57 protein-coding genes, 2 tRNA genes and 2 pseudogenes are annotated in these 57,671 nt (G+C 30.5%); 28 read left to right on the top strand and 33 right to left on the bottom strand.

Annotation, left to right across the window (positions count from 1 at the left end):
• Positions 1-7 precede the first annotated feature (7 nt).
• From FBF10_RS01125 to FBF10_RS01115, 3 genes are all read right to left on the bottom strand, one after another.
• Positions 8-96: transfer RNA gene (locus FBF10_RS01125), tRNA-Leu, on the bottom strand.
• A 9-nt stretch (positions 97-105) separates the two neighbouring features.
• Positions 106-180: transfer RNA gene (locus FBF10_RS01120), tRNA-Gly, on the bottom strand.
• A gap of 71 nt (positions 181-251) precedes the next feature.
• The gene (locus tag FBF10_RS01115; RefSeq protein ID WP_002876246.1) at positions 252-1,004 is read right to left on the bottom strand and encodes a hypothetical protein; all 753 of its coding nucleotides are present in this window, start codon (positions 1,002-1,004) and stop codon (positions 252-254) included.
• A gap of 72 nt (positions 1,005-1,076) precedes the next feature.
• Between FBF10_RS01115 and mutY the strand changes: the two genes are divergently transcribed.
• Positions 1,077-2,096: an A/G-specific adenine glycosylase gene (gene mutY, locus FBF10_RS01110; protein ID WP_002858960.1), complete on the top strand. Its 1,020-nt coding sequence runs from the start codon at positions 1,077-1,079 to the stop codon at positions 2,094-2,096.
• Here mutY and FBF10_RS01105 read toward each other — a convergent pair.
• Positions 2,082-3,341 (bottom strand): annotated as a pseudogene (locus FBF10_RS01105) (MFS transporter). The gene mutY and the pseudogene FBF10_RS01105 sit on opposite strands and share 15 nt — an antisense overlap.
• 165 nt (positions 3,342-3,506) lie before the next feature.
• Here FBF10_RS01105 and FBF10_RS01100 point away from each other — a divergent pair.
• Positions 3,507-4,364 (top strand): radical SAM/SPASM domain-containing protein, encoded by an 858-nt coding sequence (locus tag FBF10_RS01100; protein ID WP_002851158.1) that lies wholly within the window; start codon positions 3,507-3,509, stop codon positions 4,362-4,364.
• On the opposite strand, the gene FBF10_RS01095 is transcribed toward FBF10_RS01100, so the two are convergent.
• Genes FBF10_RS01095 through FBF10_RS01080 form a run of 4 tightly spaced genes read right to left on the bottom strand, consistent with a single transcriptional unit; the run spans position 4,361 to position 9,030 of the window.
• Complete coding sequence (locus FBF10_RS01095) at positions 4,361-5,167, bottom strand: ABC transporter substrate-binding protein (RefSeq protein WP_002870079.1); 807 nt, start codon at positions 5,165-5,167, stop codon at positions 4,361-4,363. The two genes, FBF10_RS01100 and FBF10_RS01095, sit on opposite strands and share 4 nt — an antisense overlap.
• On the bottom strand, positions 5,164-5,940 hold the full coding sequence (locus FBF10_RS01090; RefSeq protein ID WP_002868297.1) for an ABC transporter ATP-binding protein: 777 nt from the start codon (positions 5,938-5,940) through the stop codon (positions 5,164-5,166). The genes FBF10_RS01095 and FBF10_RS01090 overlap by 4 nt, the downstream gene beginning before the upstream one ends.
• Positions 5,940-6,926 (bottom strand): iron ABC transporter permease, encoded by a 987-nt coding sequence (locus FBF10_RS01085; protein WP_002851460.1) that lies wholly within the window; start codon positions 6,924-6,926, stop codon positions 5,940-5,942. Before FBF10_RS01085 ends, FBF10_RS01090 begins: the two co-directional genes overlap by 1 nt.
• Positions 6,901-9,030, bottom strand: coding sequence for a TonB-dependent receptor (locus tag FBF10_RS01080; protein ID WP_002888520.1), 2,130 nt, complete (start codon positions 9,028-9,030; stop codon positions 6,901-6,903). The genes FBF10_RS01085 and FBF10_RS01080 overlap by 26 nt, the downstream gene beginning before the upstream one ends.
• Before the next feature lie 193 nt (positions 9,031-9,223).
• Here FBF10_RS01080 and FBF10_RS01075 point away from each other — a divergent pair, with 193 nt between their 5' ends.
• Entirely contained in the window at positions 9,224-9,979 is a 756-nt protein-coding gene (locus FBF10_RS01075) for a HugZ family heme oxygenase (RefSeq protein WP_002856189.1), read from the top strand.
• 13 nt (positions 9,980-9,992) lie between these two features.
• On the opposite strand, the gene prfA is transcribed toward FBF10_RS01075, so the two are convergent.
• From prfA to FBF10_RS01045, 6 genes are all read right to left on the bottom strand, one after another.
• Positions 9,993-11,060, bottom strand: coding sequence for a peptide chain release factor 1 (gene prfA / locus FBF10_RS01070; protein ID WP_002888519.1), 1,068 nt, complete (start codon positions 11,058-11,060; stop codon positions 9,993-9,995).
• Between the two features lie 18 nt (positions 11,061-11,078).
• The gene (gene rpsT / locus FBF10_RS01065) at positions 11,079-11,342 is read right to left on the bottom strand and encodes a 30S ribosomal protein S20 (protein ID WP_002856547.1); all 264 of its coding nucleotides are present in this window, start codon (positions 11,340-11,342) and stop codon (positions 11,079-11,081) included.
• Between the two features lie 78 nt (positions 11,343-11,420).
• On the bottom strand, positions 11,421-11,921 hold the full coding sequence (locus tag FBF10_RS01060; RefSeq protein ID WP_002851418.1) for a phosphatidylglycerophosphatase A: 501 nt from the start codon (positions 11,919-11,921) through the stop codon (positions 11,421-11,423).
• Positions 11,922-11,925: 4 nt separating this feature from the next.
• Entirely contained in the window at positions 11,926-13,086 is a 1,161-nt protein-coding gene (locus FBF10_RS01055; RefSeq protein WP_002888517.1) for a sulfate adenylyltransferase, read from the bottom strand.
• Entirely contained in the window at positions 13,064-13,951 is an 888-nt protein-coding gene (locus FBF10_RS01050) for a response regulator (protein WP_002851295.1), read from the bottom strand. Before FBF10_RS01050 ends, FBF10_RS01055 begins: the two co-directional genes overlap by 23 nt.
• Complete coding sequence (locus FBF10_RS01045) at positions 13,948-15,063, bottom strand: bifunctional 2-C-methyl-D-erythritol 4-phosphate cytidylyltransferase/2-C-methyl-D-erythritol 2,4-cyclodiphosphate synthase (protein WP_002888515.1); 1,116 nt, start codon at positions 15,061-15,063, stop codon at positions 13,948-13,950. The genes FBF10_RS01050 and FBF10_RS01045 overlap by 4 nt, the downstream gene beginning before the upstream one ends.
• Before the next feature lie 122 nt (positions 15,064-15,185).
• On the opposite strand from FBF10_RS01045, the gene FBF10_RS01040 reads away from it, so the two are divergent.
• Both FBF10_RS01040 and FBF10_RS01035 read left to right on the top strand, forming a co-directional pair.
• Positions 15,186-16,292 carry an Mrp/NBP35 family ATP-binding protein gene (locus FBF10_RS01040; RefSeq protein ID WP_002868831.1) on the top strand — a complete coding sequence of 369 codons (1,107 nt, stop codon included), beginning with the start codon at positions 15,186-15,188 and terminating at the stop codon, positions 16,290-16,292.
• 25 nt (positions 16,293-16,317) lie between these two features.
• Entirely contained in the window at positions 16,318-17,478 is a 1,161-nt protein-coding gene (locus FBF10_RS01035; RefSeq protein ID WP_002868830.1) for a 2,3,4,5-tetrahydropyridine-2,6-carboxylate N-succinyltransferase, read from the top strand.
• 24 nt (positions 17,479-17,502) lie between these two features.
• On the opposite strand, the gene hisIE is transcribed toward FBF10_RS01035, so the two are convergent.
• The 18 genes and pseudogenes from hisIE to FBF10_RS08520 all read right to left on the bottom strand — a co-directional run bounded on the left by hisIE (position 17,503) and on the right by FBF10_RS08520 (position 30,570).
• Positions 17,503-18,126, bottom strand: a complete 624-nt coding sequence (gene hisIE / locus FBF10_RS01030; protein WP_002851143.1) for a bifunctional phosphoribosyl-AMP cyclohydrolase/phosphoribosyl-ATP diphosphatase HisIE — start codon at positions 18,124-18,126, stop codon at positions 17,503-17,505.
• Position 18,127: 1 nt separating this feature from the next.
• Entirely contained in the window at positions 18,128-18,895 is a 768-nt protein-coding gene (gene hisF / locus FBF10_RS01025; protein WP_002860062.1) for an imidazole glycerol phosphate synthase subunit HisF, read from the bottom strand.
• On the bottom strand, positions 18,896-19,852 hold the full coding sequence (locus tag FBF10_RS01020; protein ID WP_002888514.1) for an HTH domain-containing protein: 957 nt from the start codon (positions 19,850-19,852) through the stop codon (positions 18,896-18,898).
• Entirely contained in the window at positions 19,837-20,568 is a 732-nt protein-coding gene (hisA, locus tag FBF10_RS01015; protein WP_002888513.1) for a 1-(5-phosphoribosyl)-5-[(5-phosphoribosylamino)methylideneamino]imidazole-4-carboxamide isomerase, read from the bottom strand. The genes FBF10_RS01020 and hisA overlap by 16 nt, the downstream gene beginning before the upstream one ends.
• A complete protein-coding gene (hisH, locus tag FBF10_RS01010; RefSeq protein WP_002888512.1) occupies positions 20,565-21,152 on the bottom strand; it encodes an imidazole glycerol phosphate synthase subunit HisH in 588 nt (195 codons plus the stop codon). Before hisH ends, hisA begins: the two co-directional genes overlap by 4 nt.
• A complete protein-coding gene (locus tag FBF10_RS01005; protein WP_002888511.1) occupies positions 21,149-21,898 on the bottom strand; it encodes a hypothetical protein in 750 nt (249 codons plus the stop codon). The genes hisH and FBF10_RS01005 overlap by 4 nt, the downstream gene beginning before the upstream one ends.
• Positions 21,888-22,958 carry a DNA cytosine methyltransferase gene (locus FBF10_RS01000; protein WP_002888510.1) on the bottom strand — a complete coding sequence of 357 codons (1,071 nt, stop codon included), beginning with the start codon at positions 22,956-22,958 and terminating at the stop codon, positions 21,888-21,890. The genes FBF10_RS01005 and FBF10_RS01000 overlap by 11 nt, the downstream gene beginning before the upstream one ends.
• Complete coding sequence (gene hisB, locus FBF10_RS00995) at positions 22,955-24,013, bottom strand: bifunctional histidinol-phosphatase/imidazoleglycerol-phosphate dehydratase HisB (protein ID WP_002884745.1); 1,059 nt, start codon at positions 24,011-24,013, stop codon at positions 22,955-22,957. The genes FBF10_RS01000 and hisB overlap by 4 nt, the downstream gene beginning before the upstream one ends.
• Positions 24,010-25,296 carry a histidinol dehydrogenase gene (gene hisD / locus FBF10_RS00990; RefSeq protein WP_002888509.1) on the bottom strand — a complete coding sequence of 429 codons (1,287 nt, stop codon included), beginning with the start codon at positions 25,294-25,296 and terminating at the stop codon, positions 24,010-24,012. The genes hisB and hisD overlap by 4 nt, the downstream gene beginning before the upstream one ends.
• A 7-nt stretch (positions 25,297-25,303) precedes the next feature.
• Positions 25,304-26,203 carry an ATP phosphoribosyltransferase gene (gene hisG, locus FBF10_RS00985; protein WP_002858407.1) on the bottom strand — a complete coding sequence of 300 codons (900 nt, stop codon included), beginning with the start codon at positions 26,201-26,203 and terminating at the stop codon, positions 25,304-25,306.
• Positions 26,204-26,375: 172 nt separating this feature from the next.
• Complete coding sequence (gene rplQ, locus FBF10_RS00980; protein WP_002851332.1) at positions 26,376-26,729, bottom strand: 50S ribosomal protein L17; 354 nt, start codon at positions 26,727-26,729, stop codon at positions 26,376-26,378.
• A 3-nt stretch (positions 26,730-26,732) separates the two neighbouring features.
• Entirely contained in the window at positions 26,733-27,746 is a 1,014-nt protein-coding gene (locus tag FBF10_RS00975) for a DNA-directed RNA polymerase subunit alpha (protein WP_002851403.1), read from the bottom strand.
• Positions 27,747-27,758: 12 nt separating this feature from the next.
• Positions 27,759-28,385, bottom strand: a complete 627-nt coding sequence (gene rpsD, locus FBF10_RS00970; RefSeq protein ID WP_002856574.1) for a 30S ribosomal protein S4 — start codon at positions 28,383-28,385, stop codon at positions 27,759-27,761.
• Between the two features lie 27 nt (positions 28,386-28,412).
• A complete protein-coding gene (gene rpsK, locus FBF10_RS00965) occupies positions 28,413-28,805 on the bottom strand; it encodes a 30S ribosomal protein S11 (protein ID WP_002779544.1) in 393 nt (130 codons plus the stop codon).
• A 9-nt stretch (positions 28,806-28,814) separates the two neighbouring features.
• A complete protein-coding gene (gene rpsM, locus FBF10_RS00960) occupies positions 28,815-29,180 on the bottom strand; it encodes a 30S ribosomal protein S13 (protein WP_002800121.1) in 366 nt (121 codons plus the stop codon).
• A gap of 2 nt (positions 29,181-29,182) precedes the next feature.
• Positions 29,183-29,296, bottom strand: coding sequence for a 50S ribosomal protein L36 (gene rpmJ, locus FBF10_RS00955; RefSeq protein ID WP_002781429.1), 114 nt, complete (start codon positions 29,294-29,296; stop codon positions 29,183-29,185).
• A gap of 171 nt (positions 29,297-29,467) precedes the next feature.
• Positions 29,468-29,686 carry a translation initiation factor IF-1 gene (gene infA / locus FBF10_RS00950; RefSeq protein ID WP_002781436.1) on the bottom strand — a complete coding sequence of 73 codons (219 nt, stop codon included), beginning with the start codon at positions 29,684-29,686 and terminating at the stop codon, positions 29,468-29,470.
• A gap of 87 nt (positions 29,687-29,773) precedes the next feature.
• Positions 29,774-30,570: pseudogene (locus tag FBF10_RS08520) on the bottom strand (MBL fold metallo-hydrolase).
• Positions 30,571-30,657: 87 nt separating this feature from the next.
• Here FBF10_RS08520 and FBF10_RS00935 point away from each other — a divergent pair.
• Both FBF10_RS00935 and FBF10_RS00930 read left to right on the top strand, forming a co-directional pair.
• On the top strand, positions 30,658-31,953 hold the full coding sequence (locus tag FBF10_RS00935) for an MFS transporter (protein ID WP_016818312.1): 1,296 nt from the start codon (positions 30,658-30,660) through the stop codon (positions 31,951-31,953).
• A 49-nt stretch (positions 31,954-32,002) separates the two neighbouring features.
• Positions 32,003-33,634 carry a multidrug ABC transporter permease/ATP-binding protein gene (locus FBF10_RS00930; RefSeq protein ID WP_002888194.1) on the top strand — a complete coding sequence of 544 codons (1,632 nt, stop codon included), beginning with the start codon at positions 32,003-32,005 and terminating at the stop codon, positions 33,632-33,634.
• Between the two features lie 19 nt (positions 33,635-33,653).
• Here the strand turns inward: FBF10_RS00930 and cgb are convergent, their stop codons facing one another.
• A complete protein-coding gene (gene cgb, locus FBF10_RS00925; RefSeq protein ID WP_002862237.1) occupies positions 33,654-34,076 on the bottom strand; it encodes a single-domain globin Cgb in 423 nt (140 codons plus the stop codon).
• A gap of 152 nt (positions 34,077-34,228) precedes the next feature.
• Here cgb and FBF10_RS00920 point away from each other — a divergent pair, with 152 nt between their 5' ends.
• The 21 genes from FBF10_RS00920 (at position 34,229) to FBF10_RS00820 (ending at position 57,609) form a co-directional block, all read left to right on the top strand.
• Positions 34,229-37,000 (top strand): FAD-binding and (Fe-S)-binding domain-containing protein, encoded by a 2,772-nt coding sequence (locus FBF10_RS00920; protein WP_002882837.1) that lies wholly within the window; start codon positions 34,229-34,231, stop codon positions 36,998-37,000.
• Between the two features lie 109 nt (positions 37,001-37,109).
• A complete protein-coding gene (locus tag FBF10_RS00915; protein WP_002888195.1) occupies positions 37,110-38,645 on the top strand; it encodes an ABC transporter substrate-binding protein in 1,536 nt (511 codons plus the stop codon).
• Positions 38,645-39,589, top strand: a complete 945-nt coding sequence (locus FBF10_RS00910; protein WP_002910158.1) for an ABC transporter permease — start codon at positions 38,645-38,647, stop codon at positions 39,587-39,589. Before FBF10_RS00915 ends, FBF10_RS00910 begins: the two co-directional genes overlap by 1 nt.
• A complete protein-coding gene (locus tag FBF10_RS00905; protein ID WP_079263716.1) occupies positions 39,576-40,370 on the top strand; it encodes an ABC transporter permease in 795 nt (264 codons plus the stop codon). The genes FBF10_RS00910 and FBF10_RS00905 overlap by 14 nt, the downstream gene beginning before the upstream one ends.
• Entirely contained in the window at positions 40,367-41,077 is a 711-nt protein-coding gene (locus FBF10_RS00900; RefSeq protein WP_011050003.1) for an ATP-binding cassette domain-containing protein, read from the top strand. Before FBF10_RS00905 ends, FBF10_RS00900 begins: the two co-directional genes overlap by 4 nt.
• Positions 41,070-41,735, top strand: a complete 666-nt coding sequence (locus FBF10_RS00895) for an ATP-binding cassette domain-containing protein (RefSeq protein WP_002867588.1) — start codon at positions 41,070-41,072, stop codon at positions 41,733-41,735. The genes FBF10_RS00900 and FBF10_RS00895 overlap by 8 nt, the downstream gene beginning before the upstream one ends.
• A 111-nt stretch (positions 41,736-41,846) precedes the next feature.
• Positions 41,847-42,236 (top strand): NAD(P)H-quinone oxidoreductase subunit 3, encoded by a 390-nt coding sequence (locus tag FBF10_RS00890; protein ID WP_002824972.1) that lies wholly within the window; start codon positions 41,847-41,849, stop codon positions 42,234-42,236.
• Positions 42,218-42,721, top strand: a complete 504-nt coding sequence (locus FBF10_RS00885; RefSeq protein ID WP_002824974.1) for an NADH-quinone oxidoreductase subunit B — start codon at positions 42,218-42,220, stop codon at positions 42,719-42,721. The genes FBF10_RS00890 and FBF10_RS00885 overlap by 19 nt, the downstream gene beginning before the upstream one ends.
• Positions 42,718-43,512, top strand: a complete 795-nt coding sequence (locus FBF10_RS00880; RefSeq protein ID WP_072224518.1) for an NADH-quinone oxidoreductase subunit C — start codon at positions 42,718-42,720, stop codon at positions 43,510-43,512. The genes FBF10_RS00885 and FBF10_RS00880 overlap by 4 nt, the downstream gene beginning before the upstream one ends.
• Before the next feature lies 1 nt (position 43,513).
• Positions 43,514-44,740, top strand: coding sequence for an NADH dehydrogenase (quinone) subunit D (gene nuoD / locus FBF10_RS00875; protein WP_002876090.1), 1,227 nt, complete (start codon positions 43,514-43,516; stop codon positions 44,738-44,740).
• Positions 44,737-44,964 (top strand): NADH-ubiquinone oxidoreductase subunit E family protein, encoded by a 228-nt coding sequence (locus FBF10_RS00870; protein WP_002824979.1) that lies wholly within the window; start codon positions 44,737-44,739, stop codon positions 44,962-44,964. The genes nuoD and FBF10_RS00870 overlap by 4 nt, the downstream gene beginning before the upstream one ends.
• Positions 44,961-45,653, top strand: coding sequence for a hypothetical protein (locus tag FBF10_RS00865; protein WP_020247140.1), 693 nt, complete (start codon positions 44,961-44,963; stop codon positions 45,651-45,653). Before FBF10_RS00870 ends, FBF10_RS00865 begins: the two co-directional genes overlap by 4 nt.
• Positions 45,650-48,112: an NADH-quinone oxidoreductase subunit G gene (locus FBF10_RS00860; RefSeq protein WP_002888210.1), complete on the top strand. Its 2,463-nt coding sequence runs from the start codon at positions 45,650-45,652 to the stop codon at positions 48,110-48,112. Before FBF10_RS00865 ends, FBF10_RS00860 begins: the two co-directional genes overlap by 4 nt.
• On the top strand, positions 48,105-49,103 hold the full coding sequence (gene nuoH, locus FBF10_RS00855; RefSeq protein WP_002888212.1) for an NADH-quinone oxidoreductase subunit NuoH: 999 nt from the start codon (positions 48,105-48,107) through the stop codon (positions 49,101-49,103). Before FBF10_RS00860 ends, nuoH begins: the two co-directional genes overlap by 8 nt.
• Positions 49,104-49,112: 9 nt before the next feature.
• Entirely contained in the window at positions 49,113-49,754 is a 642-nt protein-coding gene (gene nuoI, locus FBF10_RS00850; RefSeq protein ID WP_002888214.1) for an NADH-quinone oxidoreductase subunit NuoI, read from the top strand.
• A complete protein-coding gene (locus FBF10_RS00845) occupies positions 49,751-50,269 on the top strand; it encodes an NADH-quinone oxidoreductase subunit J (RefSeq protein ID WP_002858922.1) in 519 nt (172 codons plus the stop codon). The genes nuoI and FBF10_RS00845 overlap by 4 nt, the downstream gene beginning before the upstream one ends.
• Positions 50,266-50,562, top strand: coding sequence for an NADH-quinone oxidoreductase subunit NuoK (nuoK, locus tag FBF10_RS00840; RefSeq protein WP_020247139.1), 297 nt, complete (start codon positions 50,266-50,268; stop codon positions 50,560-50,562). Before FBF10_RS00845 ends, nuoK begins: the two co-directional genes overlap by 4 nt.
• Before the next feature lies 1 nt (position 50,563).
• Positions 50,564-52,354, top strand: coding sequence for an NADH-quinone oxidoreductase subunit L (gene nuoL, locus FBF10_RS00835; RefSeq protein WP_002918391.1), 1,791 nt, complete (start codon positions 50,564-50,566; stop codon positions 52,352-52,354).
• A 1-nt stretch (position 52,355) separates the two neighbouring features.
• A complete protein-coding gene (locus FBF10_RS00830) occupies positions 52,356-53,843 on the top strand; it encodes an NADH-quinone oxidoreductase subunit M (RefSeq protein WP_052789857.1) in 1,488 nt (495 codons plus the stop codon).
• Positions 53,833-55,221, top strand: coding sequence for an NADH-quinone oxidoreductase subunit N (locus FBF10_RS00825; protein WP_020247137.1), 1,389 nt, complete (start codon positions 53,833-53,835; stop codon positions 55,219-55,221). The genes FBF10_RS00830 and FBF10_RS00825 overlap by 11 nt, the downstream gene beginning before the upstream one ends.
• 21 nt (positions 55,222-55,242) lie before the next feature.
• On the top strand, positions 55,243-57,609 hold the full coding sequence (locus FBF10_RS00820; RefSeq protein WP_020247136.1) for a hypothetical protein: 2,367 nt from the start codon (positions 55,243-55,245) through the stop codon (positions 57,607-57,609).
• Positions 57,610-57,671 lie beyond the last annotated feature (62 nt).

The following is a 57,671-nucleotide window of genomic DNA, read 5'->3' as shown; positions in this document are numbered from 1 at the left end:
GAAAAAGTGGTGCCCGAGGCCGGACTTGAACCGGCACGGAAGAAAAATTCCGAGGGATTTTAAGTCCCTTGTGTCTACCAATTCCACCACCCGGGCGGGTGATTATGGAGCGGGAAACGAGATTCGAACTCGCGACCCCAACCTTGGCAAGGTTGTGCTCTACCCCTGAGCTATTCCCGCATAAATTTCTGAAAGAATTGAAGATAAAAGTATAGCAAAATAAACTTAAAAGGAGTTTATTTTGCCTTAAGTTATTTGCAAATAAATAAAGCTTTCGCGTTTAAAATTTGTTCTTTTTCGCTGATAATTGGAGATGAAAGTTCTATATTATCAGATTTTGCATTTAGCATTCTAGGTGCGATATTGGTATTGGCATTTACTTGTAAATTTTTCAATACACAAGTTTTATTAAGATCTAAAGAGTAAGTTTTTTCATATTCGTATGATGTTTTTAAAAGCTCTTTGTAGAGATTTTCTTTGTTGTTGTTTAGTGTATCTTTTGAAAATTTTGTTTGTATGGCTGGTGTTGAAACGCTGATGAAATTATTTTTAGCTATGATAGAATTGATGTCATTTAAAAGATTGTTAAAATCTGCAAGTTGGTTTTCTTTAAATTCACATTCTAAATTCGCATCAAATCTTTGACCTTTTGGAGTTTGTATACCATCTTTATAGGAAAAATTAGGTTCTAAAGAAAAACTTCCTCCGCTACAAAAATTTTCTTTTTTTGAGCGTTCTAAAATTTGATTGAAAGTATTTGTGATTTCAGCTTTTTCACTATTGTCTAATGTAATTTTTGAACTTAAATTTTCATTTGCCCAAAAATTAATATTTGCATATAAAATATCGGGTTTTAGTGTATTGCTTACTTCTATATTTCTTGAAAAATATAAATCATGATTAGAGTCTTTTTTGCCTAAAAATTCTACATTAAAAACTACTCCTGCAACAAAAAGTAATAAACATAAAAAACCTACACCTAAACCTTTAAAAAAAGCTAACATGGATATCCTTAATAATTTAATTTGAGCTAATTTTAGCAAAAAATTTTAAAATTTTTTGTTATACTCTCATTTATGCAAAAAAAAGAGCTTGAAAAACTACAAGAAAATTTACTTCTTTGGTATGAAAAAAATGGACGCAAAACTTTGCCTTGGCGTAATTTACAAAGTCAAAATTGTGATGAAAGTTTAAAGCATATTGATAGAGCTTATGGAGTTTATATCAGCGAAATTATGCTTCAGCAAACTCAAGTTAAATCAGTTTTAGAGAGGTTTTATTTCCCCTTTTTGCAAAAATTTCCTACTTTAGAAAGTTTGGCTAATGCTAATGAAGACGAGCTTTTAAAGGCTTGGCAAGGACTTGGTTATTACACTCGTGCTAGAAATTTAAAAAAGGCAGCTTTAGAATGCGTGGATAAGTTTGGGGCTAAATTACCTAAAGAAGTTGAGGATCTAAAAAAATTAAGTGGTATAGGAGCTTATACAGCAGGCGCTATAGCTTGTTTTGGCTACGATCAAAAGGTTTCTTTTGTTGATGGCAATATACGCCGTGTGCTTTCTCGTCTTTTTGCTTTGGAAAATCCTAGCATGAAAGAACTTGAAAAAAGAGCTAAAGAGCTTTTAAATTTAAATCATGCCTTTGATCACAACCAAGCTTTGCTTGATATAGGGGCTTTGGTTTGTGTGGGTAAAAATGCAAAGTGTGGGATTTGTCCTTTGTATGATTTTTGTCAAGGCAAATTTAATACAGAGTTTTATCCAAGAGCTAAAAAAATACTTTATGAGAGTTTAAATTTAAATCTTTTTTTGTTTGAATTTAATAAAAAATTTGCGATACAGAAAAGCCAAGATAAGCTTTATAAGGGTATGTATAATTTTCCTTTTTTTAAAGAAGGAGAATATAAACTTTCTAAAGATATGAGTTTTGTAGGGGAGTTTAAGCACGGCTATACTAAGTATAAACTTAATATCAAGGTTTATCATCAAATTTTAAACAATGAAAATAAAAATTATGAATTTCAAACCTTAAAAGAGTTAGAAAGTACCGCACTTTCGGCACTTTCTTTAAAAGCGTTAAAATTAATTAAGCTCTGATTTTTTAGGCAAACACAAAGTAGCTATAAGCATGATGATTGTAAAAATAGCTATATAGATAAAAAAGCCATTTTCTATACCTGCATTTTTAAATTGTAAAGCAACCCAAGGAGCAGATCCTCCAAAAACAGCATTTGAAATAGCATAACCCAAACCTGTCCCTAAAGCTCTTACATGTTCAGGAAAAAGTTTTGCTTTAAAAATCCCAGCAACTGAAGTATAAAAACTTAAAATAACAAACAATAATACCACCAACATAAATGTCAAAGAAGGATTATTTTGTGCGTTATTGACTATAAGTGAAAAAATAGGATAAATTCCTACCAATGCCAAAATACAAAATACAATTAAAGATCGTTTGTGACCTATTTTATCTCCTATATACCCAAAAAGAGGTTGAATGATCATTAGTATAAATAAAGCACCTAAGAAAAGATTATTAACAAGCATTTTATCCATACCCGTATTTTCCATAAAAGTTTTAGTATAAGTTGTAATGGTGTAAAAAGCTAAAGAACCTCCAGAGGTAACCCCAAGTACCATTAAAAAAGGTTTCCAAGATTTGCATAATGCTTTTAAAGTACCACGATCTTCATGCTGGTGAAGTTTTGTAGCACTTTCATTCATCATTTTTCTTACAAAAAGCGAGCCTAGTGCTAAAATTCCGCCTATTACAAAAAGTATTCTCTAAGCATAATCTTTCATATCATCAATGCTAAAAAATAAAAACATTATACTAATGCTTGCAACGGCCAAAAGTTGACCACCTATTAGGGTTACATACTGAAAAGATGAGTAAAAACCGCGTTTTCCTTCCGTAGCAAGTTCTGAAAGATAAGTAGCTGCTATGCCATACTCCCCGCCTACACTAAGACCTTGAATAAGTCTTGCTATTAAAAGCAAGATAATAGCAAGATCGCCCACTGTATCTTTGCTTGGTAAGGCTGCTATCATAAAAGAGCCTAAAGCCATTAAAACCACTGATATAACCATAGATTTTTTACGACCTACTTTATCAGCTAAAGAGCCAAAAAGCCAAGAGCCTATAGGACGCATAAAAAATCCTGCTGCAAAAACCCCAAAGGCATTGATTTGCTGGATAACAGGATTATCTGAAGTTGAAAAAGTATGAGCAAAATAAGTTGCTGTAAAAGCATAGATATAAAAATCAAACCACTCTACTAAATTTCCGCTACTTGCAGCAATAATAGAGCGAATTTTTTTCGTGCGAGTAAGCTCTTGCATAAACCCTTCCTTAATTTTAAATTTTTATTTAAGTATAGTGTGATTTTTGTTTAATATATTTAAAAATAAAGAAGAGAAATAAAAAAGATAAAAATATCGATAAAAATGTTACATATTTTAATAAATTTCATAAATTTTGGTAAAATGTTTACTCTAGGAAATATAATGAAATTTAAAAAAATATATATAGAATTAAGCGATATTTGTGGTTTAAAATGTGATTTTTGTCCTTCTCAAAAAGGAATTCGCGGGGTAATGAGTGAAGAAAAATTTCAAAACTTAGCTTATGAAATTTCTAATAAAGCTGAGCTTTTTACCTTTCATCTTTTGGGTGATCCTTTGCTTTTACCTAATTTGGAAAATTATCTAAAAATCGCAAAAGATGAAGCTATGAAACTTGAAATCACTACAAGTGGCTTTTATCTAAATTCTAAAAATCAAGCTTTATTGTTAGGGTATGAGAATATCCATCAAATCAATATTTCTTTAATGTCTTTTTTAAGTCAAAGCAAAATTTCTTTAGAACAGTATTTTAAGCCTATTTTAGAACTTTGCAAAAAGCATTTAGAGCAAAAAAGCCTTTCTTTTATCAATCTAAGACTTTGGAATTTAGATGCTAATTTTAAAGCACCTAAGTCAAATTTAAAAATTTATGAGTTTTTAGCCAAAGAATTTGAAGCTAAGATTGATGCAAACTTAAGTAAAAATCGCTTGCAAAGACATATTTTGCTTCATCAAAATAAACTTTTTAAATGGCCAAATTTAAAAGATGAACCCCTTTATAAAAAAGGAAAATGTCATGCTTTAAAAGAGCAAATTGGGATTTTAAGTGATGGAAGTTTGGTGCCTTGCTGTTTGGATACTAAAGCAGATATTAACTTGGGAAATGTTTTTGAAAATAACTTTGATAAGCTTTTTAGATCACCGCGTATAAAGATGATGAAAAAAGCTTTTGAAGAAGATAAACGCATAGAAAAACTTTGTCAAACTTGCGAATTTTTTAAAGCAAGATTGGGTGATTAAAAATTGTTATTTTCTAGCTTTGTTTTAAATTCTTGAATTCTATCTATTATCTTAGGACTAAGACGTAATAATATAGGTGTATCTTTGTTAAAATAAATACTTCCTGTTTTAACTGCTTTGGTATTTTTCAATAAAGCATTTGTATCTAAAAGATTGTTTTTAGCATTAATTCCAAGAATGAGTATGTCTGGATTTTGTTTCAGTATGTATTCTGCTGATATAACAGGTCTTGAAATTTGACTTTGCGGGCTTAAATTTTTAATCCCTATAAGTCTTAAAATATCAGCTATTAAAGAATTATCATTAAAGGCCATTAAAGGGTTGCTAGAATAAAGATAAATCGCACTTTTATTTAGGGGTTTATCGCTTAATTTTTTAAATTTTTGGTTAAATTCTTGTTTTAAAAGCTCTGCTTCTTTTTCTTTTTTGGTGATTTGGCCTAAGGTTGTGATATTTTTTGTTATATCTTCTAAACGCTCGGCTTTTAAATTGATACTTTTGATACCAAAATTTTTAAGTCCTTCTTCTAAATTTAAAGAATAAGAACTTAAAATCACCAAACTTGGTTTTAGTGCTACTATTTTTTCAAGTGAAGGATTTGAAAAAGTGCCTACGCTTGTAAGTTTTGAGGTTTGATCTTTAGGATAGATATTTGAGTGTTGTAAAGTGGCAATGCCTACGATTTGATCTTCAGCCTTAAGCATAAAAAGGGTTTCTATGCTTGCAGGATCAAGCACTACAAGGCGTTCTTTTGCATTTAGTGTGATTAAAAACAAACTCATAATAATTAAAATTTTTTTCATTTTTTCTCCTTTAAAGCTAAAATATAAGGTTTAGAATTTTTATAAATAATCTCGCAGTTTAAATCATAAATTTCTTTTAAAATTTCTTGAGTAAAAAGCTCTTTACTCGTTCCAAAATACTTTATCTCCCCTTCTTTTAAAAAAAGGATTTTATCGCAGAACATAGAAGCTAAATTTAAATCATGCAAGATAGCAACAACGGCTATATTTTTTTCTTTAACTAGTTTTTCGCAAAGGCTTAAAAGCTCTATAGCATAGTTTAAATCAAGGGCTGAAGTGGGTTCATCTAAAAAAAGAATTTTTGGCTTTTTAAGTAAAGCTCTTGCTAAAAGCATTCTTTGAAATTCACCTCCGCTTAAAGAAAGTATGCTTCTTTCTAGAAAATTTTCAAGTCTTAAATCCTTAGCAAATTCTTTAATTTCTAAAATATCTTCTTTAGAATAAGAACTAAAAGCATGTTTTAAATTCGCATATTTGCTCATTAAAAGCACATCGATGACTTTTAAAGGGGTGTTTAATTCTGATTTTTGAGGCACAAAGCCACAAATTTTGGCAAATTCTTTAAGAGAAAAATCCTTGATATTTGTGTTAAAAAGACTTATCTCTCCTTTATTTGGACTTAAATTTTTAAGTATAAGTTTTAAAAGAGTGCTTTTACCTGAGCCATTTGGCCCTAAAATTCCTATAAAAGCCTGATTTTTAAGTTTTAAATGAATGTTTTTTAGTAAATCTTTTTGGTGATAAGCAAAGCTTAAATCATGTATTTTTAGCATTATAAAAATCTCCTAGCACTTAAAGCCAAGTATAAAAAAATAGGAGCTCCAAAAAATGCAGTTAAAATTCCAATCGGAATTTGCACAGGAGCTAAAAGAGTTCTTGCTAAAGTATCACAAATAAGTAAAAATAATCCTCCAAATGCTGTACATAAAGGGATAACTAAGGCATTATTATAATTTTTAAGCAAAAGTCTTATAGTATGAGGAATGATGAGTCCAACAAAGCCTATAAGTCCGCTAAAAGCAACCGCAAAAGATACAGCCAAGGATGAGACAATGAGTAAATTTATCTTTAATTTTTGAGCATTTACCCCTAGATTTCTAGCTTCATCATCTCCGCTTAAAAGTATGTTTAATTCGTTTTTATGAGCGTAAAAATAAAACAAACAAAAAATTAAAGGCAAGATTAAAATTCCCACACGAAACCAAGAAGCATTGCCTATATTTCCCATAAGCCAAGCGACTATTTTAAAAGAATCCTCGCCTATAAGATAAGTGAAAAAAGAAGTGAAAGCCCCTAAAAAAGATGAAGCTGCTATGCCGATAATGAGTAAAGTTGCTATAGAAGCTTTAGAAGAAATTTTAAAAACTCCTAGGGCAAAAAAGGCAGAGCAAACAAAACCTAAAATTCCATAATAATAATCATTCAATTTTAACAAATACGCCAAAACCGCTCCAAAGGTTGCCGCAGAAGCTATACCTATGATATAAGGATCAGCTATAGGATTTGAAAATACATTTTGAGTGATAGCCCCACTACTAGCTAAAAGCATACCGATTAAAATCGCCATTATAATCCGTGGTAAGCGTCCATCTATGATTATTTGTCTTAAAATTTCATCTTGGCTAAAGATATATGAAAAAAGCTCTTTTGGATTTAAATTCTCATCTCCTAAGCAAAGTGCTGTAAAAGAAGCGATTATATAAGCTACCAAAAGCCCTATAATCACTAAAATTTTAGAATGCGTATTTAAATTCAACATAGTAGTTTCTGCCATTTCCAACTAGGTATTGATCATTTATACTGTCTTGATAGGTGTAGTATCTTTTATCGAAAAGATTGCGAATTCCTGCTAAAATTTGTAATTTTTTATAATTATATTTCATGCCAATATCTGTTAAAAAATAATCCCTTATCCAAGAATTTTTAGACATTTTTCCTGTATTTTCATCTATAGTTCCACCATCTTTTGCTCTAGAAAAATAGGTTAAATCAATAAAATTTGAGAAATTTTTATTCCAAGCGTATTCAAGCCCAGCTGTGGCTTTGATTTTTGAAACATAAGGAATTCTCATGCCGTCATTAACACCTTTAGAAATTTTAGCATCAAGATAAGTTAGACTTTCTCTAAAGATTAAATCATCATCTAAAAAATTTTGACTCAGGCTTAATTCTACTCCTAAACGGCGAGTTTGATCTATATTATAATATTTCCACCAAGATCCACTAGTAGAATGAGGGTTTCCAAGATAAGAAATTTCATCTTTGCTTAGGGTGTAAAATAAAGTTAGATTAAAGCCGTAAAAATCCCACCAAAAATCATCAATACCTAGTTCAAAGGTATCAAAGATCTCAGGATTTAAATTTGCAGAATAATACTTTTGTGAATTTTTATCCTTGTTGACAAATTGTGCTGGACTTGGAGAGACAAAACCTCTTTCGTATTTGATATAAAGCTTTCCTGTGTCTGAGTATTTAAAATTTGGAGTGATTTCAAAAGCAAAATTATTGGCGTTTTTATTGGTATCAAAAAGTGTTGTTGAGTCTATGATAGTAGGTGATGGGAGTCTTCCGTTCATACTTATTTCATTTCTATAAGATCTATCGGTATTATAAGAGCTAAATTCATATCTAGCTCCACCGGATAAAGTAAAAAATTCATTAAAATTATGAGAATCAAGAGCAAAAATAGAATGGCTTTGTTTAGTCATATCTATTAAAGTTGTCATCCTGTGATAATTTATGACACTTGGAACGCTATAATACACCAAACTCTTTCTTTTTGCATCATGGTTTGCAAATTCATAACCAAAAATAAAATAAGAATTATTTGCATAATTTAGCTTGTTTTTTAAACTTATCCCTGTAAGCGTGTCTTCAAAACCACTTCCATTTTGATATACAGGAAGACTCATATTCATGTAGCTCATTGTAGAAACATCTTTTAGATAATTGATCTTTTGATTTTGCCAAAAAGCTTCTAGGTTAAATTCCCATATATCATCAAAATAGTAATGATAATCCAAAGAAATTTCAGGGCGATTGATTTGTGTGATATTATCACTCTTACCTTTTTGAGTTGGATTGCTTTGAGCTTGTGCTTTTGTTAGATAGCCACTGCTGGTATTTTTGCTTTTAAAATAATTATAACCCAAAGTTAAATCGCTATTATCATTAATATCAATATAGGTTTTTGTGTTGATAAAATAACCTTTTTCATTATAACCTTCTTGATATCCATCAAGGTTAAAACTTTGTATATCAAAGCTAAAAGCTAAATTTTCATTTATTTGTTTGGCACCATTGATACCTAAATTTCCACCTAGTCCACCATGATCATAAGCACTGCTTTTTAAATTTATAGCAAAAGCATCTGATTTTTGTTTTTTTGTAATGATATTAATCACGCCACCTCTAGTACCACTTCCATAAAGCACAGATCCACCCCCAGGTATGATTTCTATGCGTTCTACATTATCTAAATTGATACTATCTAGTGGGGTTACACCATGGGAATTATCAAGAACATTAATAGCATGCCCATCAATCATAACTTTTACAGCTATATTGGATTTATTTCCTTGTCCACGCATATCTATATTGCGTCCAAGTCCAAAATTTACAAAACTAATGCCCGAAATTCTTTCTAAGGCTTGTTCTAAAGAAACATAACCTTTATTTTGTAGATCTTTGCCTTCTATGCTGATTACATTGCGTAAATTTGAATCCGCATCTTGTTCAAAACCTGTTGTACTAACAACAACTTTTTGTAGATTGATAGCTTTATTTGATTCTTGTGCATTTAAATTAGTTATTAGCAATAATGCAAATAAAGATAATTTAAAAGCTTTTTTATTTGGGTGCAAATTTTACTCCTTAAATAAAATAAATAATGATAATTTATATCATAATAATTTAGAAATAAATTTATCCTTTATTAACTTAATCTAGTATAAATTTTTGTTAAAATAGATAATTTATATATTTTAAGTGCTTTTTAATTTGATAATTGATACCATTTTTTTTAATATTTTATTTTAAAATCAAGAAAGGATAAAAATGAATTTTGAAAGCATTATTTCTCATATGAATGATCATCATAAATCAAATTTAGTCGATCTTTGTAAAAAATTTGGTGGTATTGAGCAAGTACAAGATGTTTTTCTAAAAAGTGTTGATTTTAATGGCTTAGATCTTGTTTACAATGATAAAGAAAATTTACGAGTGGAATTTCCTAAAAAAGCCGATGAAAACACGATTAAAGATGCTATAATATCCCTTTGCATGAGTGCAAAGAGCGAGCAAAATTTTAGTGGCGTAGAAAAAGAATTAAATGAATTTATGCTAAGTTTTAATTCTGTAGCTTTGGCAACTTTAAATGCAAATGGAGAAGTTGTTTGCTCGTATGCACCTTTTGTAAGCACACAATGGGGAAATTATATTTATATAAGTGAAGTAAGCGAACATTTTAACAACATCAAAGTAAATCCAAACAATATAGAAATAATGTTTTTAGAGGATGAGAGTAAAGCCGCTTCTGTGATACTTCGCAAAAGATTGCGCTATAGAGTAAATGCAAGCTTTTTAGAGAGAGGTGAAAGATTTGATCAAATTTATGATGAGTTTGAAAAACAAACCGGAGGAGAAGGAGGCATTAAAACTATACGCAAGATGCTTGATTTTCATCTAGTAAAGCTTGAATTTAAAAAAGGACGCTTTGTAAAAGGTTTTGGTCAAGCTTATGATATAGAAAATGGAAATGTTACACATGTAGGTGCTAGTGGAAATCCACATAAATTCCTACATAAGCATTAATTTATATAAAATCTTATAAATTTTGTTCTTGTAAAGCTTGGGCTTGATGATGAGTGATTAAAGGTTCTATGATTTCATCAAAAAGCCCATCTTGCATAATGGCATCTAAGCGATATAAAGTAAGATTTATTCTATGATCGCTGATACGATTTTGTGGAAAATTGTAAGTGCGAATGCGTTCACTTCTATCTCCGCTTCCTACTTGTGATTTTCTTGCTTCACTTTCTTTTGCCAGTCTTTCACTCTCTTGCATTTCATAAAGCCTTGCTTTTAGGACTTTCATCGCACTTTCTTTATTTTTGTGTTGGCTTTTTCCATCTTGATTGACTACAACTATACCTGTAGGGATATGAGTGATACGAACAGCTGAATCAGTAGTATTTACACTTTGTCCACCATGTCCTGAAGATCGCATAACATCAACTTTAAGATCGTTTGGATTGATTTCGATTTCTATATCATCAACTTCTGGCATTACTGCCACGGTGATAGCAGAAGTATGCACGCGTCCTTGGGATTCTGTTTGAGGAACTCTTTGAACACGGTGCGTTCCACCTTCATATTTAAGTCTTGAATAAGCTCCTGTTCCTTTAACAAGCATGATGATTTCTTTAAATCCACCTACACTTCCTTCACTAGAACTTACAATCTCAAGTTTATAGCCACGATTTTCAGCATATCTTGCATAAGCTTTTACAAGATCTCCTACAAATAAAGATGCCTCATCGCCACCTGTGCCTGCACGAATTTCAAGAAAAATATTTCTTTCATCATTGGGATCCTTAGGAAGAAGTAAAATTTTAATCTCTTCTTCAAGCTTTGGTTTTAATTCTTCTAAAGTTTTTAGTTCTTCTTTCGCAAGTTCCCCAAGTTCTGGATCGTTTAGCAAAGCTTTATTTTCTTCTATATTGTCTAAAGTTTTTAAATACTCTTTAGCTTTTAAAACGATAGGTTCTAAATTTTTTTGTTCTTTAGAGAGTGTAGTCATTTTACTGATATCGTTGATTATATCAGAACTGCTAAGAAGAGAATTTAACTCTTTAAAGCGTTTTAAAAAAGGATCTAGTTTGCTAGCTAACATTAAAAACTATATAGAAAATTATGCGATTTTATTTACTAAAAGGGCTAAGCGGCTTACACGGCGAGAAGCAGTTTGTTTTTTAATGAAACCGCGACTTACCATAGCATGAATGCTTTTATTAGCTACTTTTAAAGCTTCATTAGCAGCATTTTTATCTCCATTTGCTGCAGCTTCTCTTACGGCTTTAGTTATATTTTTAAGTCTTGTTCTATAGAATCTATTTCTTTCTGTTTTTTTAATAGTTTGTCTTGCTCTTTTTTCAGCAGATTTATGGTTTGCCATTTATATTTTCCTTTTTTGAAATTAAAGACTAAATTATATAAGAATAAAATTTAAAATTTAATTAATTTAAGCAAAATTTCAAAATAAGTCTTTTAAATTTATATCCCAAAAAACTAGATTAAATTTAAGTAAAAATCCATAAATTACCGCACTTAAAAGTCCAGCAAACAATCCTGCTAACATATCATCAAGCATTACACCTAGTCCGCCTTTGACTTTTTTATCTATCTTACCAATAATAGAAGGTTTTGTAATGTCAAAGAGTCTGAATAAAACAAAAGCCAAAATAAAATTGACTATCGAGTTTTCAACACTTGCTGCAATAGCACAAGCAAGAAAAACTCCAGCAACCTCATCGATAACTATGTGTTTGTCATCGTGAATTCCTGTTTTTTTTTCATAATCATCTATAACACGAATACTTGCAACAAAAATTAAAATGCTTAGTAAAAACAAAGTGTTAATCCCGAGATATTTAAGTATAAAAAAAGCAGGTATTAAAGCAGCGATAGTACCAAAAGTCCCACTTGCCTTTTTTACAGAACCTGAATAAAAAAAAGTTAAAAATAATTTTTGCATTTTATTACACCATATAAGACATTTGATGAATTTCTAAAAGTTTTTGATAAAATTCTTCATCATTTTTGTATTCTAAAATTCCATCAGTTGGAAAAAGCTCATTATAAATTTTTTGCATATTTTTTAATCTATTTGGAAAAAGAGAAGTTAAAATAACACTAGATACTTCCTTGCGCATGAAAATTGCTGGAGGAATGATACCCGCTCTTAGTAAATCTTTTAAAGACTGAGAATTATAGTGCAAATGGTGATGACAACCATGAGGGCAAGATCTTGTGCTAACAATCATGCGACATTGATCGCAAAATACAAATTCAGGCAAAACGATCACTTCTATGCCATAGTCCTTGGAAAAATCATCAAGTATGGTTTTTGGTTGGTTATCATCATAAAACATTCCAAGTCCTGTATGATTTTGTCCTACTACTAGTTTGGTACAACCTAGACTTTTTGCGATAATACTTTCTAAGCCAGGATTTAAATGAGCGTGAAAAATATTAATATTTTTTAATGGAAAAATGAAAATTCTATCCGGTGGAAGATAGTTTTGAATAAATTTTTTCAAATATGCTTCTTTAAGTTCGAATTCAAACCCATTTACATCAAAAGATTCTACAAGAAAAATTACAACTAAATCTGCTTTATCAATAGTCCAACGAAACATTCTTTCATGGGCACGATGCAAAGGATCAAAACTTGAAACTATAGCAGTAATTTTTTGTGCATTAAGATTGTTTTTGATTTGTTGAAAATTCTCTTTTATTTTTTCAATTTGAGAATTATAAATTTCTATTTTTCCACTTATGCAAGTTGTTCCCATGTCTTCTAAAGAGCAAGTGTTAGGACTGAAAATATCAGAAAAATTTTTATTATTTTTAAATTGGCTTTTAAAATCTATATGTCCTACTACTTTTTCATCTAGCATGAGATCGATTCTATCGCCAGATTTTATATCATTTAGTGCTTCTTCGGCATTTTTTGGTGCAAAGCTTAAGGGATAGGGAAAGCTTTCTCCTTTAAATTTTCCTGATTTAATGATTTCATTGACTTCTTTTTCATTCATTAAATGAGTGCAAGTGCCTAGCAAACCTTCTTTAATAAGTGATAAGATGCCAAATTCATTTTGATCTATGATAATGTTTTTATTTTTTCTTGCTGATTTCATATTTCTTCCTTTTTTCCCATAAAGATTTACGTGAAATGCCTAATTTTTTTGAAAGATCGGTATCAGGAAATATATTTTGGTAATTTATAATAACATATTTTACATACTCATCTATAGTTAAAATTTCATTGCTATTGATATTTTTTTCATTATCATTTAAATTAATGCAGTTTATTTTTAAATCATCTGTATTTGAATTGGTATGCAAAATAACATTTTTGTTTTGTATAAAATCTAGGAGTTTTTCCTTTTCTGCTGCTTTTAATGCTTGAAAATTACTCAAAAATAAAAGATTGTTTTCTGTGGGAAGTTTCATAACTTTTTCAACTGAATTTGTAGATGTTAAATCAATAAAAGAAAGAGTAATGTCACATTCATTTGCATAATTAAAAACAAAAGCATCAGCGCTGCTTTGCTTGTTGGATTTTAATATCAATGGAAGTTTTAATTTTTTATAATTATACTCTGGAATTTTGATTGTTTCTAATCTTGATTTGATATAGCTTTGATAAGCTTTATTAAGGATTGAAAGTTTTCTAAAATCCTGATAATGCTTTATTTTTCTAATCAGCTCTTCTATCATAAAGGGTTTTTGAATATAATCACTAGCACCTAATTTCAAAGGATTTGAAACTGTATCTGTACTTATATAAGAAATAAGCAAAATAATAATACTATGTTTAAATTGACCTACGGCTTTTAGAAAATTATTAGTATTTGTAGAAAGCAGTATAATGTCATAGTATTTTTCACCATTGTATTCATCAAACGAGTTAATAATTTCACAGCTATATCCAGCATCACTTAGTTTAATGCTAATGCTTTGCGCTAGATAAATTTCATTTTCAATAATTAAAACTTTCATAATCTTGTCCAATCAAAATATTTTAAATTTACACTACTAAGCACCGCCATACCTTCTTTTCTTCCAATAAAACCCAATTTTTCCGTTGTTGTGGCTTTAACATTGATTCTAAATTCATCTAAATCTAAGGTATGAGCTATATTGCTTTGCATAGCTTGTTTAAAGTCTTTAAGTTTAGGGCTTTGTGCCATGACGCAAATGTCTATATTAATGAGTTCAAAACCTATTTCTCTGACTTTATCATAAGCTTGTTTTAAAAGCTCCATGGAGTTGGCATTTTTAAATTTCATATCAGTATCAGGATAAAGCTCTCCTATATCTCCAAGTCCTGCAGCACCTAAAATCGCATCGGTTAAAGAGTGAGCTAAAACATCTCCATCGCTGTGTGCTTTAAGCCCCATAGTAGGATGAATTTGCACTCCTGCTAAAAGCAAAGGGCGATTCTCTCCAAATTCATGCACATCAAAACCATTGCCAGTAAAAATTTCAAAGCTAGGTGTAGGCAAATCAAGTTTTTTAAGATCTTCTTTAAAGGTTAGTTTTCTTGCATTTTCTTCACCTTCAACAAACCAAATTTTTCCACCCATTGCAGCTATAGCTGTGCTATCATCTGTAAATTCTAGGTTTTGATCCAAGGCTTTTTTAAGCAATTTGGTTTTAGAAATTTGCGGGGTTTGAATGAGTTTGATTTTTTCTCTTTGCAAGGCTTCATTGTCAAAAAGTGTTGTATCTGCAACTTTTAAAGCAGGGGTAATACAATCTGCTTTATCTAAATTTTCAATCAAACGATCAAACAAATTTTTACTCACCAATACCCTTGCTACATCACTTACCATAACAAATTCGCTATCTATGAGCTCTAAGGCTTTTTTTAAGGATTCTGCTCTGGTATCACCACCTTCTATGAATTCATAGTTTTTGGTAAATTTTTTCATATAAGTGATATTACTAGAGGTAACAACTATTTTTTTAAAAGGATAAAAAGAGCTTAAATTTTTTGTTGCATAAAGCCAAAGAGGGTCATTTCCAAGTCGTAAAAATTGTTTTTTTACCTTTGTGTTAAAACGAGTAGAATTTCCAGCTGCTAACATAATGAGGCTAATTTCACTCATTTTTTCATTCCTCTTTTTAATATTGTTGGTTTTTATAATGTTACCATATTATACACTTATAAAAAGCTAAATTTTATCATTTTATTAGTAAAATTGATTTTTTTAAAAGACAAGGAAAAAATATGAAAGAACAAATTTTAGAGAAATTAAAAACTGTAAAATATCCTGGTTTTGAAAAGGATATAGTGAGTTTTAACTTTGTAAAAGATATTAAAATTCAAGATGATGGTGTATTCATTGATATAGAAATCGTTTCAGCAAATCCTGAAGTAGCTAATGAAATTCGTAAAAATGCTACTGAAGCTTTATCGAGTTTGGCTTTAAAAAATATCGAACTTAATATCATCACTCCAAAAATTCCTGAAGAAAAAAGTAATTCAAGAAGTGGAAAAAATATCGCTCCACAAGTAAAAAATTTCATCATGGTTTCAAGTGGAAAAGGTGGTGTGGGTAAATCTACAACTACAGTAAATTTAGCAATTTCCATGGCTAAAATGGGAAAAAGAGTAGGGATTTTAGACGCGGATATTTATGGGCCAAATATTCCAAGAATGCTAGGAGAAACCAAAACTCAGCCTGAAGTAGTAGGGCAGAGATTAAAGCCTATTTTAACTCATGGTGTTTATATGATGAGTATGGGGGTTTTGATCGAAGAGGGTCAAGGTCTTATGTGGCGTGGAGCTATGATTATGAAAGCAATCGAGCAACTTTTAGCTGATGTGATTTGGCCTGAACTTGATGTATTGTTTTTAGATATGCCTCCAGGAACAGGCGATGCACAAATTACTTCTGCGCAAAGTATTCCTATTACTGCAGGAGTTTGTGTAAGCACGCCTCAAACCGTATCTTTAGACGATAGCAAAAGAGCTTTAGATATGTTTAATAAACTTCATATTCCTATAGCGGGTGTGATTGAAAATATGAGTGGATTTTTATGTCCTGATAATGGTAAAGAGTATGATATTTTTGGTAAAGGAACAGCTGAAGATATGGCAAAAGCCTATAAAAGTGAAGTTTTAGCACAAATTCCTATAGAAATGATAGTAAGAGAAGGTGGAGATGAAGGCAAGCCTGTGAGTTTTTATCACCCTGAAAGTGTGAGTTCAAGGCGTTATTTAATGGCGGCCGAAAAAATTTGGAGTTTTATAGAAAAGATTAACAATGAAGGTGGTGCGGATAATTCTGCTATACAACCTGTGATGAATGGAAAAAGTGCGTGTTCGCATTAAAAATTAAGTGGATAAGGAAAAGAAAATGATTAATACTAAAGAAGATTTTTTACTTTTAATCAAACAAATCGAGCAAAAAAGTGGTTATAAAAAACCTAAAGCTTTTGGTATAGCAAGGCTTGATAGAGGACAGCTAAATAAAAATAAAATCTTGCAAGCAAGTTTTGCTTTGATTAATTACGAGCAAAATTTTGGCTCAGCAGCAATCATGCTTGAAGCTTTTATGCAAAGGGGCGTGGAGATTGATTTTAATGCGAGTGAGTTTGTGCAAACTTTAAAATTAGAAGATATTGATTTTGCACTTTCTTGTTTTAAACCTTTTTTAGAAGAAGAAGGGCATCAAAATATTGATTTATTAAAGATTATCAAAGATAAATTTAAAGACGATGAGTTTGCTTTTGTTTGTCTTTTTGAAGATAAAGAACCTTTAAGTGTAGAAAGTGTTTATCTAAAACTTTATTTGCTTTCTACTAAAAAAGTACCTTTAAGAAGTATCAATCTAAATGGAGCTTTTGGACTTTTAAGCAATGTAGCTTGGAGTGATGATAAGCCTATCGAGCTTGAGTATTTAAGAGCAAATGAAATGCGTTTAAAAATGAGCAATCAATATCCAAAAATCGATTTTGTTGATAAATTCCCAAGATTTTTATCGCATATTATCCCTGAGGATAATACAAGAATTTTAGAAAGTTCCAAAGTAAGAATGGGTGCATCTTTAGCAGCAGGAACAACCATCATGCCAGGGGCAAGTTATGTGAATTTTAATGCAGGCACAACAGGAGCTTGTATGGTTGAAGGGCGTATTAGCTCAAGTGCTATAGTAGGAGAAGGTTCTGATGTAGGTGGTGGAGCTTCGATTTTAGGTGTTTTAAGTGGAACAAGTGGCAATGCTATAAGTGTAGGTAAGGCTTGTCTTTTAGGAGCTAATTCAGTTACAGGAATTCCTTTAGGGGATAATTGTATAGTTGATGCAGGTATTGCGGTGTTAGAAGGAACGAAATTTTTACTCAAAGATGCCGAAGAACTTGCTAAACTTAATCCTTATTTTAATTTTGATAAAGAAATTTACAAAGGCTTAGAGCTTAAAGGTTTAAATGGGCTACATTTCCGTCAAGATTCTATAAGTGGTGCTATGATAGTAGCTTTAAATAAAAAAGCAGTCAAACTTAATGAAGCCTTGCATTGATATAAATTTATTTTACATAAAGCTTTAAGCTTTATGTCTTTCTTTTAATTTTGAAATCACATCTGAGAAACTAAGATTTGCATCTGCAAGTAAAACACTTAAATGATACATTAAATCCGCTGCTTCACAAATAAGCTCTTCTTTATCTTTTACTGTCGCTGCTAAAGCTGTTTCTACGCCTTCTTCACCAACTTTTTGTGCGATGCGTTTTGTACCACTTTTGAAAAGTTTTGCTGTATAAGAAGTATTTTCATCGGCATTTTTGCGTGCATTAATAAGTTTTTCAAGTCTGGCTAGAAAAACAAAATCTGCATTTTTAGAAATTTTTTCAAAACAAGAAATATCGCCCGTATGACAAGTAGGCCCTACAGGATTTGCTAAAATTAAAAGCGTGTCATTATCACAATCTAAGCTTAAATCTATGATATTTAAGAAATTTCCACTTTCTTCACCCTTCATCCAAAGACGCTGTTTTGTGCGTGAAAAAAAGACTACTTTGCCACTTTCTAAGCTTTTTTCTAAGGCTTCATTATTCATAAAGCCTAGCATTAAAACTTCGCAAGTTTTTGCATCTTGGATGATGACAGGTAAAAGATTATCCACTTTTTGCCAAGCGATTTTTTCATTAAGTTCTTTGAAATTTTGCATATTATATCCTTATACTTAAGCCTTGATTTTTAAGATAAATTTTTAATTCTTTAATGTCTATAAGTTTTTGATGAAAAACAGAAGCAGCTAAAGCCCCATCTATACCTAGTTTAAAAGCTTCTAAAAAATGTTCCATTTTTCCCGCTCCCCCACTTGCGATCAAAGGTACTTTACAAATTTTATATACAGCTTCTAATTGTTCTAAATCATAGCCATTTTTAACACCATCTTGATTCATCATATTTAAAACAATTTCGCCTGCACCTAGATCTTGCACTTTTTTAACCCATTCTAAAGTGCTTTTTCCACTATGTTTACTTGTTTTTTCATCCCCTGTGTATTGAAATACTTTTAAATTTCCATTTTCATCTTTAAAACTATCAATCCCTACTACTACGCATTGCACGCCAAAGCTTTTAGCAAGGCGTGTGATTAGGCTTGGATCATTTAAAGCAGGAGAATTGATAGAAATTTTATCTGCCCCATTAGCTAAAAGTTCAGCCGCATCTTCTTCGCTTTTAATACCCCCTGCAACACAAAAAGGAATATTGATATTTTTTGCTACTTCACTTACCCATTCTCTTGATATGCGTTCTTTTCTAGCACTTGCAGCAATATCATAAAAAACAAGCTCATCAATACCATTTTGAGAATAATACCTAGCAAGCTCTATGATATCTCCCATATCTTTATGGTTTTTAAATTGTGTTCCTTTTACTACTCTGCCATCTTTGACATCTAAACATGCAATTATGCGTTTTGTAAGCATTTATTTCTCCAAAATACATTTTTCTTTAAGATATTTTTCCATTTCTTCATCGCTTTTAATTTCATCAAAATTAGCTTGAATTTTTGCTTCTTTGCCCACTTTAATTTGTTTGTTTATATCATCAATAAATTCTTTAAAATTTGGATTTTTATTGATCAGCATATTTAGTGTTTGAATATCAAGTTCTTTTTCTTTTGCACTAATTAAAATTTGAGAATTTGAAATATCTTTTTCAAGTTTTATCACTCCTATGCCAAAACTTTGATTTAAGCGTCTTAACTCGCTTAAAACTTCGCTATCAATTTCTTGTAAAACAACCAAATAGCCTTCATTTGCCCAGCTAGAATTACTTACAGCTTGAAAATAGCATTCTTTTAAATTTGAAAAATTTAAAGCAATTTTAAGTTCAAAAGAAAAAAGTTTATAGCTATTTTGTTTGATATTTTCTAAAAGTGTTATGGTTTCTTTTTCATAATCATCATAAGGAAAATAAACCCCTACAATATCAGGATAATTCCACTTATCTTCCCCGCCCTTACCCTTTTTGCTTTGTTCGTGGTAAATTGTTTTGCAATTTAAATTAAAATCTAAATTTTCATATAAAAATTTTACAAGCAAGGGGTGTAAATCTCTTTCATGAAATTTATTTTTTTCTTGTTTTTCATTGGTAATTTCATTTTTATTATCAAGTTTTAAAAGTTCATTTTCTCTTTCTTTTAACCAAAAAGTTCTGGGTTTTTGGGAAGCTTTAATAAATAAAGAATTGTGTTGTAATTCTTTTATATCCACATATATTCTAGCTCCTAAAGTAGCAATTGGAGTTTGCCCTATACTAGAAAGCTTTTTATCTAAGCCTTTTTCAAGAGCTTTTTGCCAAATTTCATTAACACTTAAAGGTCTGTCACTTTGTTTTAAAATTTCTAAAGCAAGTTCTTTGTAGTTTAATTTGCTAGACATCTTATCCCTTCTTCTACACTAAAAACTCCGTCTAATAAAGCTTTTCCTACGATAACCCCACTACAAATTCCTTTTAAGTTTTCAAGGTCTTTTAAGCTCGCTACTCCACCACTTGCCTGAATGCAGATATGAGGAAAAATTTCATGGATAAGTTTGTAAAGTCTTACATTTACTCCTTGCATGGTGCCATCTTTTGAAATATCTGTGCAAAGTATGTGTTTTAAACCTTTATTGCTATAAAAATCTAAAACTTCCATAAGCTTTTTATCGCTTGCTTCTTGCCAAGCATTTACAGCCACAACATAATCTTCTTTTAAAATCGTATCTAAAGCTAAAACTATAGCTTCACTACCAAATTCTTTTAAAATTTCAAGACATAAAGTCGCATCTTTAATTGCCATAGATCCTATAACTACTCTTTTTACTCCACAATCAAGCAAAGCTCTAACTTCTGCTTTAGAGCGTATACCTCCACCTACTTGCAAATTGACACTGACTTCTTTGGCTAATTTTTCTATCAAAGCAAATTGTCTTTTGCTAGGATCTTTTGCACCTGTAAGATCTACAAGATGAAGTTCTTTCGCTCCTGCTTTTTCGTATTCTTTAAATTTCTTTAAGGGATTGTATTTATATACTTTTTTTTGTTCGTAATCCCCTTTTACAAGACGCACCACTTCGCCATCTATAAGATCGAGTGCGGGTATGATTTGAGTCATCCTATATCCTTAATAAAATTTGAAATTAAAATTTCCCCAGCCTCGCTACTTCTTTCAGGGTGAAATTGCACTCCGTAAAAATTATCTTTCATTACGCTTGCGCTAAATTTTTGCGAATACTCACAATCTGCTATAGTGTATTTCCCAAGTCCTACACAATAACTATGCACAAAATAAAAATAAGCCCCTTCTAAGCCTTTAAACAAAGCATGAGAGCTATAAACTTCATTCCATCCCATATGTGGAAAAGTAAAGCCTTCTTTAGCTTTAAATTTTTGAGTTGTAAAATCTATGAGTTTTAAGGTTTCTTGATTTAATTCTTCAGAAAAATTTCCTAAAATTTGCATACCTAAACAAATACCAAGCAAAGGTTTTTTGGTATTTTTAATAAAATCAATAAGATTAAATTGTTCTAAATTTTTCATCGCTTCTTTTGCAGTACCCACTCCAGGTAAAAAAAGTTTATCCGCACTTTCAAGTTCTTTTAAATCCCTACTGATAGTTGCATTAAAACCTAATCTATCCAGACAAAATTTCAAAGATGCCAAATTCGCACAGGCTGTATCGATAATAACCAATTTCATAATGATAAATCCTTAAATTTTGGAGCTTTATTTAAAAATAACCATTGAAAATAATTAGAATCAATATTAAAAACACTTTGCCCTTCCATTTGCTGTCTAGTAATCCAGTTTAAATCATTATTTTGAATTTTAGAAATATCCACAAAAGCAACTTGCCCATTAAATAAATCAAAATGAATTACTAGTGTTTTTATATTTTTATCATTAAATATATTTTTTGCTTCTCTAACTTTATGCTCTTTAATATCATTTATGCCTTGAAAACCACTTTGTATTTCAAGTCTATAATTATTAATTTCCAGATCAGCCCTAGGTGTTCTTTTAAAAGTATCTAAAGAGTGGAAATCATCGTCACCTATATTTTTAATTTCATCTTTAGAAATATCAAAAATTTCACTTATTGCTTTTTTAAAATATTCACAAACTAAATATCCTCTCATCCAACTGAAATAAACTTCTTCTTTGCGTCTTCCTTGATTATTTAAATTATTTAAAATATCATTATTTTTAAATATACTATAGGTATTAAATAAATATTTTTGTAAAAATAATTTTATATCACAAGGATCATAATAGCTTTTATTTATTTTTGTAAAAATTTCTGACAATCTATTGTTTAATTTTTCAATATAACAAAAATCAATTTCAGCTTTTATATCCTTTGCGCTTAAAAAATCTTTGAATTTTTGCTGAGATTGAAAGCCTAATATATATCTATAATTCTTAAAATCATCTTTATGAAACATTTATTTTTCCTTGTAAAATATATTTTTTTACCGCATCAGCTAGTGCTATACTAAGAAGCGGGGGAACTGCGTTTCCAATTTGTAATTTTTTACTAGTATCACTACCATAAAAAATATAATCATCCGGAAAACTTTGAAGTCTCGCTCCTTCTCTAATGCTTAAGGCTCTGGAATCTCTAGGATGAATACATCTTGAGCTGCTAGGTGTTGCGAAATTTCTAGTTATGGTTGGAGCTGGTCTATCCCACCACATTTTTGCATAAGTATTACAATAGCCCGATTTTGGTTGCAATTCTAAAGGTAGAGAATTTTTACTTTCGCCATCTTTGAGAGTTTGCATTATTCTAATAAGGTTTATATTGTTTTTCGGGCTAGAATGTTCTTTTAAAATTTCGCTTTTTCTCACAAAAGATAAAAAAGCATTATTAGGTTTAAATCTATAACCTTTATTATTTCCATTTTCTCCACTTTGAATAAAAGGCAAATCATCTAAAGCTTCTTTTAAACTTACAAATTTATCATGTGTTTTTTGCGGAAAAATAAAACTTCCATAATATATATCTTGTCTAATACCAACAATAATCAATCTTTCTCTAATTTGAGGCACTCCATAAAAAGCCGCATTTAAAATGCTATAATCAACAACATAATTTATTTTTTTAAATTGACAACAAATATACTTAAATAATTCCCCTTTTTGCATTGAAAGCAAACCTATTACATTTTCAAAAATAAAAATTTTTGGCTGAAGTATTTTTAGTACTCTTAGATATTCTTGAAATAAATTTGCTCGTTCATCCATTTTTCTTTTGCCTAAAGTAGAATAACTTTGACAAGGAGGACCGCCTAAAAGCAAATCTATTTTGCCAAAATTTAACATTTCCATTTCATCAAGTTTGCTAATATTTTTATGATAAACTTTTGTATTTGGATGATTCAAAGCATAGCTTTTTATAGCATCTTTATCAATATCATTTGCAAAAACTATATTGAAAAAAGGGTTTGTTGAAAAACCATAACTAAGACCACCGGCTCCACAAAAAATATCAGCAACTTTCATATCACTCCTTTAGAGCTGGCTAAATTTTCACTTTCTATTTTCACTGCCATTTTCAAAGCTTTTGCAAAGGCTTTAAAAAGCCCTTCGGCTTTATGATGATCGTTTTTGCCTTTAACTTTTAAATGCAAACTCACGCCCATAGCATAGCTTAAAGAATAAAAAAAGTGCTCGATCATTTCTGTGCTTAAAGCCCCTAAATAAGATTTTTTAAATTTGGCTTTATAGACTAAATGAGGACGATTGCAAAAATCCATCGCACAACTTGCCAAACACTCATCCATAGGTAAAGCAAAACCATATCTTGCAATGCCGATTTTATCCCCTAAAGCTTTTTTGATACAAGCTCCAAGTGCTAAGGCTACATCTTCAACGCTATGATGCTCATCGATTTCTAAATCCCCTTTACAAGAAATTTCAAGCCCTATACCTCCATGTACAGCGATTTGCTCTAACATGTGATCAAAAAAATCAATGCCTGTTTTAATGCTAACCTTGCCCCCATTTAAGCACACTTTTACTTTTATATCTGTTTCTTTAGTAGTTCTTTGATAACTCGCACTTCTAAAAGAACTTAAAATTTCATTTTCTATTTCTTTCCAAGAAAGTTCGCCATATCTTAAACCACGCACACCTAAATTTGAAGCTAAGATCATATCACTCTCACGATCTCCGATAACAAAACTTTGTTCTTTATCGTAAAGTTCGTGTTTGATATACTCTTCTAACATAGCGGTTTTAGGTTTTCTGCAAGCACAATTTTCATTTTCAAAATGCGGACAAATAAAAATATCTTGAAATTCTATACCGCAACTTTTTAAAATATCAAGCATTTTTTCATGAGCGATTTCAAAATTTTCCTTTGGAAAACTTGGCGTTCCAAGACCATCTTGATTGCTTACCATGACAAATTTAAATCCAAAATTTTTTAGTTTTAAAAGAGTGGGAATAGCATCTTTTTCAAAACGCAATTTTTCAAGAGTATCGATTTGAAAATCGCTTTTTGGCTCCTCTATTAAAGTGCCATCTCTATCTATAAAAAGGATTTTTTGACTCATTTTAAGCTTTCTAAACGAAAAGTTACTGCATTTTTGTGCGCGTCTAAATGCTCATTTTGTGCTAAAATTTCAACACTTTTACCTAAAGCTAAAAAACCTTCTTTACTTAACTCTTGAACGGTCATTCTTTTACTAAAATCTGCCAAACCTAAACTAGAATGCGTTTTAGTAAGTCCATAAGTAGGTAAAACATGATTTGTCCCACTTGCATAATCACCCATAGACTCTGGGGAATAAGCTCCTAAAAATACTGATCCTGCGTGTTTTACACCTTTTAAAAGTTCTCGTGGATTTTGAGTTTGTATGATCAAATGTTCAGGGGCGTAAAGATTTGAAATTTCTAAGGCTTGATTTAAATCTTTAGCTATGATAATGCGTGAATTAGCAATGCTTTTGCTTGCAAGTTCTTTGCGAGGCAAAAGTTCTAATTGACTTTGGACTTCATCACTTGCTTTTTTAGCAAAATCTTGACTTAAACACACTAAAATCACTTGAGAATCTGCACCATGTTCAGCTTGTGAAAGCAAATCACTAGCTACAAATTTTTCATTAGCTAAATCATCAGCTATGACTAAAACTTCACTAGGTCCTGCTTGCATATCAATAGCTGCTCCGTTTATATCACTACTTGCTTGGCGTTTTGCTTCGGTTACAAAGGCATTTCCTGGGCCAAAAATTTTATCCACCTTTAAAACACTTTGGGTACCGTAAGCCAAAGCTGCTATAGCTCCTGCACCGCCCATTTGATAAATTTCATCCACGCCACAAAGCTTAGCACAAAAAAGCACAGCATCATTGATTTTTGCAGGACTTGCTAAAACGATTTTTTCACAACCTGCAATTTTTGCAGGAATAGCTAGCATTAAAACCGTTGAAAACAAAGGTGCCAAACCCCCTGGTATGTAAAGTCCTACTTTTTCTATAGGGCGTGTTAAAACTTCGCATTTAACGCCTTTTGTAGTTTCAAGAGCGATTTCATGTGGGATTTGGGCTTCGTGAAATTTTTTGATATTTTCATAAGCCACTAAAATAGCTTCTTGTAAATCTTTATCTAAACGATTGCTTGCTTGAGTGATTTCTTCTTGAGTGATTTTAATCTTTGAAATTTCAGCCTTATCAAATTTCAAAGCTTGTTCTATCAAAGCTTCATCGCCTTTTTCTTGCACTTCTTTAATGATAGAACTTACTATTTTTGAAATTTCATCTTTCGCACTTATAGCAGGGCGTTTTAACGCTTCTTCTTTTTGTTTTTCATCCAAATTATCATATACTAAAATTTGCATTTTTTACTCACTTTAACATTTTTTCTATAGGCAGAACTAAAATCGAACTCGCACCTTCTTCTTTTAAAGCCTCCATGGTTTCCCAAAAAAGATTTTCTTTACTTACCATATGTAAAGCTACATTTTTTTCATCGTGTGCTAAAGGTAAGATAGTCGGTCTTTCAACTCCTGGAAGTAGGGCTTGAATTTTATCAAGCTTTTCTTTTGGAGCATGAAGCATAATGTATTTAGATTCTCTTGCTTGCATTACTCCTGCTACACGCAACATAATTTTATCCACTAAGGCTTGTTTTTCTTTACTTAAAGCATTTTCTTTTTGAATCAAACAAGCACGAGATTCATAAATGACTTTAACTTCTTTAAGATTGTTTGCTTGTAAAGTTGCCCCGCTTGAAACAAGATCGCAAATCGCATCGGCTAAATTTGCCCTAGGGGCTACTTCAACAGAACCTGTAAGCGTACAATTTTTATAATTAATCCCATTTTCTTTCATAAAACGCTTTAAAAGTTGTGGATAAGAAGTAGCTATCCTTAAGCCTTCAAAATCTTTCAAATTTTGAAATTTATTTTCTTGAGGTAAGGCAAGAGAAAGACGGCAATATCCAAAATCTAGCTTTTTTAAAAGCTTATAGCTTGGATTTTCTCCTAAAGACTGGCGTTCAAGTTCATTTTCTTCTAAAACATTTTCCCCTATAATGCCTAAATCTACAACCCCATCAAAAATAAGCCCAGGGATATCATCATCTCTAACGCGTAAAATATCTATGGGTAAATTTGTAGAAAAAGCGATCAAGCTTTGTTCATGGATATGCATTTTAACACCACATTCTGAAAGAAGCTCTATGGATTCTTTTGAAAGTCTACCTGATTTTTGTATCGCAATGCGTAAACGAGTGTTTTCTTGCATAACATATCCTTGAAATTAAAAATTAAAAACTTATATTAGCATAAGTAGTTGAATTTTTAGCAAGGGTTTTAGAAAATAAATAAATTTAATTTTATTTAAAATAATTATTTAAAACTTTTTATTTTTAAGGTATTTAATTGAAGTATTAATCCTAGCAAAAGCTAGGATTTGATTAAGCTACAAATTCGATGAAAGCCATTTCAGCAGCATCACCACGGCGAATTCTTGTTTTGATGATTCTTGTATATCCACCATTGCGATCTTTGAATTTTGGAGCAATTTCAGTCACTAATTTATTAGTAGCGTTTTTATCTTGCAATGAAGCAAAAACTGCTCTATGAGCGTTAAAATCTCCAAGTCTTGCTCTAGTAATCAATCTTTCTACATAACCTCTTAATTCTTTAGCTTTTGGTAGAGTAGTTTCGATTTTTCCGCTATTTACTAAAGCTATAGTTAAATTTTTTAATAAGGCAGCACGATGAGATGAAGTTCTGCCAAGTTTTCTATATCCATGTTTATGTCTCATTCTTTATCCTTCGTTTTGTGCTTTTAATTCTGCGATTTTATTTTTAAGTATTTCTTTATTATCGCTAAGCTTAGAAGTTCCCACAGGAAAACCTATGCTTTCCATGATGTTTTTAATTTCATCAAGAGATTTTTTACCTAAATTTTTAAGCCCTGCAAGTTCACTTACACTCATCAAAGCAAGCTCGCCTATGTAAACCACTCCTGCTTTTTCAAGACAATTATAACTTCTAGCACTTAAATTTAAATCTGTAATGTTTTGCAATAATTTAGTATTTTCTAGTTCATTGCTTGTTGCTTGATTTTTAATTACACTTCTAACATTGGTAATTTTATCAAATACTGATAATTGTTTATACATAGCTTCTAGAGCATTTTGAAAAGCTTCATTTGGAGTGATTTGTCCATCAGTTGTTACGGTTAAAACCACTTTTTCATAATCAGGATTATCTTCAAATAAAACTTTTTCAATATCATAGGTTGCTTCTCTTACAGGTGTAAAGAAAGCATCTAAAGCTATAAATTTAGGATCATTTATAAGCTCTTTAATTTCTTCGCTTGGTACATAGCCAATACCTTTTTCAACGATCAATGTGAATTTGAGCTCAGCATCTTCGTTGATTGTTGCTAGATAGGCGTCTTTATTTACTACTTCTACTTGATCATTATTTAGATCTTTGCCGTAAATTTCTTTTGAGCCTTTAAAGCTAAATTCTACTATTTCTTTATTTGAGTCGCCTTTAATTTTAAAGCGTAGTTTTTTTAGATTAATGATAAAAAGTGCTACATCTTCAAGCATACCACGCATGCTATCAAATTCATGAGCTACGCCATCAATATGAATCGCAGTTGGAGCATATCCTATGGTGCTAGTGTAAAGCAAACGGCGTAAAGGATGGGCTAGGGTGATTCCATAGCCGATCTCAAAAGGCCAAGCACTGATTTTAGCCACAGTATCACTAATGTTTTCTATTGTAAATTCTGTTGGCGTATAAGCAGATGTTGTAATATTTCTCATATTTAGCCCCTATTATTTAGAGTAAAGCTCAACGATAAATCTTTCCTCAACCGGAATGACAACTTCTTCTCTTTCAGGTTTTCTTGTGAAAATTCCAAATCTCTTATCTTTTTCAACATCAACCCAAGCAACGATTCCAGTTTGTGCTGTAAGTTCGATAGCTCTTGTAATTTGAGGATTGTTTTTGCTTTTTTCGATAATTTCGATTTTAGCACCTGCTTCTACTCTAAAGCTAGGAATATCCACTCTTTTACCATTTACTAAAACATGTCCATGTGTTACAAGTTGTCTTGCAAAACGACGTGTTGTAGCAAAACCCATTCTATATACTACATTGTCTAATCTTTGTTCTAAAAGTTGGATAAGTAATACCCCTGTATTTCCTTCTCTTCTTGCTGCTTCAGCAAATAAACGACGGAATTGCTTTTCGCTTACTCCATACATAAATTTAGCTTTTTGTTTTTCTCTTAATTGAAGTCCATACTCACTAATTTTACCTTTTCTTGCTCCGTGTTGTCCTGGTGCATAAGGGCGTTTATCTAGTGCACTTTTGCCAGCTAGTCTTCTTTCTCCTTTTAATGCTAAGCTAACACCAAAGCGTCTTTCTAATTTTTCTACTGGTCCTCTATATCTTGCCATAATATTCTCCTAAATTTTTCTTATATCTTAGACACGACGACGCTTAGGCGGTCTGCAACCATTGTGAGCTAATGGAGTGATATCTTTTAAGAAAGTTACTTTGATTCCTTCCATAGCACCTACACTCTTAACAGCAGTTTCTCTACCGCTTCCTGGTCCTTGTACTTTAATGCCTACTTCTTTAATTCCGTGTTCTTTTGCTTTATTTAAAGCGTCTTCTACTGCTTGTTGTGCTGCATAAGGAGTTGATTTTTTAGAACCTTTAAATCCTAAACCACCTGCACTACTCCAAGCGATAGCATTTCCCATTTCATCAGTTACTGTAACCATAGTATTGTTAAAAGTCGCACTGATATAAACAATACCTTTTGCTATATTTTTTTTAACTACTTTTTTCTTTACGATTTTTCTTTTTGCCATGATTTATCCTTATGATTTTGCACCAACAGTTTTTCTCTTACCTTTTCTAGTTCTTGCGTTTGTTTTTGTTTTTTGTCCGCGAACTGGTAAGCCTTTTCTGTGTCTTAAACCTCTAAAGCTTCCTAAATCCATAAGTGCTTTAATATCCATAGCAACTTGTTTTCTCAAATCCCCTTCAACCATATAGTTTTCTTGAATTTCTTTACGGATAGCTGCTGCTTCATCTTCACTTAACTCATGAACTCTTTTATCATAAGAAATTCCTACTTTATCTAGAATTTTTCTTGAAGTGAAAAGTCCTATACCATAAATATAGGTTAGTCCATACTCAATTCTTTTTTTCTTTGGTAAATCCACACCTGCAATACGAGCCATGTTTATCCTTGTCTTTGTTTATGTTTTGGATTTTCGCAAATAATGCGAACCACGCCTTTACGGCGAACTACTTTGCACTTGTCGCACATCTTTTTAACCGATGGTCTCACTTTCATGAGCGTCTCCTTGAATGAATTCCACTTGATTTACGACTACATCAGGTTTTATGAATAACCAACTATTTTCAAAATAAGTGGTGGATTTTAAAAATACTTCTTCATATAGTTCGATGTAATTTGTCGCAAAAACTCTAATTTTATCTAAAATTAGCTTTTAAATAACTTAGATTATTTATATCTAAAAGTTATACGCCCTTTATCAAGGCTATAAGGTGTAAGTTCTACTTTTACTTTATCACCTGGCATTATTCTTATATAATGCATACGCATTTTTCCTGCAATATGACATAAAATTACATGTTTGTTGTCAAGTTCAACCTTGAAATTTGCATTAGGCAATGCTTCAAGTACGGTGCCATCAATTTCAATTACATCATCTTTTGCCAAAATTTTCTCCTTTCATGAAATAAAAAGGCTATAATTTTAGCAAAAATTATTAAAATTTTTACTTAATTTTTAGTAATTTTTAAGTAATTAATCTAAAAATTCAGGTTCGATAAAAGATGCATGAGTCCCTATAACTTTGAGTTTTCTTTCTTTAAATTCTTTAAGTAGTTTTTCCCTTGTTTGTATAGCCTCATTTTGATCTATATCAAATTTTATAGCGATTTTAGGTTTTGGGATTTGTATATCATAAAGATGAAGTAAATCTCCCCAAAAGACTATTTTATCATCAATTATGATAGCATTTTGACCTGGGGTATGCCCGTAAGCAGGTATGGCTTTAATGCCTGAATTTTGAAAGATCAAATCTTTAGAGTGGTTAATAAATTCTATATTTTTAAGTTTAAGCAAGGTGTTTTTAATTTCTTGTCTATCACTTTTGATCCAAAAATCATATTCTTTTTTATCGATTAAAATTTGAGCTTTTGGAAAAAGATTTTCTTCGCTCATTAAAGCTTCTATATGATCAGGATGTGCATGTGTTAAGATAATATGAGTGATATCTTTAAAATCGGTTTTGTGGATATGTAATTTTTCTTTAATGTATCAATAGTATCTAAAAACCCTGTGTCTATTAAAGCATTAAAATTTGGATTTTTTATCAGAGTAATATTATGCTCATTTCTTTTGATTTTTGTGCGAGTTTTTTCTATAAAATTCTTATCTTCATCGTTTTGTGGCACTAAAAAAGAAAATAATAAATTTAAAAATTCATCATCAGATTGTTTAAGCGAGATTATATGGGTTTGATTTGAACTTTTGCTTGTGGTTTTTTCTTCTAAAAAATAAAGATTGGTTTTTAAAAGGGTGGTTATAAAATTAAACATATTTATCCTTAAATTTTTTAGATAATATTTTGGAAATGATTATAGTATAATAAAAACAATGTTTTTAAAATTTAAGGTAATTAATCAATGAGAAAATCAAAATTTGGAACAAAGGAAATTAAGATCTTAGGACTTTCTTCACTAGGAGGAACTTTAGAATTTTATGATTTTATTATTTTTGTCTTTTTTGCTGAATATATAGCCAATGTATTTTTTCCTAAAGATATGGGTGAATTTTGGGCTTTATTAAATACTTATGGAGCATTTGCAGCTGGATATTTAGCACGTCCTTTAGGTGGTATAGTTATGGCACATTTTGGAGATAAATTTGGGCGTAAAAATATGTTTATGCTAAGTATTTTACTAATGGTTCTTCCTACCTTTGTCTTAGCTTTTATTCCAGGTTATGAAACTCTTGGGTTTTTAGCTCCTGTTTTATTGATACTTATAAGAATTTTTCAAGGCATAGCTATAGGTGGAGAATTGCCTGGAGCTTGGGTTTTTGTAAGAGAACATTGTCAAGAAAAACAAAAAGCTTTCTTTTTAAGCTGTTTAAATTCAGCTATGGCTTTAGGAATTTTGTTAGGAAGTATAGTATTTTTAATCATTAATGCTTTTTTTAGTATAGAAGAAATTGCTACTTATGCATGGCGTATTGCTTTTTTTGTAGGTGGAATTTTTGGGATTATTTCTATTTATTTGCGTAGATTTTTGCAAGAAACTCCTGTTTTTAAACAAATGAAAAAAGAATCATCGCTTAGTTCTTTTCCGCTTAAAGATTTATTTAAAGAAAAGGATATTGTAAAAAAATTATTTTCATCAATGATGATGACTTGGGTTTTAACAGGTTGTGTTATTGTGCTTGTTTTATTAATGCCTAAATTTATGCCTAGTATTTTAAATTTAAGTGGGGTTGAAGGAAGTTATTTACAGATATTAGGAATTTTGGGAATAGCTTTAGGCGGGGCTTTTATGGGTTATCTTGTAGATAAATTTGGTTTATTTAAAATTTGCATTTTCTTTTCTTTAACTTTTGTATTTTTTTCTTTTTTATATTTTTATGCTTTATATGAGCTTAAAAATTTGGTTTTGGTGTGTATTTTGTATTCGATTGTTTGTTTTTTAGGTGGAATTAATGTGTTTGCACCTATTTTAATGAGTGAAGTTTTTAGAGCTAAAATAAGATTTTCAGGAATTTCTTTTTCTTATAATATTGCTTATGCAATTTCAGGCGGTATTACTCCGCAACTCGTTTTTTGGCTTAATACACTCGCGAGTAAAAATGAAAATCCATTTTTATATGGTATGAGTATATATATGATTTTTTTAGCGTTATTGGCTATTTGTGCTGTTTTTATAGTAAAAGATAAAATAAAATTTTGATAATCACTCTTAAAATGTTATAATTAAAATTATATTTTGGAGTTTATAAATGCCTTTTATTATGGAATTACTTAAACAAAATAAATTAAAGTTGATTTCTTTTTTGCTTTTTTCTTTTATTACAAGTGCTGTTGGAGTTTTAACTCTTGTTTTTATCAATGATTATTTGCTTAAAAATGCACAAAACATTCCTATTTTTTATTTTATTGTTTTGCTTTTGATATTTTTTATAAGTTCTACCATAGTTGAACTTGGACTTAGTATTTTTGGACAAAATTTTATTTTTAAAATGCAAAGGCGTGTAGTAAAGCAGATATTAGATACCCCTTTGTTAAGAGTGGCTAAAGTAGGTAAGGCTAGAATTTTAGCTTCTTTAGGAAGTGATGTGAGAAATATATCTTTTGGGCTTTTAAGATTGCCTGATTTTTTACAATCAAGTATATTGATTTTATGCACTAGTGTTTATTTATGTTATCTTTCACCACAAATTTTTGCTTTGTGTGTGGTATGGATTATGGTTATTTTTATTACTAATAATTTTTTGATGATGAAAGTATATCAGTATTTTAGAAAGGCAAGGGAAAATGATGATGCTTTGCAAAATAATTACCAAAATATACTAGATGGACATAAAGAACTTTTGATCAATCGTGATAGAGCCAAACTTTACTATGAAGATGAATTTGAAAATAATGCAAGATTGAAAAAGAAAAATAGTACTTTAGGCAATCTTTTTAACAATCTCTCAAACAACTGGACAAATGTAACTCTTTTGGCTTTAGTGGGTGTAGAGTTTTACTTAGCTTTAAAATTTGAATGGGCAAGTGTTGCAGATGCTACAACTATAGCTCTTTCTATTTTGTTTTTACGAACCCCTTTAGTATCTATGATAGGATCTTTTCCTACTTTGCTTTTGGCAAAAATTGCTTTGGATAAGATCGCAAAATTGGAATTAGATGATTATATAGAAGGTTTTAAAAAAACACATTATATTAGCGAATGGAAAAAAATTTCTTTTAGAAATACTCAATTTGCTTATGAAGAAAATTTTCACTTAAATCCTGTAAATATAGAACTTAAAAAAGGTGAATTGGTATTTTTAATAGGTAAAAATGGAAGTGGTAAATCCACTTTTTGTATGCTTTTGACAGGACTTTTTAAGCCAAGCAAAGGCGGAATTTATGTTGATGATACGCTTATAGATGATAAAAATTTAGATGAGTATAGATCTCTTATTTCTGCTGTTTTTAGCGATTTTCATCTTTTTACTAAAACCTTAAATAAAGAAAATTTTGCAAGCGAAGAAAAAACTGCTTTTTGGTTGGAGTTTTTAGAACTTAAAAATAAAACAAGTGTCAAAGATAATGAACTGACCTTAACTAAACTTTCTACAGGGCAAAAAAAGCGTTTAGCTATGCTTATAGCCTTGCTTGAAGAAAGGGATATTTTAGTGCTTGATGAATGGGCGGCTGATCAAGATCCTGTTTTTAGAAGATTTTTTTATAAAAAACTTTTACCTTTGCTAAAAGAGCAAGGTAAAACAATCTTTGCTATCACACATGATGATGCATATTTTGATAGTGCTGATAGAATTTTCTTGGCTCAAAATGGTGAAATCAGCGAATTAAAGGGTGAGAATATAAAGGAATTAGCTAAAAATTTAGTAGAAAAATTTGATTAAAGCCCAAAATGGGCTTATATTATTTATCATAGAGCTTTTTTTCTATATCGATATAAAATTCAGCAATTTTTCCATAAGCAACTTCCCAAGCTTTAAGAGTGGCTTCATCAGGATTTAAAAGATTTTTAATAGCCTTTAAAAGGCAAGCTCCAACTATAGGATAATGCTCTTCTTTAACTCCTAAATTAACATGAGTTATGGCAACTTTATCAACAAAGCTTCTCATATTTTCCAAATTTTCTATATTTTTGGCTGCCATTAAAATCGCCATCGCTAAAGCTTTTGGTTGTTCTCCTGAAATTTGTTTTTCCATATTAAACATAGGTTTTACCTCAGGATAATCATTAAACATTATTTTATAAAACTCATTGGTTAAATCCTCTCCATTTTTTTGCAAAATAGGCACACAATCTTTGATGATTTGAATTTGTTCTTTTGTCATAGTTTCTCCTTTTTTGTTGTAAAAGAGATATTTTATATCTTAAAAAGGAGAAAAAAATTGACTTGTGTTAAAATTATGCTCAAAAATATAAATTTAAAATTATCTTTAAATTATTAAATTATATAATTGATAATAAATTAAAAAGAGGGACTATGGCAAATTTTAAAGCTTTTTATAATGAGGCTAAGTATATTTTTAAGGATAGAATTTTTAATGATTATGCTAGATGCTATGCTTATGGCATTGATGCGTCGTGTTATTTTTATATTCCAAAAATAGTGATTATTGCTAAAAATGAAGATGAAATTAAGCAAATTATTCAATTAGCAAATACTTATAAAACTCCTATAACATTTAGAGCAGCAGGTACAAGTTTAAGTGGACAAAGCTCTTGTGATGGAGTACTTGTAGTGATTAAATTTGCCTTTAAAAAAATAAAAATTAACAAAGACGCTAACGAAATTACTTTAGGATGCGGTGTAGTAGGCATTCATGCTAATGAAAGTCTTGCTTTTTTGAAGAAAAAAATAGGACCTGATCCAGCTACTATAAATTCAGCTTTAATTGGAGGGATTATAAATAACAATTCAAGCGGAATGTGCTGTGGAACTAAGGATAATAGCTATAAAACCTTAAGAAGTATTAGGGTGATTTTGGCAAATGGTAGTATGCTTGATACCAGCGATGCTTTAAGTGTGGCTCGATTTAAAGATGAAAATAAAAAATTAATTAATGAACTTAGAGAGATCAAAGAAGAGATTAATGCCAATAAAGAATTAAAAGATTTAATAATCAAAAAATTTAAAATCAAAAACACTACAGGTTATAGCCTTAATGCCTTTGTTGATTATGATGATGAAATAGATATTTTAGCACACTTGCTTATTGGCTCTGAAGGAACTTTGGGATTTGTAAGCGAAGTTAAGCTTGCTGTTTTGGATGATTTGGAATTTAAGGCCTGTGCTTTATTGTTTTTTGATAATATCAATAATGCTGCAAACACTATAAAAGAATTTGCTAAAGTTGATTTTGTAAGTTCTGCTGAAATAATGGACTATGCAAGTTTAAAAGCTGCATCAAATTATGATGAGTTAAGAGATATTTTAGCTGATATTAAAGAGGGTAACACTTGTGTATTGATCCAAAGTGAGCATAGTAATGAGCTTAAGCTTGATGAAAATATAAATAAAATAAAAGAAATTTCCAAACTGGCTTATAAGTCATATTTTAGCAAGAATAAGGCCGAATATGATTTATGGTGGAAGATTAGAAAAGCACTCTTGCCTATAGCAGCTAGTCTTAGAAAGGCAGGTTCAACGGTAATTACTGAAGATGTGTGTTTTAATATCGAGGATTTAGCTGATGGAATTAAAAGCATTCAAGAATTGTTTTATAAATATGGCTTTGGTGATAATGGAATCATTTTTGGCCATGCATTAGCAGGCAATATCCATTTTATTATCACACCGGATTTAAACAATAAGCTTGAATTTGATAATTTTTCAAATCTAGTTAAAGAAATGTCTAATATAGTAGCTTCTTATGGTGGAAGTATAAAAGCTGAACACGGCACAGGGCGTATGGTGGCACCTTTTGTGGAGGTAGAGTGGGGTAAGCAAGCTTATTTGATCAATAAAAAAATCAAAAGTATCTTTGATAAGGATAGTTTATTTAATCCCGATGTAATCATTAGCGATGATAAAGATATTTATAAGAAAAATATCAAACAAGTCAGTTGGATTGATGAGAAATTAAATACCTGTATGGAATGTGGATTTTGCGAAAGATTTTGTCCATCAAATGAATATACAATTACTCCAAGACAAAGAATTGCGATCTTACGAGAGATTAAACGCCTTGAAAGCTTAAATGATGATGAGTCAAAAGCAAAATTAAAGGATATTAAAAAATATTACAATCATTTAGTAGACAGCTCTTGTGCTGCTTGTGGGGTGTGCTCTTTTTCATGTCCTTTGGGGATTAATTTTGCTGATTTTTCATTAAAATATAGAAAAAATAATATAGGATTTATATCTAAAATTTTAGGAAATCTAGCATATAAAAATCATGAAAAAACTCTAAAAATTGCTAAATTTTCATTAAGTATCGCAAATAAATTTGATAATTTAAGTCTTGATAATAAGCTTGAAAAAGCAAGCAATTTTCTTAGCATTATACCAAGAACTAGGGCGTATTTGCCTAAGGTGAATGATTATGAGCTAAAAAGTCATAAAAGAGTTTGCAATGTGGTTTATTTTACAAGCTGTCTTAATAAAAGCTTTAAACCAAATGAAAAAATGCATGATAAAAGAAGTTTGCAAGAAGTATTTGAAAGCTTGTGTAAAAAAGCAAATATAGGCATTATTTATGCACCCAATGATTTATGTTGTGGTAAGGCTTATGAGAATTTTCAAGATATTCAAGATAAAAATATACAAAAAATCAATGACTTTTTAAGCAATATAGACTCACCCATAGTGTTAGATCATAGTGCTTGTAGTGCTAAGTTAATTAGTGATCATTCAAAGTATGAAATTTATGATTTAAGCGAGTATTTATTAAAATTTATTGCTCCCAAGTTACGCATTGATAAAATCAATGAGAATGTAGGATTATATATCATGTGTGCTGCTAGAAAGCTTGGTTTAAATGAAAATATAATTAAGCTTACAAAGCTATGTACGAATGGAAAAGTATTAATAGATAATGATACCTATTGTTGTGGGTTTGCTGGATACAAGGGCTTTTTCAAGCCTCAATTAAATATTAGTGCTACAAAGGGCTTTAAAAAATTTTATGCCAAAACAAATATTAAGCGCGGGTTTAGTACATCAAGCACTTGCGAGATAGGATTAAGCGATGCTACGGGTATATCTTGGCAGCATATAGCGTATTTATTGGATGAATGCAGTGAAGCAATTTAATTGATAAATAAAACTCCATAATTTAAAGCAAATTATCCCCCCATAGAGCTTGTGGCTTCTTATTTTTTATTTTATAATTCTTTAAAATTTTAAATTTGAGGAGTTACAAGTGCTTAGATGGTTTGTTTTACTATTTTTATTGTTTTTCAATCTTGAGGCTAAAATTCCAAAAGATACACTTATTATAGCAGTTGAAAATGAAATCGCAAGGATAAATCCTGCTTATAGCGAGGATCATGATGCAGTGATTAATCTTGTATTTTCAGGACTTACGCGTTTTGATGAGCATATGAGCTTAAAGCCTGATTTAGCTGCGTCGTGGAATGTTAGCAAGGATGGACTTAGCTATGATATCTTTTTGCGTGAAGATGTTTTGTGGCACGATGGAGTGAAATTTAGTGCCGATGATGTTAAATTCAGTCTTGAAGCTTTTAAAAATCCTAAAAATAATTCTTCTATTTATGTGAATTTTGAAGATATTAAAAGTATAGAAATTTTAAATCCTTATCATCTTAAAATCACGCTTTCTAAACCTTTTCCTGCATTTTTAGATGCTTTAAGTATAGGAATGCTTCCTAAACATTTACTTAGTGATAAAGACTTAAATACTGCTTCTTTTAATCAAAATCCCATAGGCACAGGTCCTTATAAATTTGTAAAATGGAAAAAGGGCGAATATGTAGAGTTTAAAGCTAATGAGAATTTTTATCTTACAAAAGTAAAAACCCCAAGACTTATCATCAAACATATTTTTGATCCTTCGGTTGCAAGCGTAGAGCTTAAAAATGGCAAAATTGATGCGGCTTTGATTGATGTTTCTTTATTGAATATTTTTAAAAAGGATGAAAATTTTAAAATTTTGCGTGAAAGATCTGCTGATTATAGAGCTTTAATGTTTAATTTAGAGAATGAATTTTTAAAAGATATTCAAATAAGAAAGGCTTTAAATTATGCTATTGATAAGCAAAGTATAGTCAAAAATCTTTTGCATGATTATGGTTTTGTAGCCAATCATCCTTTAGAGCGTTCTTGGGCGGATTCTAAAGCTTTTAAAACTTATGAATACAATCCTAAAAAAGCCCAAGATTTGATTTTGGCTTTAGGTTTTAAGAAAAACGATGAGGGTATTTTTGAAAAAGATGGCAAGATTTTAGAATTTGAAATTTGGGCGATGAGTAATGATCCTTTAAGGGTAAGTTTGGCTGGAATTTTGCAAAGCGAATTTAGAAAAATAGGAGTTGTAAGCAAGGTGGTGGCTAAACCTGCTGGAAGTTTTGATTATTCTAAAGTAGATAGTTTTTTAATAGGCTGGGGAAGTCCTTTAGATCCTGATTTTCACACTTTTAGGGTATTTGAAAGTTCGCAAGATAGTGCTTTAAATGATGAGGGTTGGAATTTTGGACATTATCATGATAAAAAAGTGGATATAGCCTTGCAAAAAGCAAGAAATACTTCAAATTTAGAAGAGAGAAAAAAATATTATAAAGATTTTATAGATGCTTTGTATGAAAATCCTCCTTTTATTTTTTTAGCCTATCTTGATTTTGCTTTAGTTTATAATAAAGATTTAAAAGGTATCAAAGCAAGGACTTTAGGTCATCACGGAGTGGGTTTTACTTGGAATGTTTATGAGTGGAGTAAATAGTGCTAAAACGCTTAGTTTTTAGTATTGTCGTAGCATTTTTTAGCACTTTTTTATGTTTTGTTTTACTTCATTTTAGTAAAGGCAGTATAGCTTATGCTAATGGAGTTAATTCACAAAGTAAAGAATTTGTTCAAAGAATAGAACAAAATTTAGGGCTTGATAAGCCTTTGCTAGAGCAGTATAAAATTTGGCTTTTTAAGGCTTTAAAAGGAGATTTAGGAGTTTCTTTTTTAAGTGGAGAAAGTGTTTTAAAGCTTATAAAAGAAAGAATTTTTAATACTTTTATTTTGGGTTTTAGTGCCTTAATGCTTTTATTTTTACTCAGTGTTTTTTTGGCACTTTTGGGATATTATTATAAAGAAAGTTTTATAGATAAAATCATCACTTTTTTAGCTTTTAATTTTTTTGCTTTACCTCCTTTTGTTTTGGCTTTATTGTTTGTTTTGATTTTTGGAATTTTTTGGAAAATTTTGCCTGTTATGGGAAGTAGTGATATAGGCTTTGAAGATGATTTTTTAAATCGTTTAGAGCATTTGATTTTGCCTGTTTTGGTGCTCGTTTTATCACATTTGGCGTTATTTTTAAGGATTGCTAGAAATTTTATCAATGAAAGTTTTTCTCAAATTTTTATTCAAAATTTATACGCTAGAGCCTTAAGGGAAAAAGATATTTATTTTTTGGTTTTAAGATATTCTTTAAGCCCTATTATAGCTTATTTTGGAGGCAGTGCTTTAAGTTTTATGATGGGAACTTATGTGGTTGAGAGTGTTTTTGCTTATGAGGGGCTTGGGTCTTTGCTTTTTAAAAGTATTATTTTTAAAGATTATCCTGTTGCACTTGCACTTATATTTTTTAGCGTTTTGCTTGCAGCATTTTTTACATTTTTAAGTGATATTGTAGCTAGGATTTTAAATCCTAGATTAAGAAGGCTTGATTTTGTTTAAATTTCTTATCATTTTTGCGCCTTTAATTTTTTTGTTTTTATGCGCCTTGTTTGCACCTTTTTTGGCTCCTTTTGATATTTTAAGCACTCATTTAGAAAATTTGCATCAAGCTCCTAATTTTACTTATATTTTAGGGACTGATTTTTTAGGCAGAGATTTGTTTTCTCGTTTGCTTTTTGCTTTGAGAAATTCTTTGATTATAGGTGTTGGTGGATCTTTATTGTCTATTATCTTTGCTTTGTGCTATTTGTTTTTAGCGCGATGTTTTTTTTATGTTTTTTGGATGCGTATTTTAGAGTTTTTTTTAGCCTTGCCTGCTTTTTTACTTATGATGTTTTTTCAAAGTATGATAACTTCTGATGTGTTTTTGATGATTTTTTTAATCGCTTTAATTCATTGGTGTTTCATAGCAAGAATTATAGAAAGTGAATTAAAAAGACTTGAAAATTTAGATTTTTACAAAGCAAATATAGTGCTTGGAAGAACTAAATTTAGAGCTTTTTTTAAAGATTTAATACCTGCTTTAAAAACACTGATTTTTACACTTTTTATATTTAATATCGTTCATGCTATAGCCACAGAAGCTACTTTGAGTTTTTTTGGACTGGATTTAGGATTTGAAATTCCAACTTTAGGTACTCTTTTGAGTGAGTCTTCAAACGCAGTTTTTATAGGTGCTTGGTGGATGATACTTTTTCCACTTTTAAGCTTGCTTTTGTTGTTTTTACCTCTTTTATGGTTGGGTAATTTTTTACAAAAAATTTGGGGTATAAGATCTTGAAGGTAAGAAATTTAAATATCAGTTTGAAGAATAATTTATTGCTTAAGGATATTAATTTGGATATAAAAACAGGCAAAACTTTAATGATACTAGGACAAAGTGGAGTGGGTAAAAGTTTGTTGGGAAAAGCTTTGGTAAGACTTTTAGATTCTAATTTCACAATAAGTTTTGATGAATTAAGTTTTCATAATTCTTGTATTTTTAATTTTAACAAAGAAGAGCTTAGAAATTTTCGTTCTAAGGTGGCACTTGTTTTGCAAGATGCAGAGCTTAGTCTTTATCCTTATTTGGATATTGGAAATTTATGTCATCTTGTTTTAAAAACTCATACAAAATTAAAACAAAAAGAAAGAAAAGATTACGCTTTTTCTTATTTTCAAAAATTAGGATTTGAAAATCTTGATCGTTTGTGGCATTCTTATGCTAATGAATTAAGTTTGGGTATGGCAAGAAGGGTGAGCCTAGCTTTGGCATTATTAAATCAACCCCAAATTTTAATTTGTGATGAAATCACAGCTTCTTTGGATAAAGAAAACGCTTCAAAGATCATATCGATTTTAGAAGAATTAAAAAATACTGCAGCCTTAGTTTGTATCACTCATGATTTAAATTTGGTAAATTCTTTAGCAGATGAAATTCTTATGCTAGAAAAAAATAGTTCAAATTTATATAGCTTAGATGAGTTTTTAAGGTATTATAATGCTTAAAGTTTGTAATTTAAGTAAGTTTTATGAGCTTAAAAAGCATTGGTATTTAAAAAAAGAAAGACATATTATTTTTGATAATGTCAATTTTTCTTTAAATGAAAATGACAATTTAATAATTTTAGGTAAAAGTGGTGCAGGTAAAAGCACATTAGCTAGAATTCTTTGTTTTTTAGAAGATCCAAGTGAAGGTGAGGTATGGTATGAAAATCTTAACTTGCACAAGCTTGATAAAAACAAACAAAGACTTTTAAGAAAGCAAATTCAGTATTGCTTTCAAGATCAAAAAATGGCTTTAAACCCTTATAAAAAAATCAGAAATCTTATACAAGATGGTTTGGAAAATTTTAATTTACAAAAGAATGATAACTTGATTTTAGAATTTTTTGATTTTTTTAGTCTAAAAAAACAAATTTTAGAACAAAAGCCCTATGAGTTAAGCGGAGGAGAAGCCACGCGTGTAGGTCTTATCCGTGCTTTGGTTTTAAATCCTAAATTGTTGATTTTAGATGAAATTACTTCAGCGCTTGATATTAAAACTTCTAAAGAAATTTTAACTTTTTTATATGACTATCAGCAAAAAAATAATATTTCTTATATATTTATAAGCCATCAAAGTGATCTTTTTTATAAATTTAATCATAAAAAATTAAAACTTTAAAAAATATTTTTAATATAAGTTTCAATATAGAAAATTTAGAGTAAAATAAAGAAAAGTGTAAATTTAATTTTTGTTGTGGAGTGATTAAAGTGCTTTAAAAAAGGAGAATAAATGTCTCATATAGATGCTTCGCATCCTTATTTTGGTATTTTTTTAATGCTAGTACTTGCTAGTGTTATTTTTTTTGGACTGGTTTTTTTAGCTTCAAAAATCGGTAATAATTTTGCCGCAAAAAATCGTAAAAAATTAGGACTTGGAATTTATGAATGTGGTCCTATTCCTGTTAAACAAGCTAACAAGATTAACTCTCAATTTTTCATCATCGCCTTAATCTTCATACTTTTGGATATAGAAGTTGTGTTTTTGTTTCCTTGGGCATTGATTTTTAAAGATTTAGGTTGGTTTGGACTTTTAGAAGTTTTTGTTTTTATCGTACTTTTAGGAGTTGGATTTTTATATGCTTATAAAAAAGGAGCGTTTGCATGGCAGAGCATCAAATAAATTATGCAAGTGGTTTACCCGTAGTTTTAACTAGTGTTGATAAACTAGTTCAATGGGGTAGGAGTAATTCTTTATGGGCTTTATCTTATGGACTTGCCTGTTGTGCGATTGAGATGATGGCGGCTGGGGGTTCAAGATATGATTTTGATAGATTTGGAACGATTTTTAGAGCTTCGCCACGCCATAGTGAAGTAATGATTATTGCAGGAACTTTATGTAAAAAGCATGCTGAATTTACAAGAAGACTTTATGATCAAATGCCTGATCCTAAATGGGTGATTTCTATGGGAAGTTGTGCCAATACAGGCGGTATGTTTAATACTTATTCTACGGTTCAAGGAGTGGATAGAATTATACCTGTAGATATTTATGTGCCAGGCTGTGCTCCACGCCCCGAAAGTTTTCAGTTTGCTTTGATGATTTTGCAAAAAAAGATCCGCAAAGAAAAAGCAAGTCGTAAAATCGCACCTAAAAGGTTGGTATAATGAGAAAGTATAGCGATAAAAAAAATGCTCAAACTCAAAATTATTACAAAGATAGATTTTATCACGCGCCACACACTGTAAAATCTGATGTTAATGAAAGTGTTTTTAAAGAGGATTTTGAAGTTTTAAAAACCCAAGTAGAAATTTTAAATTCCTTTGTAGAGCTTGATTTTTGGGTAATAGAAATTAAAAAAGAAGACAATGTTAAAACCTTGCAAATGCTTAAAACTTTAGGGTATTTAAGTTTTACAGAGGCAAGTGCTATTGATTTTGTAGCAGATAAAAATGGTTTTGAAGTGTTTTATCAGCTTTTAAATTTAGAAAAAAGATTAAGAGTGAGAATAAAAACTTTTGTAGGCGTAAAAGAGCGTTTGCAAAGCGTGGCTCATATTTTTAAAGGAGCAAATTGGAGTGAGAGAGAAATTTATGATATGTTTGGAATTTTCATCATAAATCATCCCAATTTAAAACGCATTTTAATGCCTGATGATTGGTTTGGACATCCGCTTTTAAAAACTTATCCTTTAAAGGGCGATGAGTTTGCAAGATGGTATGAGATTGATAAAATTTTTGGCAAAGAATATCGTGAAGTAGTGGGCGAAGAACAAAGAGATTCTGGTTTTGCTGATGATAAAGATACGCTAAATTTTGCAAGACTTTATCATGAAGTGCCAAAAGGTGGTCAAAAGAAGGAAATTTCCTTTAAACAAGAATATCAAGAAGATGAAGGTGTGGCTTTTGTAAAAAAAGTAAAACGTGATGAAGCAAAAATTTTAGAGAAAAGGCGTTAAAATGCAAATTCCTAGCAAGTTAAAACCTTATTATGAAAATATAGCTTTTGAGCAAGAAGACTCAAAAATGATTATCAACTTAGGCCCTCAACATCCTTCAGCGCATGGAAATTTGCGTCTTATTTTAGAACTCGATGGAGAGCAAGTTGTAAAAGCGCGTCCTTGTATAGGTTATATGCATCGTGGTATGGAAAAAATGGCTGAAAATATGATTTATCAAGAATTTATTCCTACTACTGATAGAATGGACTATATCGCTGCTTCAGCGAATAATTATGCTTATTGTGCAGCAGTTGAAAAGCTTTGTGGTTTAGAGATTCCACGCCGTGCCGCAGTGATACGCATGATACTTTTAGAATTAAACCGTATCACATCGCATTTGCTTTGGCTTGCCACTCATGCGCTTGATATTGGTGCGATGAGTGTGTTTTTATACTGCTTTAGAGAACGAGAATATGTTTTGGATTTGATAGAAAAGTATTGTGGTGCAAGGCTTACGCATTCTTCTATGAGAATAGGCGGGGTTATGCTTGATTTACCTGAGAATTATTTAGAAGAAATGCTTGCATTTTGCGATAAATTTCCAAATGATTTAAAAGATTATGAAGATCTTTTAGATGATAATAGAATTTGGCGTTTAAGAACTGAAAATGTAGGTGTAGTTACTAAAGAACAAGCTTTAAATTGGGGTTGTACGGGTGTGATGCTAAGAGGAAGTGGCATAAAATACGATATACGCAAAGAAGAGCCTTATTTGCTTTATAATGAAGTCGAATTTGGCGTGCCTTATGCTACGCAAGGGGATTCTTATGCAAGATATAAAGTTTATATGCAAGAATTTCGTGAAAGTTTGAAAATCCTTAGACAATGTGCCATGCTTTATAAAGATACTCCACCTGAAATTTTAGCTATGCATCCTGAGTATGTAAGTGCTTCAAAGGAACAAATTTTAACGCAGAATTATTCTTTAATGCAGCATTTTGTTTTAATCACTCAAGGTTTAAAACCCCCTAAAGGCGAAGTTTATGTGCCTACTGAAAGTCCAAAAGGTGAGCTTGGCTTTTTTATCCATAGTGATGGTACAGGAAGACCTTATCGTTTAAAGGCTAGAACGCCTAGTTATTGGCATTGTGCGTTTTTTGAAGAAATGCTTGTAGGTACTTATTTAGCTGATGTTGTAGCCATTATGGGTAATGTAAATATAGTTTTAGGTGAGATAGATCGATGAGAAGGGTAGATTTAAGAAAAAGCAAAGAGCTTTTTGAAGATTTAGCACAAATCATAAAAGAAGCAAAACAAGGTGAGGTTTTAGTGGTGCTTTTTGAAATCGGCGATTTTTCTCCTGTTGAAAAAAGTTTTTCTTTTGTAAAAGAACAAGGCTGTGAGCTTTTAAATTCTTTGAAATTTAATCAAGTCGATTGGACTATTGTTATAAAAAAGGAGAGAGTATGATTTATGATAATGCTCTTTGTTTTTTAGATATGCCAAGCCTTAAAAACAAAAATTTATGTGAAAAAATAAGTGTAAATAGTATTAATATTTCTTGTTTGGAAGATAAAAACTTAAAAGCTAAATTTTACAAATGCGAAATTGCAAGTTTGAGTTTTGTTTTGGCCTTGCTTTGTAAATTAAGCGATGAAGGACAATTTTGCGATTTAGATGAGGGATATTTAAGTGCTGAATCTTGTTTTGGAGAGGAAGAAGCAGGCGAAGTGCTTGCTTTTTTAAAAGAGACTAAGTATTTAATTATAGATAAAAATATCCATTCTTATAAAGATAGTGAAAATATCAAATATTTTTTGAATTTCCTAAGTGTAAAATATGGATTAAAGATTTTAGATAGCGATGAAGAAGAATGCGATTTTAAAAAGGCAAAATTAAACACCCTAAAAGAACTCGATAATTATGACGGGTTAGTGCTTTTTAGAGCAAATTTGCAAGATAAAAATTTACATTGTTCAAAGCAATTTTTACAAATTGCAAAATGCAAAGATCAAAGTGAAGTTGAAATTTTGGCTAAAGATTTTAGTCTTAAAACCAAGCTTTGTTTAGATGAAAATTTACAAGGCACTATAGCTTTTTTAAATTATGAAAACAATGGCTTTGATTTTACTCCAATTCGCATAAAGGAAGCAAAATGACAGTTAAGATTAATGGTATAGATTGCGCCTTTGAAGAAGGCGAATATATTTTAAATATAGCAAGAAGAAATGATATTTTTATCCCAGCGATTTGCTATCTTTCGGGCTGTAGTCCTACTTTGGCTTGTCGTATGTGTATGGTTGAAGCTGATGGTAAAAAGGTATATTCTTGCAATACTAAAGCAAAAGAGGGCATGGTTGTAGAAAGTGATTTACAAAATCTTTGGGATGAAAGAAATGAGATCATGCAAGCTTATTGTATCAATCATCCTTTAGAATGTGGAGTTTGTGATAAATCAGGCGAGTGTGAATTGCAAAATTTCACTCATAAAAGTCGTGTAAATGTTCAAAAATATTGGATTAAAGACACGCATAAACCGCATAAACATTGGGGAATGATTAATTACGATCCCGCACTTTGCATAGTGTGTGAGCGTTGTATTACAGTTTGTAAGGATAAAATCGGAGAAAGTGCTTTAAAGACTGTTCCTCGTGGCGGAGATAGTGTGGATAATAGCTTTAAAGAGAGCATGGGAAAAGATGCTTATGCGATTTGGACTAAATTTCAAAAAAGTTTGATAGGCCCTACAAATGGCGACACGCTTGATTGTTCATTTTGTGGAGAATGTACAAGCGTATGCCCAACAGGAGCTTTAATAGGTTCGAAATTTCAATACACTTCAAATATTTGGGAACTTAAAAGAATCCCTGCTTCAAATCCGCATTCAAGCGATTGTGAGTTGATGTATTATGATATTAAGCAAAGCGGCATTAGCAATCAAAAAGAAAAAATTTATCGTGTGAGTAATGATTTTGCCTTTGCAAGTTTAAATAAGGCTGCAAGATTTGCTTTTGATACGCAAAATGAGGCGGATAAAGATGAAAAAGCCTTTAAAGAACTTGTGGAACTTTTTGAGAAAAATGAAATTAAAAACATTAAATTTAATAGTTTTATTACCAATGAAGAAGCTTTGATTTTACAAAATTTAAAAAAGAAATTTAATCTTTCTTTGATCAATGAAGAAGCTTTGAAATTTAAAGAATTTTTACAAGAATTTATCGCTAATTCTGGTGAGTTTTATAGCGCTAATACTCAAGATATAACAAAAAGTGATTTTTTGGTTGTAGCTGGAATGCTTTTAAGATATGATGCTCCAACGCTTAGCTATAAAATCAATAATGCTTTAGTGATGAATAAAGGCTCAGGGCTTTATTTTCATCCTATGGAAGATATGGGTATAGCAAAATATTCTAAAAATTTTATCTCGCACATTCATAAAAGTGGCGATGAAGAGCAAATTTTATATTTTTTACTTCAAAAATTTAGCCAAGATGAAGGTATCAAAACTCATTTAGCAGAGTTTTTTGTTAGTGAAAATAAAGAAATAGAAGAAAGTATCAACGAAGAAGTTGTAGAACAAGTCATAGAAAAAGATGAAGAAGGCAATGAAATTCAAAAAGAAGTAAAAAAAGTCGTGCCTAAGAAAGTGAAAAACAACATAGAAGTACAACGCTCTGTTTTTGCTAAAAATTTAGGCATAGATGAAGATAAATTAGAAGATTTATTGCTTAAAAAAGCAAATTTTACTCTTGTTATAGGGAGTGATTTTTATTTTCATAAAAATGCGAAAAAACTTGCTAAATTACTTGCTTTGATCCAAAATACTACTCCTTTTAAAGTCTTTTTAAATCCTACGCATACTAATACCTTAGGTGTGGCTATGATTTGTGATTTGGATAACAATACACAAGAAGGCAAGACTTTAGGCTACAATGAAAAAGGTGATTTTAGTTTTTCTTATGAAGAGCATGCAAATTTAGCTAGTGCGAGTTTAAATCAGCAAGAAGGAACTTTTTTAAATTATGATAAAAGAGTGGTACCAACTAATGCTGCTTTAGAATTTAAGGGATATTTTTTAAATGATTTGGCTAATGCTTTAGGTTTTGATGAGGAATATACTATAAATTATACTAAGAGACTCCCTATAAATAAAGGTTTTTCTCCGATTGATTTTGATCATTTAGACAATTTTTATACCAATGCAGGCGATTGTAAAAGGGGATATGAGCTTAATTTAGAATGTTTCAAACAAGTTGCTAAAAAAGAATTCATCTCTCCAAATTTTGAAAATTTAAACCTAAAAGAAGATGAAATTTTGCTTTATAGTGCTAATCCTAGCTATCAATTTGGTAGATTTTCAAATCGTGCTAGTGCAATTAATGAGGTGATTTTTTTAGGTGTAAGTGAAAATTTAGCTAAAGAGAAAAATTTAAAAGATAAAGATCTTGTAAAACTTAAAATAAAAGATAAAGAATTAAGCCTTAGTGTGCGTGTGGATAAGGATATAAAAAATGGAGCTTTCTTGCCGTATTTTGATGAAAAACTTGACACGCTAAGCTTTTTCGATGAAAGATTTATTGTGGCGAATTTAGAAAAATTAGGAGCAAACCATGAGTGATTTTGCTTTTTTTGTTTTAGAGACTTTGATTAAATGTATTATTATCATTGCAATATTTGCGAGTTTAGCAGGTCTTGCAACTTATGCTGAAAGAAAGGTTTTAGCTTATTTTCAAAGACGCATAGGGCCTGATATGGTAGGGCCTTTTGGGCTTATTCAACTTGTAGCTGATATGATAAAGCTTTTTACTAAAGAAGATATAATCCCTTCAAATTCGCAAAAATTTATTTTTGCTATAGCACCTTTGATTTCTGCTATTTGTGCTTTTATTTCTTTAGCAGCTATTCCTATGCTACCTGAATTTACTTTATTTGGAAGGGTTATTCAGCCTATAGTGGCAGATATCAATGTAGCTTTGCTTTTTGTCATCGGTACTTCAGGACTTTGCTTTTATGCGGTGTTTTTGGGTGGACTTGCAAGTAATAATAAATGGTCGATTTTAGGGGCTGCAAGAGGGCTTGTAGCGATTATTTCCTATGAAAGCGTAGGAGCTTTAGCTTTGATTGCTATTATAATGCTTGTAGGTTCTTTTTCTTTGGTGGATATTAACAATTATCAAAGCGATGGATTTTTTTCTTGGCTTATTTTTAAACAACCTTTGGCTTTTGTGCTTTTTATAATTGCTTTATTTATAGAGACTAATAGAACTCCGCTTTGTTTGACGGAAAATGATGCTGAAATTGTAGCGGGTTATGGAACGGAGTATTCGGGTTTAAGATGGGGTATGTTTTTCATAGGTGAATATACTTCTATGATAGCTGGAGCTATTTTGGTCACTCTTTTGTTTTTAGGGGGTTTTAATAGCTTTTGGATTATTCCTGGTTGGATTATGATGATAGTAAAATCAAGTTTTATTTTCTTTTGGTATTTTTGGGCAAGAGCTGCTTTTCCGCAATTGCGTCCAGATCAAGTGATGAAAATGTGCTATTTGATCTTAATCCCTTTAGCTGTTTTAAACCTTTTAATCACTGCTTTGACAGTTCTTTTATAGGAGTTTGATATGAAAAATTATTATTTAGTAGATGAGAAAAGAAAAACTCCTGTTAGCACTTGGGAGAAAATTTCACAAGCTTTGCGTAGAAGCGTTAAACTAGAGCTTTTTGTAGGGCTTTTTGTGATGATGAGAGAATTACTTAAGAGAAATAATAGCGCTACGATTAAATATCCTTTTGAAAAGGTAAAGCTTGACAATCGTTACCGTGCTGTTCATCGTTTGATGCGTTTTATAGAAAGCGAAAATGAAAGATGTATAGGTTGTGGGCTTTGCGAAAAAATTTGCATTAGCAATTGTATTAGAATGGAAACTTCTTTAGATGAAAATGGGCGTAAAAAAGTAGGAAATTATAGTATTAATTTAGGGCGTTGTATTTATTGTGGTTTTTGTGCTGAGGTTTGTCCTGAACTTGCTATAGTACATGGAATAGAGTATGAAAATGCAGCCGAGCAAAGGTCTTATTTTGGTTATAAGCAAGATTTTTTAACTCCTATTGATAAGCTTAAAAATCAAGTTGAATTTGAAGGAGCAGGAAGTCTTAGAAAGGATGCAAATTTGTGGGTTAAAAAAACACCAAATTATTATGATGTGATGCAAGAAAGAGCCTTAGAAAATCAAAACACACAAGAGCAAGGAGAAAATAAATGATAGAAAATTTGGCTTTTTTATTTTTTAGTGTAGTGGTTTTAGGCTTTTTTGGCATCGCGGTTTTAAGTAAAAATATGCTTTATTCTCTTTCGGCTTTAGCGGGTGGAATGGTGTTTTTATCGGGATTTTATTTTTTGCTTGATGCAGAGTTTTTAGGCGTGATACAAATTATTGTTTATAGTGGAGCTGTACTTGGACTTTATAGTTTTGCGATGATGTTTTTTGATGCTTCTAAAGAATTTAAAGAACAACTTAAAGCTAAAAAAAGTTTTTTTACTTTGGTGGTTTTAAGTGCGATTTTACTTTTGACTATGCTTATAGGTTTTAAATACCAAAATATCAGCACGGATTTGCCTTTAAATGATCCTGCTTTGTTTGATTTTAATAAACAACTGGCTTTAGCGATTTTTTCAAAATATCTTTTAGCTTTTGAGTTTATAGCTATTTTGCTTTTGATCGCTTTAGTTTGTGCTATTACTCTTACTCATAAAGAGCTTACAAAGGAAAAACAATGATAGAAAAGTATTTTTTTATAGCTATTTTAATGTTTGTCATAGGGCTTGTAGGGATTTTAAAAAGACAAAATCTCATTATGCTTTTTATTTCGAGTGAAATTTTATTAAATAGTGCTAATTTAGCTTTAGTAGCAGCTTCTAAAATGCACAATGATTTAAATGGACAGGTTTTTGCGCTTTTTATCATGGGTGTAGCGGCTTGTGAAGTAGCTGTTGGTATAGCTTTGTGTGTGCTTTGGTATAGAAGAAAAGGCACTTTGGAATTAAAAAGCTTAAAAGAAGTGGAGGCTTAGTATGCAAAATTTGGCTTTGATTTCTCTTTTTAGTCCCTTTGTAGCTTTTTTGTTTGCAAGTTGTTTTGCTTTGAGTGAGAAAAAACAATTCGTAGGGATATTTTGTTCACTTCTAGTAGCTTTGAGTACTTTTTGTTCTTTGTATTTGCTTTTTTGCAATGAAGCTTTTAATGTGAGTTTGTTTGAATGGTTTGCTGGAGTAAATTTTGGTTTTGATATAGATGCTATTTCGCTTACTATGATGAGTATTGTAGGTATTGTAGCCACTTGTGTGCATTTTTATAGTATTTTTTATATGGCTCATGATGAAGGTTTTAATAAATTTTTTGCTTATTTGGGGCTTTTTGTCTTTTCTATGCTTTTTTTAGTCATGAGTGATAATTTTTTAGGACTTTTCGTAGGTTGGGAAGGCGTTGGGCTTTGCTCTTGGTTGCTCATAGGTTTTTGGTATAAAAATGATACTTATTCTTTTGCGGCTAATGAAGCTTTTATTATGAATCGTATTGCGGATTTGGGTATGCTTTTAGGAATTTTTTGGCTTTATTTGCAAGCAGGAACTTTAAAATATGATGAAGTTTTTTCCATGGCACAAAGCCTAGATCACAATGCTTTGATCTTAATCGCAACTTGTTTATTTATAGGGGCTATGGGAAAATCTGCACAATTTCCTTTTCACACTTGGCTTGCTGATGCTATGGCAGGGCCAACTCCTGTTTCTGCATTAATCCATGCAGCAACCATGGTAACAGCGGGGGTTTATTTGGTAATTCGTGCGAGTACGCTTTATGATTTAGTTCCTGAAGTTTCTTATATTATTGCCTTACTCGGAGCTTTTGTAGCGATTTTTGCAGCCTCTATGGCTTTGGTGGTTAGGGATTTAAAACGCATTATTGCTTACTCTACCTTATCGCAACTTGGATATATGTTTGTGGCTGCAGGACTTGGGGCTTATGGTATAGCTTTATTTCACTTAGCTACGCATGCTTTTTTTAAATCTTTACTTTTCTTAGGCGCTGGAAATGTAATGCATGCTATGAATGATAAATTAGACATTAAAAAAATGGGTGGACTTTTTAAACCTTTAAAAATTACAGCTATTTTAATGTGTATAGGATCTTTAGCTTTAGCAGGAATTTATCCTTTTGCAGGATTTTTCTCTAAAGATTTGATTTTGGGATATTCTTTCATTTCTTTTCACCATGGTATTTTTTTAGTGCTCTTAATCGCAGCTTTTTTAACAGCATTTTATAGCTTTAGACTTTTAATGTTGGTATTTTTTACCCCTGCAAGACATGATGAACATCCACATGAAGCAAGTAAAATCGCACTTTTGGCTATGAGTCCTTTGATGGTTTTAGCTATTATTGCAGGATTTTTCGAACATAGTTTTTTTGAATATTTAAGCACAAAATTAGTTTTTATTGATGCGCAAAATCAAATTGTAATGATTTGTGCGAGTGTAGCAGCTATTTTGGGTGCAATTTTGGCTATTTTTGCTTATAAAAATTCTTGGTTTAAGGAAAGTATTGAAGAAAATAAAATTCATAAACTTTTAAGTAATGATTATTTTATTCCTCAATTCTATCATCAATTTATCGTTTCAAAATATGAAAGCTTATGTGCGATTTTAAAGCATTGTGATCTTTATATTTTTGATAGAATAGTTGAAAAAATTGCTTTGTATTCTCAAAATATTTCACAAAAAATGATTATGCCAAACAGCTTAAACTTAATGCTTAGGTTTTTGGTGGCAGCTTTTGTGATTTTGTTGATTTTAGTATGGATGGTGTAAAATGCTAAATTATTTGATATTTTTTCCTTTAATTTCTGCTTTTGTGGTTTTGCTATTAAATCGCGGAGGCGTTAAGGTTTTTAGCGTTGTTGTAAGTTTTATGATTTTGGCTTTAAATTTGGATATTTTTGCGGATTTTTTACAAGGGGTAAGCTTTGATTATAATCTCTCTTTTAAAATTTTGAAATTTTTTAGCTTTCATGTAGGAGTAGACAGTATTGCACTTGTATTGATGCTTTTAAGTTCTTTGATGATATTTTTAAGCTTTTTATTTTTGAAACTAGAACAAAAAGCGCTTATATCTTGTATATTCTTTTTAGAATTTGCTATTATGGGACTTTTTAGCGCAAAAGATGGTTTGTTGTTTTATGTTTTTTGGGAATTTTCTCTTTTGCCTTTGCTTTATATTATGGGGGTTTATGGTAAAGATTTTAGAGCAGGGGTGAAATTTTTTATCTATGCTTTTGCGGGTTCAATTTTAATGCTTGTAGCATTGATTTATCAAGCTTATTTAAATTATCAGCTTTTAAATATCTTCACTTTTGACTTGGAAATTTGGAAAAATAATGCCTCAGCAGTAAATTTTACAGAGCAACTTTTACTTTTTGGAGCATTTTTTATCGCTTTTGCTATCAAAGCTCCTTTATTTCCACTTCATACTTGGGCACCTAAGGTTTATGCAAATTCGCCTGTACTTGTTTCTGTAATGCTTGTAGTTTTTAAAATGGCTCCTTTTGGATTTTTACTTTTTTGTTTACCACTTTTTCCAGATGCGAGTGTGTATTTTATGCCTTTAATTGTAGCTTTATGTATAGTAAGTATCGTTTATAATGCTTTAATTGCTTATAGAGCAGAAAATATTAAAGAATTGATTGCTTATAGTTCTATTTCACATCTTGGTGTGATGATTTTGGGAATTTTTTCTTTAAATGCTTTGGGTATTAGTGGTGCGGTTTTTTATATGTTTGCACATGGTATTGTAACGGGAGCTTTATTTTTAATGGTTGAACTTTTATACCAAAGATATCATACTTATGATATTTCTTTTTACCATTCTTTAGCCAAAAAAGCACCTTTATTTTCAATTTTCTTTATGCTCATTTTACTTGCGAGTGTTTCTTTGCCTTTAACTGTTTCTTTTGTGGGAGAGTTTTTAATTCTTTTAGGTATAGCAAAGATTAATTTATTTTACGCTTTGTTGGCAGGTTTGGTGATTATTTTAGGAGCGATTTATATGTTCGCAGTATTTAGAAAAATATTTTTCATGCAAAAACAAAGCTTTATAGAGGGTTTTTCTTTACGTTTTAGAGAAATAGTAGCGCTTGTGTGCATTGTAGTAATGATTTTTGGACTAGGGCTTATGCCAAATATACTTTTAAAGCCGATACAAAAAGATGTGGATAATCTTATAAAAACAATGAATATTAGAGCTGTTGAGCAAAATACTTTAGATTTTTTATCTAAAATAGGAGAGGCAAATGTTAAATAATTTTTTAAATTTAGAACTTTTAAATATAAGCTTATCTTATCCATTTTTATTTTTAATTACAACTGCAATAGTTCTTTTGCTTTGCTCTGGTTTTTGGAAATTTCATCGATCGTTTTATATCGGCATAAGTTCTTTGTCTTTGATTGTAAGTGCTTTTTTGATTTTAAATAATGCAAATGCTCAAGGTTTAGAAGCAAAAGCTTTTTTGGCTACTTTAAATAATGATATTGTTTCATTTTATGCTTCTTTGGTGATTTTGTGTTTTTCATTTTTATATCTTTTAATGCAAAAAGAAGAAAATCAAGGTGAATTTTATGCTTTATTTTTATTTATGATTGCATCTTTGCTTTTGATGGTTTCAAGCTCAAATTTAGTACTTATTTTTATAGGACTTGAAAGTTCTTCTTTAGCGCTTTATACTTTAATAGCAATGCGTGGAAGTGATAATGCTATTTCAAGTGCGATAAAATACTTTAGTATAGCGGCTGTAGGAGCTGGGTTTTTTGTTATGGCTGTAGCTTTTATTTATTTAAAAACAGGAACTTTAGATTTATCTGCTAATTTAGCGTTAAAAAATGAGTTTCAAAAAGATCCCATGCTTTTGGGTGCTGGAGTGATGATTTTTGTTCTTTGTGCAATCAAGCTTTCTTTGGCACCTTTTCATTTTTGGCTTAAAGATGTGTATTATGCAGCACATACAAATTTGGTTGCTTTTATTTCAGTTGTGCCAAAAGTTGCCATGTTGGTTGTGGTTATTCGTTTGTTTGATTTTTTAAATAATACAGGTTTTGAATATATCATAATAGTTCTAGCGATTTTTTCTATGCTTATAGGCGCTTTTGCGGCTCTAAGTCAAAACAATATCAAAAAAATGTTTGCTTATAGTTCTGTAGTGCATTCTTCTTTGGTTTTGATAGCTTGCATTCCTTTATTAAAAGAACAAAATTTTGATGGAATTTTGCTTGCTATTTTTGGATATTGGACTTTATTTGCTTTTGCAAATTATGCTGTATTTATGATTTTAAGTAATTATGAGAATAATTCTTATGAGAGTTTAAATGGGCTTTTGGTTAAAAAACCTTTAATTGCTTTTTGTTTAAGCATTAGTGTGCTTTCTTTAGCAGGTATTCCGCCTTTTGGAGTATTTTGGGGTAAATTTATGATTTTAAATACAGTAATTTTAAATGGATATTGGTATTTGGCGCTTTTTGTGGCTTTATCTTCTGTTATTATGCTTTATGCGTATTTAAAGATTTTAATTCATGTTTTATTTATGAAAAATGATAGGGTTTATAATATTAAGTTTAGTTTTATACAAAATTTTATTTTAGCTTTTTGTGTTTGTGTAAGCACTTTTGCTATATTGTTAATGTTATAAGAGTTTTGCTATAATTATTTTATGAGAATATTATTTTTAATTTTATTAAGTTTTTTAAATGCTTTTGCTTTTGAGCTTGTTTTAAACACGGGTCGCGAAAATAATCAAGCTTTTGCAGTTTTACATGCGAGTAATGATTTAGAATTTACATGTCAAAAATTTATTACCGAAGCAAAAGTTCATTTTGAATGTGATATTGTAGGTATGGTTGATAATAAATTAAAAGATCAGAGTTTTTCTGCTTTTGATTTAAAATTTATACAAGAAGCTCAAAAAATTAAAATGATCATTTTGCCAAAAATACAAGCAAGAATGTTTGACACTTCTCAAAATATTTATATAGATAAAGAACTCAGTTCATCAAGTTCGCATAAAAGTAAGGCTTTTACTTTTATTTTTACACCAGAACTAGCACCTATTAAAGACTATGATGGACTCGATTTTAATATCAATTTTCCACATGAGAGTTTGCCTTATGTTGGAGCTTTGGATTTAAATTCTGATCCTGTTGTTATTCCTCAAAGTGCAGATATCAATACTTATTTACGCATCAAAAAAGAATACGATAAGGCTAATTACAATCAAGTGGTGATTGATGCACAAAATGCTATCAATAGATATCGTGGCAGTATTTTTACTAGTGAATTTATACTTTATAAATTAAGAGCTCAAAATAAACTTTACACTCAAGATCCAAGTATGCGTGATCAACAAATTTTAGAAAAGATGATTGATGATGCTAAAAATTGGACGCGTACTTTTACAAGTGATAAAAATTTTTCAGAAGTTTTACATATAATGTTAAGAACTTATATCGCTTTAGCTCAGCGTGCTGATGTAGAGTATACAATGTCGATTTTGGATAATGAACAACCTAATAATTATTTTACTCAGTTATCAAAACTTGATTATGCAGACTATATTTATAATTTAAATGAAAAAGAAAAAGCTGTAAATATTTATGAAAATACTTATTTTAATACAAAAAATTTAGATTTAGCTGCAAGAGCAGCTATGAGTTTGGCAAAGAATTTGCTTTTAAATGAGCAAGTAAATAAAGCTATAGAATATATTAATACCATTTTAAAAGCCAATCCTGAATATTTTGGAAAAGATATTCCAAGATCTTTAGAACTTGCTAAATTATTTAATCAAAAAGGACAATTTGATATAAGTGCAAGTATTTATGAAGATGCCTTTGCTAAAATGTCCAAACTTGATCCAAGTTATGAAGAAACTTTAAAAGATTTAGCCTTGGTTTTATCACATGCTAACAGATCTAGTGATGCTAAAAAATACCTTGATTTGTATATGGATGATTATTTAGATGGTAAGTATTTAGATGAAATTAAAAAAGCAAGTGATGAGGTATTCTTTGCTTTAGGTGATAATAATGCAAGCTTTTTGCATCAGCGTTATACAGATTTAATGAAGCAATATGCAAATAAAGATGAGAATATTGCAAATAAAGCTTTAGATGAAGATGTTGCACTTTATTATAAAGAGGGAAATTTTAGTGCCATTTTAGCTTATAAAGATCTTATAGAAAGTAAAAAAATTCCAAATGCTACTCAATTTTTAGAGAAAGCAGCCATTAATGATTTAAAAAATGCCATAAAAGCTGATAATTGTATCAATGCTGCAAATATTTTTATGCGTTTTAGTGCTTATGATATAGGTCAGAAAATTGAGAATAAAAAACAAATGTTAGCTTGTCTTATCAGAACTTCTAATGTTGAACAAGCACTTGATTATATAGATAAAAATTATAATGAAGATTCTATATTTTATGGTCTTCAAAAAGCATCTATTCTTTTTGACAATAAACAATATCCTCAGGTGATTAAAATTTCTAAAGACATAGCTAATTCTAGAATTTTAAAAAGTGATGATGAGAATTTTAAGGCTTATTATTTGCAATTTTTATCTTTATTGCGTTTAAATGACTATAATCAAGCCATTAAAATTTTGCAAATTTTAGAAAGTTTTCCAATGAATTTTAGTATGGTGGAAGCTTATGATGCTTTACTTTCTTACGCTAATGATCATAATATGCAAACAACTATTTTAACTTACGCACCTAAGGCCATTGACTATCAAAATTTTAAAGGTATAAATCTTTTTAGTCCTAATTTAGAATTTATATATCTTGATGCTTTGACTAAAATCAATAAAAATGAAGAAAGTTTAGCTGTTTTAACAGATTTACTTAAATTAAAACTTTCAGATGAAGATAGAGCAAGAGCTTTATATATCCAAGCCTTAACTTATGAAAGAATGCAAAATATACAAGCTGAAAAAGAAAGTTTAAAACAATGTCTTGAAATCAAAAGTGCTTCAAATTGGCAGAATTTATGTAAGAGTAAAAATCAAATTTTAAATCAATAAGTAAATTTAGAGATAACTAGCTTTTTGGCTAGTTATCTAAGGTTAAAACCTTTTCTTCTTAA

This window comes from Campylobacter sp. CFSAN093249 (genome assembly GCF_011067895.1).
Taxonomy (GTDB): Bacteria; Campylobacterota; Campylobacteria; order Campylobacterales; family Campylobacteraceae; genus Campylobacter_D; species Campylobacter_D jejuni.
Note: the sequence above shows the minus strand (reverse complement) of the source record. Positions and strands in the feature narration are given on the sequence as shown.

Excerpts from the sequence above, each read along its gene's own strand:
- FBF10_RS00870 (WP_002824979.1), top strand. The coding sequence starts at position 44,737 with ATGAGAAGGGTAGATTTAAGAAAAAGCAAAGAGCTTTTTGAAGATTTA.
- FBF10_RS01090 (WP_002868297.1), bottom strand. The coding sequence starts at position 5,940 with ATGCTAAAAATACATGATTTAAGCTTTGCTTATCACCAAAAAGATTTA.
- rpsD (WP_002856574.1), bottom strand. The coding sequence starts at position 28,385 with ATGGCAAGATATAGAGGACCAGTAGAAAAATTAGAAAGACGCTTTGGT.
- hisIE (WP_002851143.1), bottom strand. The coding sequence starts at position 18,126 with ATGCAAAATTTCAAAGAACTTAATGAAAAAATCGCTTGGCAAAAAGTG.
- nuoL (WP_002918391.1), top strand. The coding sequence starts at position 50,564 with ATGCAAAATTTGGCTTTGATTTCTCTTTTTAGTCCCTTTGTAGCTTTT.
- cgb (WP_002862237.1), bottom strand. The coding sequence starts at position 34,076 with ATGACAAAAGAACAAATTCAAATCATCAAAGATTGTGTGCCTATTTTG.
- FBF10_RS01055 (WP_002888517.1), bottom strand. The coding sequence starts at position 13,086 with ATGAAATCAGCAAGAAAAAATAAAAACATTATCATAGATCAAAATGAA.
- rpsT (WP_002856547.1), bottom strand. The coding sequence starts at position 11,342 with ATGGCAAACCATAAATCTGCTGAAAAAAGAGCAAGACAAACTATTAAA.
- hisH (WP_002888512.1), bottom strand. The coding sequence starts at position 21,152 with ATGAAATTGGTTATTATCGATACAGCCTGTGCGAATTTGGCATCTTTG.
- FBF10_RS01045 (WP_002888515.1), bottom strand. The coding sequence starts at position 15,063 with ATGAGTGAAATTAGCCTCATTATGTTAGCAGCTGGAAATTCTACTCGT.
- FBF10_RS00865 (WP_020247140.1), top strand. The coding sequence starts at position 44,961 with ATGATTTATGATAATGCTCTTTGTTTTTTAGATATGCCAAGCCTTAAA.
- nuoI (WP_002888214.1), top strand. The coding sequence starts at position 49,113 with ATGAAAAATTATTATTTAGTAGATGAGAAAAGAAAAACTCCTGTTAGC.
- FBF10_RS00845 (WP_002858922.1), top strand. The coding sequence starts at position 49,751 with ATGATAGAAAATTTGGCTTTTTTATTTTTTAGTGTAGTGGTTTTAGGC.
- FBF10_RS01075 (WP_002856189.1), top strand. The coding sequence starts at position 9,224 with ATGAATTTTGAAAGCATTATTTCTCATATGAATGATCATCATAAATCA.
- prfA (WP_002888519.1), bottom strand. The coding sequence starts at position 11,060 with ATGTTAGCTAGCAAACTAGATCCTTTTTTAAAACGCTTTAAAGAGTTA.
- FBF10_RS00930 (WP_002888194.1), top strand. The coding sequence starts at position 32,003 with ATGCCTTTTATTATGGAATTACTTAAACAAAATAAATTAAAGTTGATT.
- hisG (WP_002858407.1), bottom strand. The coding sequence starts at position 26,203 with ATGCAAGAAAACACTCGTTTACGCATTGCGATACAAAAATCAGGTAGA.
- FBF10_RS00890 (WP_002824972.1), top strand. The coding sequence starts at position 41,847 with ATGTCTCATATAGATGCTTCGCATCCTTATTTTGGTATTTTTTTAATG.
- FBF10_RS00885 (WP_002824974.1), top strand. The coding sequence starts at position 42,218 with ATGGCAGAGCATCAAATAAATTATGCAAGTGGTTTACCCGTAGTTTTA.
- FBF10_RS00935 (WP_016818312.1), top strand. The coding sequence starts at position 30,658 with ATGAGAAAATCAAAATTTGGAACAAAGGAAATTAAGATCTTAGGACTT.
- FBF10_RS01095 (WP_002870079.1), bottom strand. The coding sequence starts at position 5,167 with ATGAAAAAAATTTTAATTATTATGAGTTTGTTTTTAATCACACTAAAT.
- hisD (WP_002888509.1), bottom strand. The coding sequence starts at position 25,296 with ATGCAAATTTTAGTATATGATAATTTGGATGAAAAACAAAAAGAAGAA.
- hisA (WP_002888513.1), bottom strand. The coding sequence starts at position 20,568 with ATGACTCAAATCATACCCGCACTCGATCTTATAGATGGCGAAGTGGTG.
- FBF10_RS01040 (WP_002868831.1), top strand. The coding sequence starts at position 15,186 with ATGAAAGAACAAATTTTAGAGAAATTAAAAACTGTAAAATATCCTGGT.
- FBF10_RS01115 (WP_002876246.1), bottom strand. The coding sequence starts at position 1,004 with ATGTTAGCTTTTTTTAAAGGTTTAGGTGTAGGTTTTTTATGTTTATTA.
- mutY (WP_002858960.1), top strand. The coding sequence starts at position 1,077 with ATGCAAAAAAAAGAGCTTGAAAAACTACAAGAAAATTTACTTCTTTGG.
- rpsK (WP_002779544.1), bottom strand. The coding sequence starts at position 28,805 with ATGGCAAAAAGAAAAATCGTAAAGAAAAAAGTAGTTAAAAAAAATATA.
- rpmJ (WP_002781429.1), bottom strand. The coding sequence starts at position 29,296 with ATGAAAGTGAGACCATCGGTTAAAAAGATGTGCGACAAGTGCAAAGTA.
- FBF10_RS01020 (WP_002888514.1), bottom strand. The coding sequence starts at position 19,852 with ATGTCTAGCAAATTAAACTACAAAGAACTTGCTTTAGAAATTTTAAAA.
- FBF10_RS01050 (WP_002851295.1), bottom strand. The coding sequence starts at position 13,951 with ATGAAAGTTTTAATTATTGAAAATGAAATTTATCTAGCGCAAAGCATT.
- nuoD (WP_002876090.1), top strand. The coding sequence starts at position 43,514 with ATGCAAATTCCTAGCAAGTTAAAACCTTATTATGAAAATATAGCTTTT.
- FBF10_RS01060 (WP_002851418.1), bottom strand. The coding sequence starts at position 11,921 with ATGCAAAAATTATTTTTAACTTTTTTTTATTCAGGTTCTGTAAAAAAG.
- FBF10_RS01035 (WP_002868830.1), top strand. The coding sequence starts at position 16,318 with ATGATTAATACTAAAGAAGATTTTTTACTTTTAATCAAACAAATCGAG.
- FBF10_RS00975 (WP_002851403.1), bottom strand. The coding sequence starts at position 27,746 with ATGAGAAATATTACAACATCTGCTTATACGCCAACAGAATTTACAATA.
- FBF10_RS01085 (WP_002851460.1), bottom strand. The coding sequence starts at position 6,926 with ATGTTGAATTTAAATACGCATTCTAAAATTTTAGTGATTATAGGGCTT.
- FBF10_RS01100 (WP_002851158.1), top strand. The coding sequence starts at position 3,507 with ATGAAATTTAAAAAAATATATATAGAATTAAGCGATATTTGTGGTTTA.
- FBF10_RS00920 (WP_002882837.1), top strand. The coding sequence starts at position 34,229 with ATGGCAAATTTTAAAGCTTTTTATAATGAGGCTAAGTATATTTTTAAG.
- rpsM (WP_002800121.1), bottom strand. The coding sequence starts at position 29,180 with ATGGCTCGTATTGCAGGTGTGGATTTACCAAAGAAAAAAAGAATTGAG.
- FBF10_RS00820 (WP_020247136.1), top strand. The coding sequence starts at position 55,243 with ATGAGAATATTATTTTTAATTTTATTAAGTTTTTTAAATGCTTTTGCT.
- rplQ (WP_002851332.1), bottom strand. The coding sequence starts at position 26,729 with ATGAGACATAAACATGGATATAGAAAACTTGGCAGAACTTCATCTCAT.
- FBF10_RS01005 (WP_002888511.1), bottom strand. The coding sequence starts at position 21,898 with ATGTTTCATAAAGATGATTTTAAGAATTATAGATATATATTAGGCTTT.
- FBF10_RS00895 (WP_002867588.1), top strand. The coding sequence starts at position 41,070 with ATGCTTAAAGTTTGTAATTTAAGTAAGTTTTATGAGCTTAAAAAGCAT.
- nuoH (WP_002888212.1), top strand. The coding sequence starts at position 48,105 with ATGAGTGATTTTGCTTTTTTTGTTTTAGAGACTTTGATTAAATGTATT.
- FBF10_RS00860 (WP_002888210.1), top strand. The coding sequence starts at position 45,650 with ATGACAGTTAAGATTAATGGTATAGATTGCGCCTTTGAAGAAGGCGAA.
- nuoK (WP_020247139.1), top strand. The coding sequence starts at position 50,266 with ATGATAGAAAAGTATTTTTTTATAGCTATTTTAATGTTTGTCATAGGG.
- hisF (WP_002860062.1), bottom strand. The coding sequence starts at position 18,895 with ATGCTTACAAAACGCATAATTGCATGTTTAGATGTCAAAGATGGCAGA.
- FBF10_RS00830 (WP_052789857.1), top strand. The coding sequence starts at position 52,356 with ATGCTAAATTATTTGATATTTTTTCCTTTAATTTCTGCTTTTGTGGTT.
- FBF10_RS01000 (WP_002888510.1), bottom strand. The coding sequence starts at position 22,958 with ATGAAAGTTGCTGATATTTTTTGTGGAGCCGGTGGTCTTAGTTATGGT.
- FBF10_RS00825 (WP_020247137.1), top strand. The coding sequence starts at position 53,833 with ATGTTAAATAATTTTTTAAATTTAGAACTTTTAAATATAAGCTTATCT.
- hisB (WP_002884745.1), bottom strand. The coding sequence starts at position 24,013 with ATGAGTCAAAAAATCCTTTTTATAGATAGAGATGGCACTTTAATAGAG.